At 64.2% G+C, this 57,277-nt stretch carries 51 protein-coding genes (1 of these 51 cut by a window edge); 23 read left to right on the top strand and 28 right to left on the bottom strand.

Annotation, left to right across the window (positions count from 1 at the left end; all coding sequences use genetic code 11):
• Together lolB and PQQ53_RS00250 are read right to left on the bottom strand one after the other, a co-directional pair.
• Positions 1-14 carry the 5' end (the start) of a lipoprotein insertase outer membrane protein LolB gene (gene lolB / locus PQQ53_RS00255; protein ID WP_408323055.1) on the bottom strand. It extends 619 nt beyond the left edge of the window, so 14 of the gene's 633 nt are visible here — the first part of the coding sequence; the start codon lies at positions 12-14; the stop codon falls past the left edge of the window.
• Positions 14-1,855 (bottom strand): tetratricopeptide repeat protein, encoded by a 1,842-nt coding sequence (locus PQQ53_RS00250; protein ID WP_408145669.1) that lies wholly within the window; start codon positions 1,853-1,855, stop codon positions 14-16. The genes lolB and PQQ53_RS00250 overlap by 1 nt, the downstream gene beginning before the upstream one ends.
• Positions 1,856-1,942: 87 nt before the next feature.
• Here PQQ53_RS00250 and mutM point away from each other — a divergent pair, with 87 nt between their 5' ends.
• Positions 1,943-2,773: a bifunctional DNA-formamidopyrimidine glycosylase/DNA-(apurinic or apyrimidinic site) lyase gene (mutM, locus tag PQQ53_RS00245; protein WP_408323054.1), complete on the top strand. Its 831-nt coding sequence runs from the start codon at positions 1,943-1,945 to the stop codon at positions 2,771-2,773.
• A 130-nt stretch (positions 2,774-2,903) separates the two neighbouring features.
• Positions 2,904-3,965 (top strand): A/G-specific adenine glycosylase, encoded by a 1,062-nt coding sequence (gene mutY / locus PQQ53_RS00240; RefSeq protein WP_408323271.1) that lies wholly within the window; start codon positions 2,904-2,906, stop codon positions 3,963-3,965.
• A gap of 35 nt (positions 3,966-4,000) precedes the next feature.
• On the opposite strand, the gene PQQ53_RS00235 is transcribed toward mutY, so the two are convergent.
• The 11 genes from PQQ53_RS00235 to kdsD form a co-directional block, all read right to left on the bottom strand.
• On the bottom strand, positions 4,001-4,636 hold the full coding sequence (locus PQQ53_RS00235; protein ID WP_408156082.1) for an LON peptidase substrate-binding domain-containing protein: 636 nt from the start codon (positions 4,634-4,636) through the stop codon (positions 4,001-4,003).
• Between the two features lie 39 nt (positions 4,637-4,675).
• Complete coding sequence (gene rapZ, locus PQQ53_RS00230; RefSeq protein ID WP_408145677.1) at positions 4,676-5,569, bottom strand: RNase adapter RapZ; 894 nt, start codon at positions 5,567-5,569, stop codon at positions 4,676-4,678.
• 96 nt (positions 5,570-5,665) lie between these two features.
• Complete coding sequence (gene hprK, locus PQQ53_RS00225) at positions 5,666-6,634, bottom strand: HPr(Ser) kinase/phosphatase (protein ID WP_121316466.1); 969 nt, start codon at positions 6,632-6,634, stop codon at positions 5,666-5,668.
• Between the two features lie 112 nt (positions 6,635-6,746).
• A complete protein-coding gene (locus PQQ53_RS00220) occupies positions 6,747-7,262 on the bottom strand; it encodes a PTS sugar transporter subunit IIA (protein WP_012431657.1) in 516 nt (171 codons plus the stop codon).
• 278 nt (positions 7,263-7,540) lie between these two features.
• The gene (gene hpf, locus PQQ53_RS00215) at positions 7,541-7,897 is read right to left on the bottom strand and encodes a ribosome hibernation-promoting factor, HPF/YfiA family (RefSeq protein WP_020066967.1); all 357 of its coding nucleotides are present in this window, start codon (positions 7,895-7,897) and stop codon (positions 7,541-7,543) included.
• A 170-nt stretch (positions 7,898-8,067) separates the two neighbouring features.
• Positions 8,068-9,585 carry an RNA polymerase factor sigma-54 gene (locus PQQ53_RS00210; RefSeq protein WP_408145680.1) on the bottom strand — a complete coding sequence of 506 codons (1,518 nt, stop codon included), beginning with the start codon at positions 9,583-9,585 and terminating at the stop codon, positions 8,068-8,070.
• A gap of 183 nt (positions 9,586-9,768) precedes the next feature.
• Complete coding sequence (gene lptB / locus PQQ53_RS00205) at positions 9,769-10,554, bottom strand: LPS export ABC transporter ATP-binding protein (protein WP_408145682.1); 786 nt, start codon at positions 10,552-10,554, stop codon at positions 9,769-9,771.
• Positions 10,551-11,222 (bottom strand): lipopolysaccharide transport periplasmic protein LptA, encoded by a 672-nt coding sequence (gene lptA / locus PQQ53_RS00200; RefSeq protein WP_408145684.1) that lies wholly within the window; start codon positions 11,220-11,222, stop codon positions 10,551-10,553. The genes lptB and lptA overlap by 4 nt, the downstream gene beginning before the upstream one ends.
• A 20-nt stretch (positions 11,223-11,242) precedes the next feature.
• Complete coding sequence (lptC, locus tag PQQ53_RS00195; RefSeq protein WP_408323053.1) at positions 11,243-11,851, bottom strand: LPS export ABC transporter periplasmic protein LptC; 609 nt, start codon at positions 11,849-11,851, stop codon at positions 11,243-11,245.
• Positions 11,848-12,408, bottom strand: coding sequence for a KdsC family phosphatase (locus PQQ53_RS00190; RefSeq protein ID WP_408323052.1), 561 nt, complete (start codon positions 12,406-12,408; stop codon positions 11,848-11,850). Before PQQ53_RS00190 ends, lptC begins: the two co-directional genes overlap by 4 nt.
• Positions 12,408-13,391 (bottom strand): arabinose 5-phosphate isomerase KdsD, encoded by a 984-nt coding sequence (gene kdsD / locus PQQ53_RS00185; RefSeq protein WP_408156078.1) that lies wholly within the window; start codon positions 13,389-13,391, stop codon positions 12,408-12,410. The genes PQQ53_RS00190 and kdsD overlap by 1 nt, the downstream gene beginning before the upstream one ends.
• A 172-nt stretch (positions 13,392-13,563) precedes the next feature.
• Here kdsD and PQQ53_RS00180 point away from each other — a divergent pair, with 172 nt between their 5' ends.
• The 5 genes from PQQ53_RS00180 to purU all read left to right on the top strand — a co-directional run bounded on the left by PQQ53_RS00180 (position 13,564) and on the right by purU (position 18,869).
• Positions 13,564-15,573 (top strand): monovalent cation:proton antiporter family protein, encoded by a 2,010-nt coding sequence (locus tag PQQ53_RS00180; protein WP_408323051.1) that lies wholly within the window; start codon positions 13,564-13,566, stop codon positions 15,571-15,573.
• Between the two features lie 128 nt (positions 15,574-15,701).
• Positions 15,702-16,268 carry an adenine phosphoribosyltransferase gene (locus PQQ53_RS00175; RefSeq protein ID WP_408145691.1) on the top strand — a complete coding sequence of 189 codons (567 nt, stop codon included), beginning with the start codon at positions 15,702-15,704 and terminating at the stop codon, positions 16,266-16,268.
• A gap of 59 nt (positions 16,269-16,327) precedes the next feature.
• Positions 16,328-16,942, top strand: a complete 615-nt coding sequence (locus PQQ53_RS00170) for a LysE family translocator (RefSeq protein WP_408145693.1) — start codon at positions 16,328-16,330, stop codon at positions 16,940-16,942.
• Positions 16,943-17,016: 74 nt separating this feature from the next.
• Positions 17,017-17,889 (top strand): NUDIX hydrolase, encoded by an 873-nt coding sequence (locus tag PQQ53_RS00165; RefSeq protein ID WP_408145695.1) that lies wholly within the window; start codon positions 17,017-17,019, stop codon positions 17,887-17,889.
• Positions 17,890-17,999: 110 nt separating this feature from the next.
• On the top strand, positions 18,000-18,869 hold the full coding sequence (gene purU / locus PQQ53_RS00160; RefSeq protein ID WP_408145697.1) for a formyltetrahydrofolate deformylase: 870 nt from the start codon (positions 18,000-18,002) through the stop codon (positions 18,867-18,869).
• Between the two features lie 110 nt (positions 18,870-18,979).
• On the opposite strand, the gene PQQ53_RS00155 is transcribed toward purU, so the two are convergent.
• From PQQ53_RS00155 to uvrA, 3 genes are all read right to left on the bottom strand, one after another.
• Positions 18,980-20,206: a PepSY-associated TM helix domain-containing protein gene (locus tag PQQ53_RS00155; RefSeq protein WP_408323050.1), complete on the bottom strand. Its 1,227-nt coding sequence runs from the start codon at positions 20,204-20,206 to the stop codon at positions 18,980-18,982.
• A gap of 229 nt (positions 20,207-20,435) precedes the next feature.
• Complete coding sequence (locus PQQ53_RS00150; RefSeq protein WP_408156071.1) at positions 20,436-21,521, bottom strand: AI-2E family transporter; 1,086 nt, start codon at positions 21,519-21,521, stop codon at positions 20,436-20,438.
• A 34-nt stretch (positions 21,522-21,555) separates the two neighbouring features.
• The gene (gene uvrA / locus PQQ53_RS00145) at positions 21,556-24,429 is read right to left on the bottom strand and encodes an excinuclease ABC subunit UvrA (protein ID WP_408145703.1); all 2,874 of its coding nucleotides are present in this window, start codon (positions 24,427-24,429) and stop codon (positions 21,556-21,558) included.
• Positions 24,430-24,776: 347 nt separating this feature from the next.
• Here uvrA and PQQ53_RS00140 point away from each other — a divergent pair, with 347 nt between their 5' ends.
• Both PQQ53_RS00140 and PQQ53_RS00135 read left to right on the top strand, forming a co-directional pair.
• On the top strand, positions 24,777-25,964 hold the full coding sequence (locus tag PQQ53_RS00140) for an MFS transporter (RefSeq protein ID WP_408145705.1): 1,188 nt from the start codon (positions 24,777-24,779) through the stop codon (positions 25,962-25,964).
• A 168-nt stretch (positions 25,965-26,132) separates the two neighbouring features.
• Complete coding sequence (locus PQQ53_RS00135) at positions 26,133-26,681, top strand: single-stranded DNA-binding protein (RefSeq protein WP_408323049.1); 549 nt, start codon at positions 26,133-26,135, stop codon at positions 26,679-26,681.
• Positions 26,682-26,779: 98 nt separating this feature from the next.
• Here PQQ53_RS00135 and PQQ53_RS00130 read toward each other — a convergent pair whose 3' ends face one another.
• A complete protein-coding gene (locus PQQ53_RS00130; RefSeq protein WP_408156067.1) occupies positions 26,780-27,577 on the bottom strand; it encodes a bestrophin-like domain in 798 nt (265 codons plus the stop codon).
• 303 nt (positions 27,578-27,880) lie between these two features.
• On the opposite strand from PQQ53_RS00130, the gene PQQ53_RS00125 reads away from it, so the two are divergent.
• Complete coding sequence (locus PQQ53_RS00125; RefSeq protein ID WP_408145711.1) at positions 27,881-29,533, top strand: methyl-accepting chemotaxis protein; 1,653 nt, start codon at positions 27,881-27,883, stop codon at positions 29,531-29,533.
• A 110-nt stretch (positions 29,534-29,643) separates the two neighbouring features.
• On the opposite strand, the gene PQQ53_RS00120 is transcribed toward PQQ53_RS00125, so the two are convergent.
• The 7 genes from PQQ53_RS00120 to PQQ53_RS00090 all read right to left on the bottom strand — a co-directional run bounded on the left by PQQ53_RS00120 (position 29,644) and on the right by PQQ53_RS00090 (position 36,363).
• Positions 29,644-30,453, bottom strand: a complete 810-nt coding sequence (locus PQQ53_RS00120) for a c-type cytochrome (protein ID WP_408145713.1) — start codon at positions 30,451-30,453, stop codon at positions 29,644-29,646.
• The gene (locus PQQ53_RS00115) at positions 30,450-32,075 is read right to left on the bottom strand and encodes a b(o/a)3-type cytochrome-c oxidase subunit 1 (RefSeq protein WP_408323048.1); all 1,626 of its coding nucleotides are present in this window, start codon (positions 32,073-32,075) and stop codon (positions 30,450-30,452) included. The genes PQQ53_RS00120 and PQQ53_RS00115 overlap by 4 nt, the downstream gene beginning before the upstream one ends.
• On the bottom strand, positions 32,062-32,634 hold the full coding sequence (locus PQQ53_RS00110) for a cupredoxin domain-containing protein (protein WP_408323047.1): 573 nt from the start codon (positions 32,632-32,634) through the stop codon (positions 32,062-32,064). The genes PQQ53_RS00115 and PQQ53_RS00110 overlap by 14 nt, the downstream gene beginning before the upstream one ends.
• A gap of 2 nt (positions 32,635-32,636) precedes the next feature.
• Positions 32,637-32,813, bottom strand: a complete 177-nt coding sequence (locus PQQ53_RS00105) for a hypothetical protein (protein WP_168670655.1) — start codon at positions 32,811-32,813, stop codon at positions 32,637-32,639.
• A gap of 25 nt (positions 32,814-32,838) precedes the next feature.
• Positions 32,839-34,149 carry a c-type cytochrome gene (locus PQQ53_RS00100; RefSeq protein WP_408323270.1) on the bottom strand — a complete coding sequence of 437 codons (1,311 nt, stop codon included), beginning with the start codon at positions 34,147-34,149 and terminating at the stop codon, positions 32,839-32,841.
• A 149-nt stretch (positions 34,150-34,298) separates the two neighbouring features.
• Complete coding sequence (locus PQQ53_RS00095) at positions 34,299-35,015, bottom strand: c-type cytochrome (protein ID WP_408145720.1); 717 nt, start codon at positions 35,013-35,015, stop codon at positions 34,299-34,301.
• Positions 35,016-35,475: 460 nt separating this feature from the next.
• A complete protein-coding gene (locus PQQ53_RS00090; protein WP_408156057.1) occupies positions 35,476-36,363 on the bottom strand; it encodes a LysR family transcriptional regulator in 888 nt (295 codons plus the stop codon).
• Between the two features lie 97 nt (positions 36,364-36,460).
• Here PQQ53_RS00090 and PQQ53_RS00085 point away from each other — a divergent pair, with 97 nt between their 5' ends.
• From PQQ53_RS00085 to PQQ53_RS00050, 8 genes are all read left to right on the top strand, one after another.
• Complete coding sequence (locus PQQ53_RS00085) at positions 36,461-37,879, top strand: MFS transporter (protein ID WP_408323046.1); 1,419 nt, start codon at positions 36,461-36,463, stop codon at positions 37,877-37,879.
• Between the two features lie 311 nt (positions 37,880-38,190).
• Entirely contained in the window at positions 38,191-38,817 is a 627-nt protein-coding gene (locus PQQ53_RS00080) for a response regulator (protein WP_408323045.1), read from the top strand.
• 139 nt (positions 38,818-38,956) lie between these two features.
• Positions 38,957-39,646 carry a response regulator gene (locus PQQ53_RS00075; protein ID WP_408156050.1) on the top strand — a complete coding sequence of 230 codons (690 nt, stop codon included), beginning with the start codon at positions 38,957-38,959 and terminating at the stop codon, positions 39,644-39,646.
• 143 nt (positions 39,647-39,789) lie between these two features.
• Positions 39,790-40,434 (top strand): response regulator, encoded by a 645-nt coding sequence (locus PQQ53_RS00070; RefSeq protein ID WP_408323044.1) that lies wholly within the window; start codon positions 39,790-39,792, stop codon positions 40,432-40,434.
• 267 nt (positions 40,435-40,701) lie between these two features.
• The gene (gene aqpZ / locus PQQ53_RS00065; RefSeq protein ID WP_408145729.1) at positions 40,702-41,448 is read left to right on the top strand and encodes an aquaporin Z; all 747 of its coding nucleotides are present in this window, start codon (positions 40,702-40,704) and stop codon (positions 41,446-41,448) included.
• A 109-nt stretch (positions 41,449-41,557) separates the two neighbouring features.
• Positions 41,558-45,925 carry an ATP-binding protein gene (locus tag PQQ53_RS00060; protein ID WP_408323269.1) on the top strand — a complete coding sequence of 1,456 codons (4,368 nt, stop codon included), beginning with the start codon at positions 41,558-41,560 and terminating at the stop codon, positions 45,923-45,925.
• A 517-nt stretch (positions 45,926-46,442) separates the two neighbouring features.
• Positions 46,443-46,877, top strand: coding sequence for a CHRD domain-containing protein (locus PQQ53_RS00055; RefSeq protein WP_408145732.1), 435 nt, complete (start codon positions 46,443-46,445; stop codon positions 46,875-46,877).
• A 118-nt stretch (positions 46,878-46,995) separates the two neighbouring features.
• Positions 46,996-47,973, top strand: a complete 978-nt coding sequence (locus PQQ53_RS00050) for an alpha/beta hydrolase (RefSeq protein ID WP_408323043.1) — start codon at positions 46,996-46,998, stop codon at positions 47,971-47,973.
• Here the strand turns inward: PQQ53_RS00050 and PQQ53_RS00045 are convergent.
• Positions 47,943-48,782: an EcsC family protein gene (locus tag PQQ53_RS00045; RefSeq protein ID WP_408145736.1), complete on the bottom strand. Its 840-nt coding sequence runs from the start codon at positions 48,780-48,782 to the stop codon at positions 47,943-47,945. The two genes, PQQ53_RS00050 and PQQ53_RS00045, sit on opposite strands and share 31 nt — an antisense overlap.
• 152 nt (positions 48,783-48,934) lie before the next feature.
• Here PQQ53_RS00045 and PQQ53_RS00040 point away from each other — a divergent pair, with 152 nt between their 5' ends.
• Complete coding sequence (locus PQQ53_RS00040) at positions 48,935-50,530, top strand: MDR family MFS transporter (protein WP_408145738.1); 1,596 nt, start codon at positions 48,935-48,937, stop codon at positions 50,528-50,530.
• Between the two features lie 31 nt (positions 50,531-50,561).
• On the top strand, positions 50,562-51,065 hold the full coding sequence (locus PQQ53_RS00035) for a MarR family winged helix-turn-helix transcriptional regulator (RefSeq protein WP_408323268.1): 504 nt from the start codon (positions 50,562-50,564) through the stop codon (positions 51,063-51,065).
• 141 nt (positions 51,066-51,206) lie between these two features.
• On the opposite strand, the gene PQQ53_RS00030 is transcribed toward PQQ53_RS00035, so the two are convergent.
• The gene (locus PQQ53_RS00030) at positions 51,207-52,484 is read right to left on the bottom strand and encodes an amino acid deaminase (RefSeq protein WP_408145740.1); all 1,278 of its coding nucleotides are present in this window, start codon (positions 52,482-52,484) and stop codon (positions 51,207-51,209) included.
• A 146-nt stretch (positions 52,485-52,630) separates the two neighbouring features.
• Here PQQ53_RS00030 and PQQ53_RS00025 point away from each other — a divergent pair, with 146 nt between their 5' ends.
• From PQQ53_RS00025 to PQQ53_RS00015, 3 genes are all read left to right on the top strand, one after another.
• Positions 52,631-53,521 carry a MurR/RpiR family transcriptional regulator gene (locus PQQ53_RS00025; protein ID WP_408145742.1) on the top strand — a complete coding sequence of 297 codons (891 nt, stop codon included), beginning with the start codon at positions 52,631-52,633 and terminating at the stop codon, positions 53,519-53,521.
• A 3-nt stretch (positions 53,522-53,524) separates the two neighbouring features.
• Entirely contained in the window at positions 53,525-55,006 is a 1,482-nt protein-coding gene (locus tag PQQ53_RS00020; RefSeq protein ID WP_408323042.1) for an N-acyl-D-amino-acid deacylase family protein, read from the top strand.
• A 76-nt stretch (positions 55,007-55,082) separates the two neighbouring features.
• A complete protein-coding gene (locus PQQ53_RS00015) occupies positions 55,083-55,469 on the top strand; it encodes a RidA family protein (RefSeq protein ID WP_168670017.1) in 387 nt (128 codons plus the stop codon).
• Between the two features lie 50 nt (positions 55,470-55,519).
• Here the strand turns inward: PQQ53_RS00015 and queF are convergent, their stop codons facing one another.
• Positions 55,520-56,344 carry an NADPH-dependent 7-cyano-7-deazaguanine reductase QueF gene (gene queF, locus PQQ53_RS00010; protein ID WP_408145746.1) on the bottom strand — a complete coding sequence of 275 codons (825 nt, stop codon included), beginning with the start codon at positions 56,342-56,344 and terminating at the stop codon, positions 55,520-55,522.
• Positions 56,341-57,243 carry a 5'-nucleotidase gene (locus PQQ53_RS00005; RefSeq protein WP_408323041.1) on the bottom strand — a complete coding sequence of 301 codons (903 nt, stop codon included), beginning with the start codon at positions 57,241-57,243 and terminating at the stop codon, positions 56,341-56,343. Before PQQ53_RS00005 ends, queF begins: the two co-directional genes overlap by 4 nt.
• Positions 57,244-57,277: the final 34 nt, after the last annotated feature.

Raw genomic sequence — 57,277 nt, 5'->3', positions numbered from 1 at the left:
CGGGAAAGACGCATCAAAGATCGTTTACCTGAAGACGTTGGAGCGTTTTGACAAGCGTTTCGTTGTCCGGTTCGAGCTTGCGCGCCTCGCGGAAGGCGGCGCGAGCCTGATCCTGCTGGCCGCTTTTCCACAGCACTTCGCCGAGGTGCGCGCCGATTTCGGCGTTCGGCTGGAGGTCGTAGGCTTTACGCAGCAGCTTGATCGCGTCCGACGTATCGCCCATGCGGAATTTGACCCAGCCCACGCTATCCATGATGAACGCGTCGTTCGGCGCCAGCGCCGATGCTTTCTCGACCAGCTTGTCCGCTTCCGGCAGGCGCTGGTTGCGATCGGCCAGCGAATAGCCGAGCGCGTTGTACGCCTGCGGATTGTCGGGCTGCGTCTGGATGAGCTTGCGCAACTGCGCTTCCATCACGTCGTAATGGCCGGTTTTTTCGGCGGCCATCGCGTAGTCGTAAGTGAGATCGGGGTCGTTGGGGAAGGCCGCCGTGGCTTGTTGCAGGCGGGATTCCGCTTCCGGGTAGCGCTTCGCGTCGAACAGGATCGCCGCGTCGGTGCGGGAGATCAACGCGAGGTCGCGCGGATCCGACACCTGCAGATTGGCCAGCAGCTTGCGCGCGTCGTCGGTCTTGCCCTGCTTCGCCAGCAGTTGCGCGCGCGTGATCTGCGCGGCCATATATTGCTGGCTCGACGGCGAAATCTTGTTGAGCCAGTCGCTCGCCGCCGCCTCGTTCTTCTGCTCGAGCGCCAGTTGCGCCAGGTAGATGTACGCCTGGCCCGCATCGGCGCCCGGCGTCTTTTCGGCCAGTTGCGCGTACTGGGTCAGGTACGTTTGCGCTTCGTTGAAATTCTTCTGCTGAATCTTGATCAGCCCGAGCGCCATCAGCGGCGTGAGGTCGTTCGGGTTGGCCTTGTGCATGATCTCGAACTGCTTCTGCGCGTCATCCAGACGATCGCTCGCGAGATACAGCTGCGCGAGCGCGAGGCGCGCGTCATGCGATTTCGGATTCTGCTGCACGTATTTTTCAAGCGACGCGATGCCTTCCGCGCGCTCTTCCGGGCCCATCTGCGACAGCAGCAGCGCCGCCGGCAAGTAGTCAGGCTTCAGCGTCAGCGCCTGCTCGAGCGATTTGCGCGCGCCCGGTGCGTCGTCCGACAGGAGCTGCTGGCGCGCGATTGCCAATTGCGCTTCCGGCCGGTTCATGTCGTTCTTCAGCAAATCCTGCAGCACGTGCAGGCCGCCGATCCGGTTCGGGCCGCGCGACAGCAGCAGTTGCAACGCGAGAATCGCGCTGCCGCGATTGTCCGCGGGCACTTTCGCGAGTTCGCCAGCGAGAATCGGCGCTGCCTCGTCAGGTTTGCCCGACAGCACCAGCAGCGACGCGTCGAGCTGCGCGGCGCGCTCCGAATTCGGCGCATACTGCTGCCACAATTGCGCGGCGGCCAACGCGTCCGACGGGCTTTGCGCGGCCAGCGCGATCTCGGTGGCGCGCTGCGCCATGCGCGGGTCGTGCGTGTCGCGCGCGAGGGCGAGGTAGGTCTGGTAGGCGGGCGCCGGCTGGTCGCGCTGCAGCGCGACTTCGGCGGCGAGCACCTGAAATACGATCTGGCTCGACAGCGGCACGGCGGGCAACGATTTCTGGTCTTCCGCCGATGCCGGGCCGAGCGGGTCCGCCAAGGTGACGGAGGTATCGTCCGGATCCGCCGATGGGTCCTGCGCGTGCGCGGGCACGGCAGCCAGCGCCCAGACGGCAAGCGCGGCGGCGCCGAGCATCCGGCGGGCGGACACGGCGTGCGGCACGCGGGATGCGCGAGCCGGGCGCTTCGAAAACAGCTTCACGAAGGACAAGTTCATGGAAATCCGTTCAATGTTTCGGACGATTGTAACGCGCTCGCTACAATACGGGCACAACCACTCACGCAAGTTGCAGACCAGTTAGAAATGCCAGAGTTGCCAGAAGTTGAGGTTACCCGACGGGGAATCGAACCGTATGTGTCCGGGCGCAAGGTTGAACGCGTCGAGGTGCGTACGCCCGCGCTACGCTGGCCGATTCCGGCCGACCTTGCGAAAACCTTGCGCGGCCACGTGGTGCGCAAAGTCGAGCGGCGCGGCAAGTATCTGCTGTTCGAGATCGACGCGGGCTGGTTCATCGTGCATCTTGGCATGACTGGGACGCTGCGGGTGCTGCGGCACGTGCGGCATCCGCCTGAGGCGGCGAAACACGACCATGTCGACTGGATCTTCGACGAATTCATTCTGCGCTATCGCGATCCGCGGCGCTTCGGTGCGGTGCTGTGGCATCCGCGCGAGGCCGGCGACATTCTTGAGCATCCGCTGCTCGCGGGACTCGGCGTCGAACCGTTCTCGCCGGCGTTCTCCGGCGCGCTGATGCATCGGCTCACGCGTGGGCGCAAGGTGTCGGTGAAGCAGGCGCTGCTGGCCGGTGAAATCGTGGTGGGCGTGGGCAATATCTATGCGTCGGAGAGCCTGTTTCGCGCCGGCATCCGGCCGACCACCGCGGCGGGCCGCGTTTCGCTGGTGCGCTACGACCTGCTCGCGGACGCCGTGCGCGTGACGCTTGCCGCGGCGATCGAGAAGGGCGGCAGCACGCTGCGCGATTTCGTCGGCAGCGACGGCGAAAGCGGTTATTTCCAGCTCGACTATTTCGTCTATGATCGCGCGGGCCTGCCATGCCGCGTGTGTGGAACGCCGATCAAACAGATCGTGCAGGGGCAGCGTTCTACGTATTTCTGTCCCACCTGCCAGCGCTAAATCGTCCATGCCTTCTCGTTTAACTCCGCGCGCCGCCGCGCGTTCAGCTTCGTCCGGCACGTCCGAAACCGGCACGTCCGAAACCGGCACGTCCGAAACCGGCACGTCCGAAACGCCTGCTTTTCCAGCCATGCCCGATTTCTCCGCGCGCCTGATCGCGTGGCAGCGCCGGCACGGGCGTCATGATCTGCCGTGGCAGAACACGCGCGATCCGTATCGGATCTGGCTCTCGGAGATCATGCTGCAGCAGACCCAGGTGTCGACGGTGATTCCGTACTACGCCAGATTTCTCGCGCGTTTTCCGGATGTCGCCGCGCTGGCAGCCGCACCTTCGGACGACGTGATGGCGTTATGGGCCGGCCTCGGCTACTACACGCGCGCGCGCAATCTGCACCGCTGCGCGCAGGTGGTGGTCGAGCAGCATGGCGGGGCGTTTCCGGCGTCGGTCGAGCAACTCGCGGAGTTGCCGGGCATCGGCCGTTCGACCGCGGCGGCGATCGCGTCTTTTGCCTTCGGCGCGCGCGCGACGATCCTCGACGGCAACGTGAAGCGCGTGCTCGCGCGCGTATTCGGCGTCGAAGGTTTTCCGGGCGAGAAGAAAGTCGAGAATGCGATGTGGACGCTGGCGGAGTCGCTGCTGCCGCCGAATGCATCGGATGACGAAGTGAGTTCGTACACGCAAGGTCTGATGGATCTCGGCGCGACCCTCTGCGTGCGCGGCAAGCCGGACTGCCCGCGGTGCCCGTTCGCGGCCGACTGCGTGGCCAACGTCGCGGGACGTCAGCGCGAACTGCCGACATCGCGTCCGAAGAAACTCGTGCCGACGCGCCGCACCTGGATGCTGGTGCTGCGTGACGGCAACGCGGTGATGCTGGAGAAGCGTCCGCCGTCGGGCATCTGGGGCGGCTTGTGGAGCCTGCCCGAAGCCGCCGACGAAGCCGCGCTGGCCGAGCGGGCGCGTGCCTTTGGCGGCGACGGCGCGGTCTCGCCGCTCGCGCCGCTCACACACGTATTCACGCATTTCAAGCTGGAGATCGAGCCGCGGCTCGCGGAACTCGATCGCGGCGTGGGCGCATTGGCCGCGCTGGGCGATGCGGACACCGCGTGGGTCGCGCTCAGCGATCTCGATTCAGTCGGGGTGCCGGCGCCGGTGCGCAAACTGCTGGACAGTCTGCAGGGTTCGTTGATCTAACGATCGGCCTGGTTTGCCGGCGACGCGGCGGCACGTTAAAGCAGTTGATGCTGCTGCATGTAGTGATGAACCACGTCGATCCGTGCGCCGGCGTCCTGCAGTTCCATCAGTTTCTGGCGTGCCCGTAACGCGATCGGCAGGACTTCGGCGAGACGGTTCGACACCCACGACGGGTCTTCGAGTCTGAACGGTTCCGCGAACGGCAGGCTGTCCGGGTCGCGTTCGCGAATCGTCGCGATGATCCGTTCGAGCACCTCCGCGCACGCGCCGAATTTGGCCAGCAACTCATTGCCTTCGAGCGGCATGTCCTCGCCGATCGGTTCCGCCATGCCGACCAGCAGGCCGCTGCTTTCCACACGATGCGATAGCAGGCGAAACCGCCGCGTGCCGCGCGCGCGAATCAGCAGCATGCCGAAGGCTTCCACGTCGCATTCTTCGATTTCAGCGAGACAGCCGATTGCTTCGGGTACCGAAGGCTCTTCCTCGCGCGCCACTTCCGCGCCGCTTTTCAGCATGCACACGCCGAACGGCGTTTTTTCACGCAGGCATTCGCGCGCCATATCGAGGTAGCGCGCTTCGAAGATCTTCAGCGGCAGCAGTCCGTCGGGAAACAGCACCGTATGCAGCGGAAACAGCGGCACATCGGCAAGCACAGTAGAAGTAGAAGACATGGCGCAACGCTTCGAGTTGAGGCCGCGCGACGCGGCCGGTTAAGCCACTAGCTTCGATGATTCGCCGACGTCGACCGGCGCATCGCGGTGCCGCACAATCACATTCGCCGACTTTGCGAGACGCGCGGCGAGCGTCTCCGCAATGAACACCGAGCGGTGCTGGCCACCTGTGCAGCCGATCGCGACGGTGAGATAACTGCGATTGTCGTCGCGGAAATGGGGCAGCCACTTGGAGAGGAACTTCTCGATGTCGTCGATCATTTCATGCACAACGGGCAGTGCATCGAGAAAATCCATCACCGGTTTGTCGAGGCCCGTGAGAGGCCTCAATTCATGATCGTAATACGGGTTTGGCAGCGTGCGTACGTCAAAAACGAAATCCGCGTCGAGCGGCACGCCGCGTTTGAAGCCGAACGACTCGAACATCAGCACGAGTCCCGCTTCCTTCTGCTCGATGAAACGTTTGACCCAGGCGCGCAACACGTTTGCGCGTAGATTGCTGGTGTCGATCTGATGGCCGAATTCGGCAAGGCCCGCGACGAGCTCGCGCTCCCGTTCGATTGCTTCCGCGAGCGAGGTGAGGAGGCCGACGTCCGCGTCGTGCGCGGTGGAACCCGACAACGGATGGCGGCGGCGCGTTTCAGAGAAGCGCTGAATCAGCGACTGCGTGCTCGCGCTCAGGAACAGCACGCGCACGTCGTGAGCGCGCGACAAGTCGCGGATCATGGCGGGCATTTCGTCGAGCGACGCGCTCGAGCGAGCGTCGATGGCGACCGCGAGGTGGTCTTGCCCGTCTTCGGCCAGATAGGTAGCAAGTTGCGGCAGAAAGCGCGGCGGCAGATTGTCGACGCAGTAGTAGCCTGCGTCTTCAAGCGCGTTCAAGGCAACTGACTTACCGGAGCCGGATATACCAGTGATGAGAATTATGCGCATGGAGTCGTCGAAACCGTACATTTCATCATAGCATCCGGTCCCCATGCGCGTACCTGCTGCCGGCCTGCGGCTGCGGACGCTTCATGGTTTGCCGGCTCAGATCAGTTTGCCGGGAAACTGGCTGTCGGGTTCCTGCATCGCGAGGCGCTGGCGGTCCATAAAGTCGCGCAGCGTATCGATGCCGCGCAGTTGCAGGATCGTGTTGCGCACCGCCGCTTCGACCAGCACCGCGAGGTTGCGGCCCGCGGCCACCTGAATCGTGACCTTGCTGATCGGCAGGCCGAGCACGTCGACGGTTTGACTTTCCAGCGGCAGCCGCTGGAATTCGCCGTCGGGACGGCGCACCAGTTGCACGATCAGTTTCAGCTTCATTTTCCGGCGCACGGCCGTTTCACCGAAGATCGTCTTGATGTCGAGCAGGCCGAGGCCGCGCACTTCGAGCAGGTTTTGCAGGAGCGGCGGGCAGCGCCCTTCGACGAAGTCCGGGCCGAGGCGCACGAAGTCGACTGCGTCGTCGGCAACGAGGCCGTGGCCGCGGCTGATCAGCTCCAGCCCGAGTTCGCTTTTGCCGAGGCCCGAGTCGCCGGTCAGCAGCACACCCATGCCGAGGATGTCGAGAAACACACCGTGCAAGGTGGCGCGCGGCGCGAGAATGCGCGACATGTACAGACGCAGGCTGTCGATCACCGCGGCGGCGGACATCGGCGTGGTGAACAGCGGCGTGGATGAGCGCGTGCAGCGCAGCACCAGCTCCGGCGGCGCGGCGACGCCGCCCGCCACCACCAGAAACGGCGGCTCCAACGCGATCAGCTCGGCCATGTGGCGCGAGCGGTCTTCATCAGTCTGGCGCTTGTAGTAGTCGATTTCGGCGTCGCCGAGCACCTGGATCCGGTTGGGGTGGATCAGGTTCAGGTGGCCGACGAGGTCGGCGCTCGACGTGGCATTCGCGACGGATTCCGAAGAAAAGCCGCGTTCCCAGCCTTCATGCCCCGTCAGCCAGCTGAGCTTCAGCATGGCGGCGTTGTCGTCGAAAATGCTTTGGGCGTTGATGCTGGACGTATCCATGAGTCAGTGACTCCAGTGTGGGCCGCTTGCCGGGCCAAGAGGCGGACGCGCTAACGCGGGCCGCGCGCGTTGCCAGCCGGTATTCGCATGCGGGCGGATAACCGCCGATGCATCAAGGTTGCCACTGAGTGAGCAGGCGATGCAACGATTCGCGGTCTTCTTCCGTGTGCAGGCGCTCGCGGGCCTCGCGATCGGACAGCAACTGTGCGATTTCCGACAGGATTTCGAGGTGCTGCTGAGTGGCCTGTTCGGGCACGAGCAGGAAGATCAGCAGCGAGACGGGCTGACCGTCGGGCGACTCGAAGGGGATGGGTTCGGCAAGTCGGACGAACGCGGCGAGCGGCTGCTTCAAGCCCTTGATCCGGCCATGCGGAATCGCGACGCCTTCACCCAGCCCCGTCGATCCGAGGCGCTCGCGCGCAAACAGATTGTCAGTGACCGTGCTTCGGGCGATGCCGTTCTGGTTCTCGAAGATCAGGCCCGCTTGCTCGAACACACGTTTCTTGCTGGTGACCGATAGTCCGACGACGACGTTCTCGAGGGGAAGAAATTTGGCTAAACGATTCATGTTGACAGGCGAAAACGTGGCCTGGGTTCTCCTCGCTGGGGCGTTTGAGTGGCGTTCCATTCGTTCGATGCTTGCGAAGACCTGCGTTGGAGTCGGAAAGTGCGCGACTCTGACCGGCCGATTTCCGTATGAGCTAGCTTGACCCCGATGGTAACCGGAACATTATAGAACAGGGTAGCTACGGATGGTGCGGCGCGCCATCGATGCGCGATGGGTTTTTAACGATTTGGTCCACAAGCCGAGCCGACGTGCGAAAAAGGCGCCCAGAAACGAAAAACCGCCCGATTTGGGGCGGTTTTGCCAGGGTAAGAAAAATGAGGAAAGCCCTCTAATTCTCCTTATTGCGGCGGCACGTCCAGTTGCGGCGCCGGTTGGTACTTGATCGCTTCGTGCTGGTGACCTTGCAGGCGATCCTTGTGGCGTATCACTTGCCGATCGAGCTTGTCGATCATCAGATCGATCGCAGCGTAGAGATCGCTGTCGCAGCTCTCGACAAAGATGTCTTTGCCCTTGAGATGCAGGTTGATTTCAACCTTTTGACGCTTGTCCTTTTCCTTGTGGTTGTCGACCGAGAGGACCACACTGCCGTCGATTACCTGATCGAAATGTCTTAGCACCCTATCCAGTTTGGTGATCACGTATTCGCGCAACGCAGGCGTTACTTCGAGGTGGTGTCCACTGATCTGCAGATTCATAGTGCTTCTCCAAGCTAGTGGCCGCTTGTTCCGCACGATGACAAAGGTCCGGTCGATCTGTCGGCTTGCCTGAGTCGCCCCCCGGTGACTGACATCTGGCAGGTCGCATCGGCCGGCCTGTCCGCCAACTGCGGAGCGGCCGGTAAATGCCCGCCACGGAAGGCGACGGGCTACAGAGACTTGCGCAGGTTGACTGCCGGGATCTTGAGCGCTTCGCGGTATTTCGCAACGGTACGTCGTGCGACCACGAAGCCCTGTTCCGCCAGCAGTTCGGCTATGCGACTGTCTGAGAGAGGCGATTTCGGGTTTTCCGCTCCTATCAGTTGTTTGATGAGCGCGCGAATGGCCGTGGAAGAGGCTGCGCCGCCCGTGTCGGTTGAAACGTGTGAGCCGAAAAAATACTTGAATTCCAGCGTCCCGAATGGGGTCAGCATGTATTTACCGGTTGTCACACGCGAGACAGTCGACTCGTGTAGGCCCAGCGTATCAGCAATTTCTCGCAAAACCAAGGGGCGCATGGCAATTTCGCCGTGCACGAAAAAGCTCTTCTGACGCTCCACAATGGCCTGCGCAACGCGCAGGATCGTCTCGAAACGTTGCTGGATATTCTTGATCAGCCAGCGCGCTTCCTGCAGTTGCTGGCGCAACGATCCGCTGCCCGGATCGCCGCGGTTATTGCGCAGAATATTCGCGTACAGGTGGTTGATGCGCAGCTTCGGCACCACTTCCGGATTCAGTTCGGCCTGCCAGCCCTGTGCGGTTTTGCGCACCATGATGTCCGGCACCACGTAGTCCGCTTCGGCCTTGCCATAGGCAGCGCCGGGAAACGGTTCGAGCGAGCGGATCAGCACGTGCGCGTCGCGCAGGTCGTCGTCGTTCGCCTTCAGGTGTTTGCGCAGCCGCGTGAAATCGCGCGCGGCGAGCAGTTCGAGGTAGTGGCTGACGATGTCGAGCGCCAGAGTGCGCGTAGGCGACGGATCGAGCCGCAGCAGTTGCAGCTTCAGACATTCGGACGCGGAACGCGCGCCGACCCCGGCCGGGTCGAAGCTATGCAGCAGTGCGAGCGCGGCGTTCATTTCGTCGACATCGACTTCGAGCTCTTCGGGCAGGTCGGCCAGCACTTCTTCGAGCGTGGCGGCGAGGTAGCCGTCGTCGTCGAGCGATTCGATCAGGAACGTGATCAGCGCCCGGTCGCGTTGACCCGCCTGAGTGACGCGCAATTGCGCCATCAGGTGGTCGCGCAGCGACGTGCTCGATTCGTGGATTTGCAGCGGCGGCAGGTCGTCGTCGTCCGACGCGTTGCCGGAGCGACCGTAGTCGTCGAGATTCCATTGCGACGCGTCGCCGCTGCTGTCGCCCGAGAGGCCGTTGTATTCGTCGACACCTTGCGGCTCGCCATTTTCGGCGCGCTCGTTGCTGCTGGTGGACGAAGACGACCCGTTGCCGCCCATCTGCTCAGGGGGCGGGGACGAATTGGGCGACTGGGTGATCAGCGAACCGTCAGCCGCCACCCGCAACGGGCTCGCGATCCAGTCATCCTCGTTTTCGAGGAGCGGATTCTGCGAGATCGCCATGGCGACTTCCTGCTGCAGTTCGAGCGTGGACAGCTGAAGCAGCCGGATGGACTGCTGCAGTTGTGGCGTCAGCGCAAGATGCTGCGATAGGCGGAGTTGGAGGCTGGCTTTCATGGCAAGTTGAGATTCATTGTAGAGAGTTTGCCACGACCGCGATACCTTGCGACATGCGCAATTACGCGTGCGCCCGTTTCGACGGGGCTGGGCGCGGGACGGCCCAGGTCAGAATGCTGATGTGCGGTTGCCGCAAAAGGGCTGGCGGATGCGCGCTCGCACCGCCGGTGGCCCGTTGTGCGCTTACATGCGGAAGTGCTCGCCCAGATAGACGCGCCGCACGCTTTCGTTCTCGATGATTTCGCTCGGCGCCCCGGCAGCCAGCACGCTGCCGTCGCTGATGATGTACGCGTGATCGCAGATACCGAGCGTCTCGCGCACGTTGTGGTCGGTGATCAGCACGCCGATATTGCGCTGCTTCAGAAACTTGACGATTTTCTGGATTTCCAGCACGGCGATCGGGTCGACGCCCGCGAACGGCTCGTCGAGCAGAATGAAGCTCGGATTGGTGGCCAGCGCCCGGGCAATTTCGACGCGGCGACGCTCGCCGCCCGACAACGACAGCGCCGGGTTCTCGCGCAAGTGTGCGATTTGCAGCTCGTCGAGCAAGGCTTCGGTGCGGGTGGTGATGGTGTCTTTGCTGAGCCGCTTGCCGTTGTCTTCGTGCTGCAATTCCAGCACCGCGCGAATATTCTGCTCGACAGTGAGCTTGCGGAACACCGACGCTTCCTGCGGCAGATACGACAGGCCGAGCGACGCGCGCTTGTGGATCGGCAGCAGGCTGATCGACTTGCCGTCCAGGTCGATTTCGCCCGCGTCGAGCGGCACGAGGCCGACGATCATATAGAACGAAGTCGTTTTGCCGGCACCGTTGGGGCCGAGCAGACCGACCACTTCACCGCTTTTCACGTCGAGCGACACGTCTTTGACGACCGTGCGCGAACCGTAGCGCTTCTTCAGATTACGTACGACCAGCGAACTGCTGGTGCCGGCCGGTTTGCGATTGGGGAGGGACGCGCTCGTGCTCACTGATTCGGCGCTCCCTGGATCGTGGTGGACGGCGCGAGCGTGGCCGACGCGCCGGCCGGCGCTGCCGCGCCGTTGTTGCGCGGCGACAGCATCGCGCGCACGCGGCCGGTCGGGTTGCCCGGGCTGGCGACGTCCTTGCCTGCCTTCGCGGTATAGAAGTCGTTCTGGCCGTCGTAGGTGATGACGCTGCCGCGCACCTGGTCGATCACCGTCGACAGACCCTGCAAGCGGCGGACCGTGGCGTTCGTGGTGAGCGTGGTCAGATCCTGCTTGCCGTCGTAGTCGATGCGGATGGCCGTGCCTTCGATGTATTCGTCGAGACCTTCACGTTTCTGGCGGAAATACGACAGATTGCCGCCGCTCGACGTGCCGGTGGCGTACTGATAGCCCTGCGGGTCCTGAGTCACTTCGACACGATCGGCCTTGATCACGATCGTCCCTTTGGTGGCGACCACGTGGCCGGTGAAGATGTTGACCTGCTTGAGGTCGTCGTAAGTCATGTTGTCCGCTTCGATGTTCAGCGGCTTGTCCTTGTCGGCTCGATCCGCATGCGCGAGCGGCGCGAAGCCGGCGAGCGGCAACGCGACGGCGAACGCAGCGAGTCCGGCGCGGCACGCGGACAGGGTGCGCGAGCGGCCGGTAAAAAAACGGGGGAACGATTCGTTCATGCAGTCACGCCTGGAATGGATTACCCGGGTTGCTTGGGCGAGCTGCCGCCGGCGTCGGACGAGGTAATCGCGCCTCTCACGTTGCCGAACAGCTGCATCACCCGGGTGACGTTGTTGTAGTTCATGCCGCTGGCAGTCATCACCGACATGCCGCGCTGAAGTTTAACCGGCTTTTCGGTCTCGATCACATCGTCGTTGACCAGCACCCTAAAATGCTCTGAATCTGCCTGCATCTGCGGATCGCCGTTGCCGGGCGCCCGCAAAATGCGCGCATTGCCGTACAGATCGACGATCGACGCGTCGGCGTTCACCTTGCCGGTGTCGCCGGTGGCGGTGACGATCGGCTTGCCGGGCTGGAATGCGCGCATGGCCGGTTTGATCAGGTCGCTCAGCTCGTCGTCTTCGTAGTGGATCAGCGACTGGGCGGTCAGGCGGTATTGCGTCGCGCCCGACTGATCGAGTTCGGAAACCGAAAAGTTGTCCGCGAAATAGTCCGGCGTGTGTCCCTTCGGACGAGGCGCGCCTTCATTCTGCCGCGGCTGCGTGGCTTGCAGCAGCCACCACGTGATACCGGCGAGCGCGGCCATCGCGACCAGCGGAATCAGCGAAGTCCAGCGAAACTGATTCATCCGACGAGGCCTCGCTGTTCGCCGCTGCAGGCGGCAGCGAGCAGGGCTTCGTACTTGTGCTGCGCGCGCAGCAGCGTGTCGCAGACTTCGCGCGCCGCGCCGTGACCGCCGCGCGCCTCGCTGACCCAATGGGCCCGCGCGATCACTTCAGGATGCGAGTTGGCGGGCGCCGCCGCGAAGCCGACCTTCAGCATCACGGCGAGGTCGACCCAGTCGTCGCCCATGTAGCCGCATTCTTCCGCGGTGAGGCCGGTCTGCTGCAAAAGGTCCGCAAACGCCTGAGGTTTGTCCTGCACGCCCTGATAGACGTGCGCAGTGTTCATTTCCTTCGCCCGCGCCGCGACGATGCCCGACTTGCGCCCCGTGATGATCGCCGTCTCGATACCCGCCTGGCGCAGCAGCTTCATGCCGTGGCCGTCCATCGAGTTGAAGCCCTTCATCGTGTCGCCTTCCGCCGTGAACAGCAGGCCGCCGTCGGTCAGCACGCCGTCGACGTCGAAAATCATCAGCTTCACGCGGCTTGCGCGTTCGGTAGCAGTGGGAGGAGCGATGGCCATCAGATCACCTTCTTCGAGAACAGGTCGTGCATGTTGAGTGCGCCGATCAGCTTGCCTGCTTCGTCGACGACCAGCATCTGATTGATGCGGTGGCGCTCCATCAGTTCCACGGCTTCGACCGCGAGTCGATCCGGACCGATGGTGCGCGGGCCGGCGGTCATCACCGAGGCGATCGACAACTGGCGGAAATCGCCATCGCGTTCGAGCACGCGGCGCAGGTCGCCGTCGGTGAAGATGCCTGCCACGCGGCCTTCCTCGTCGACGATCGCGGTCATGCCCATGCGTTTCGCGGTCAACTGGAACAGCGCGTCGCGCACGGTCGCCTCGGGCGTGACCTGCGGCAACTGATCGCCGGTGCGCATCACGTCGCGCACATAGGTGAGCAGGCGCCGGCCGAGCGCGCCGCCCGGATGCGAACGCGCGAAATCGTCGCGGCCGAAACCGCGCGCATCGAGCACCGCGACCGCGAGCGCGTCGCCGAGCGCGAGCGCGGCGGTGGTGCTGGCGGTCGGCGCGAGATTCATCGGGCAGGCTTCTTTGGCGACGGCGGAATTCAGGTGCACGTCGGCCAGTTGTGCGAGACTCGACGACGGGCGTCCCGTCATCGCAATCAGCTTCGCGCCGATGCGCTTGATGAGCGGCAGGATCGCCACGAGTTCTTCGGTTTCGCCGGAGTTGGACAGCGCGAGGAACACGTCGTCCGAGGTGACCATGCCGAGGTCGCCATGGCTGGCTTCGGCGGGGTGCACGAAGAACGCGGGGGTACCGGTGCTGGCCAGCGTGGCCGCGAGCTTGCGGGCCACATGGCCGGATTTGCCGATGCCGGAGACCACCACGCGGCCACGGCAACCCAGGATGAAATCGATCGCCCCTACGAAGCCGTCGTCGAGTTGGTCGCGAAGGGCGCGCACGGCGTCCGCTTCGATGTCGAGCACGTCGCGAGCGAGCGTCAGTGCCCGGTCGCCATTGATTTTCGCTATCATTCGCGGAGTATAGCAAAGGCGCCTGTTCGCCGCGCCGGGCCTGCTGTGCCAAGCCGCTGCCTTCAACAGCCTTTTTTCGGCCTATTTGCCGGCCCCTCAACCTCGCCGCACGGCGTTTTGCGTGCACGGTTCCGCTGACGAACGAGGACGCTTCACCCATGCGTTTTTGCCGATGATCTCCCCGCTCGAGATGACGTTGTTCCTGCTGCTGGCGTCGGTGGCGGGCGTGGTGCTGTTTCGCTTTCTGAATCTTCCGCCGATGCTCGGCTATCTGACGGTCGGCATCGTCGTCGGACCGAACGCGTTCGGTCTGATTCCCGACTCGGCCGGCGCGCAGAACCTCGCCGAGTTCGGCGTCGTGTTCCTGATGTTTTCGATCGGGCTGGAGTTTTCGCTCGCCAAGCTGCGCGCGATGCACCGGCTCGTGTTCGGTCTCGGCCTGTTGCAGGTGCTCGGCACGATCGCGGTGGCGGTCGCGCTCGGCTTCCTGCTGGAGCGCTGGGTGCATATCACGTGGCAGGCGAGCGTGGCGCTCGGCGGCGCGCTCGCGATGTCGTCGACCGCGATCGTCAGCAAGATGCTGGCCGAGCGGCTCGAAATCGAAACGGAGCACGGGCGCAACATCTTCGGCGTGCTGCTGTTCCAGGATCTGGCGGTGGTGCCGCTGCTGATCATCATCACGGCGCTCGGCGGCAAGTCGGAAGAACTGGTCACCTCGCTCGGCATCGCGGCGATCAAGATCGTCGTGGCGCTGGCTCTGCTGCTGATCGTCGGGCAGCGCTTCATGACGCGCTGGTTCAACGTGGTCGCGCGGCGCCGCTCGCAGGAACTGTTCATTCTCAATGTGCTGCTGGTGACGCTCGGCGCCGCGTTCATCACTGACAAGTTCGGGCTGTCGCTCGCGCTCGGCGCGTTCATCGCCGGCATGCTGATCGCCGAAACGCCGTACCGGCATCAGGTGGAAGAGGACATCAAGCCGTTTCGCGACGTGCTGCTCGGCCTGTTCTTCATCACCACCGGCATGCTGTTGAATCCGACCGTGATCTGGGAACATCCGCTGATCGTGCTCGCCTTCCTGATCGGCCCGCTTCTGCTGAAGGCGGTGATGATCACGGCCCTCGCGCGGCTGTTCGGCGCGACGCCCGGCGTCGCGATGCGCACCGGTATCGGCCTCGCGCAAGCGGGCGAGTTCGGCTTCGTGCTGCTGAACCTGATTCTCGATCGACACCTGGTCGACGCCACGCTGCTGCAGGCGATTCTCGCGGCGATGCTGCTGTCGATGCTGGCCGCGCCCTTCCTGATCCAGAACGCGGACCGTATCGTGCTGCGGCTGTCGTCGACCGAATGGATGATGCAGTCGTTGCAGATGACGCGCATCGCGACGCAAAGCCTGAAGCAGAGCGGCCACGTGATCATCTGCGGTTACGGCCGGGCCGGGCAGAATTTGGCGCGCATGCTGGAACACGAAGGCCTCTCGTACGTCGCGCTGGATCTCGACCCCGATCGCGTCGCCGCGGCCGCGGCCGCCGGTGAGTCGGTCGTGTTCGGCGACGCCGGGCGGCGCGAGTCGTTGCTCGCCGCCGGCCTGCATCGTGCGGCCGCGGTCGCGATCACTTACGCGAACACGCCGTCGGCATTGCGCGTGCTGCACAACATTCACGAGGAAGAACCGACGCTGCCGGTGATCGTGCGTACCGTCGACGATGCCGACCTGGAGAAGCTGCTGGCCGCCGGCGCGACCGAAGTGATTCCGGAAATCGTCGAGGGCAGTCTGATGCTGGCCTCGCACACGCTGGTGGTGATGGGCGTGCCGATGCGGCGCGTGGTGCGGCGGGTCGAGGAAATGCGCGACGAACGTTATGCGCTGCTGCGCGGGTATTTCCACGGTGCCGACGACGTCGACGACGACGACGGCCACGAACAGGTGCGGCTACAATCGGTGCCGGTCGACGCCAACGCGGACGCGGTGGGCCGCACGCTCGCCGAACTGGGTCTGTTGGAGCTGGGCGTGGAAGTGACGGCGATTCGCCGGCACGGTATTCGCGGCGTCGAGCCGGACCCGTCCACCAAGCTGCGCGCGAGCGACATCGTGGTACTGCGCGGTCTGCCCGAGCAACTGGCGGAAGCCGAGGAACGGCTCTCGAAGCACCGTCGAGCGGGTGCGGGCGCGGCTGCGGCGTAGGCGGGCGCCCGGGGGCGCATGCGCGTCGCGTGACGCCGCGCCGCAAGGCACAAGCTGCGAGCCGCCGGCCCTTACGCCGCTCAGATTCAGTTTTTCATTGGACCTACCGAGGTCCATCCGGAGACATCATGTCCAACGCGCTCGTCAGCGCGCCGCTCGATGCGGCCGATTACATCAAAAGCCACATTCGCACGGTGCCCGACTGGCCGCAGCCGGGCGTGCAGTTTCGCGACATCACGCCGCTCCTGCAGGAGCCGAAGTCGCTGCGCGTGCTGATCGACCTGTTCGTGCAGCGCTACTTCGACGCGCAGCTCGACTACGTCGCCGGGCTCGATGCGCGCGGCTTCATCTTCGGGCCGATTCTCGCGTATGAGTTGAACATCGGTTTCATTCCGATCCGCAAGGCGGGCAAGCTGCCGTATAAGCGGCTCTCGCAGTCGTACGAACTCGAATACGGCACCGCGACCGTCGAGATTCACGAAGATGCGTGCAAGCCCGGTGACCGGGTCGTGATCATCGACGATCTGATCGCTACCGGCGGCACGATGATGGCCGCCAAGATTCTGCTCGAGCGGCTCGGCGCGGTCGTCGTGGAAGGCGCGGCGATCATCGATCTGCCCGAACTCGGCGGCTCGAAGTTGCTGCGCGAGGCCGGCCTCGCGCTCTACACCGCGACGAGCTTCGAGGGTCATTGAGCGCGCGCGTAGCCGCCGCTTTTCGCCGAACTTCGCCGCACAACAAGAAGGTAACGACGATGCCCAACTTCCTGCTGTTTCTTGCCACGTCGATTGCGATTACCGTGGCGCCCGGCCCCGATAACCTGCAGGTGCTCGCGCGTGGCATCTCGCAGGGCCGCGCGGCGGGTCTCGTCGCCGCGCTCGGCTTCGCGGCCGGCATCACGTTTCACACGACACTGGCCGCGCTCGGCGTGGCCGCGTTGCTGCGCTCGTCGCCGCTTGCGTTCGAAGCGATCAAGCTGGCCGGCGCCGCCTATCTGATCTGGATCGGCATCAAGGCGCTGCGCAGCCAAGGCCTCGCGAGCGCGCATCAGCGCGCGCCGCAGCCGTTGATGACGGTGTTTCGCCAGAGCGTGCTCGGCAATCTGCTGAATCCGAAGGTGACGCTGTTCTTCGTCGTGTTCCTGCCGCAGTTCGTGCAGCCGAACGGCGCGCAAAGCGTCACGGTGCAGATGCTCGAACTCGGCGTGCTGTTCATGTTGCAGACGGTCGTGGTGTTTTCGCTGTTCGGCGTGTGCGCGGGGATCATCGGCGGCTGGCTCAAGCGTCGGCCGCGGGTGGGCGTGTGGCTCGATCGCCTCGCCGGGGCGACGTTTATCGCCATAGGGATTCGCGTGGCGCTGCGTGACTGACGTGGCCGTGCGATCGACCACGCGCTCGCCGCTCACCAGCCGCGTCTTGCGCACTGTTCAGTTTGGAGTTCTGGATGACTTTGCCTTGCATCACCGCCGCGCGCCGCTTCGATGCGGCTGCGCATCTGCCGTTCTGGATCGGCGCCGAACAGGTCGGCTGGATCCGTGCGGGCGACGTGCCCCTGCTCACGCGCTGGCCCGACGTGTTCGAGATCGACAGCAATAGCAGCCACGCCCGCGTGACCCTCGCGGCCGCGTTCAATAGCGTCGATCTGCGCAGCGCGGCGCTCGGTTCCGTGATCGGCGCGCTCGCCGCAGAAGGCCGCATTCCTGGCTGGCGCAACGAGACCTACGCGATCCGCAATGCGTTCGACGCGCCGCCGCTCGCGTACATCGAACGCGCGGCGTCGCGCTTCTTCGGCACGATGACCTACGCGGTGCATCTGAACGGCGTCGTAGAATACGCGGATGGCGCGCAGAAGGGCGCACCGCAATTGTGGATCGCGCGCCGCAGCGACACCAAGGCGACCGACCCCGGCATGCTCGACAATGTCGTCGCGGGCGGGATCGGCTGGGGCTTCGGCATCGAGGCGACGATCATCAAGGAGTGCTGGGAAGAAGCCGGCATCCCCGAGGAAATTGCCGCACGCGCCGTCGCCGGGCGCACCGCGCATGTGCTGCAATCGCTGCCGGAAGGCACGCAGGCCGAACAGATTTTTATCTACGACCTCGCGCTGCCGGCTGATTTCGCGCCGCGCAATCAGGACGGCGAAGTGGGTGAGCACCGGCTCGCGCGCATCGACGAAGTGGCGCGCTGGATCGAGGAGGGCGCGATGACGGTGGACGCAAGTCTCGCCACGCTGGATTGCCTGCTGCGCCGCCGCTGGCTCGATGAAGAGGCGTGCGCCGGTATCGACGCGTTGTTCGCGCCACCGGCGCTGGTGTAGGCATCGACTTTGACAGCCGCAGCGCCCGCACGACGAACACCCCGAAGCACGCAGCATCGAGCCGTACAGACTGAACAAACCACGCATTGAAGAAGGGAGTCACCCAGGTCATGTCGACCGATCACAGCTTTATCCTCAAACTGTCGTGCGCCGACCGGCCCGGCATCGTTCACGCAGTGTCGGGCTTTCTGTTCGAGCGTGGCAGCAATATTCTCGACTCCGCGCAGTTCGGCGACAGCGGCACCGGCGAGTTCTTCATGCGCGTGCATTTTCAGCAGGTGGGCGGCGATCCGGGGCTGGAGGCGTTGCGCACGTCGTTCACGGAACTCGCCGAACAGTTCGGCATGCGCTGGGAACTGCATGACGCGTCGGTGAAGCCGCGCGTGGTGATCATGGTGTCGAAGATCGGCCACTGCCTGAACGATCTGCTGTTCCGCTACCGCACCGGTCAGTTGGCCATCGAGATTGCCGCGATCATCTCGAATCACAAGGAGTTCTATCAGCTCGCCGCGAGCTACGACATTCCGTTCCATCACTTCCCGCTGCTGGGCGGCACGCCCGACGCTAAGGCCGCGCAGGAAGCGCGAGTGCTCGAAGTGATCGACGAGCATCAGGCGGATCTGGTGGTGCTCGCGCGCTACATGCAGATTCTGTCGCCGAAGCTGTGCGAAGCGCTGGCCGGCCGCGCGATCAACATTCATCACTCGTTCCTGCCGAGCTTCAAGGGCGCGAAGCCGTATTACCAGGCATTCGACCGCGGCGTGAAGCTGATCGGCGCGACCGCGCATTACGTGACGACGGATCTCGACGAAGGTCCGATCATCGAGCAGGAAGTGGAGCGCGTCGACCACAGCATGACGCCGGAGCAATTGACGGCGATTGGCCGCGACGTCGAATGCGTGACGCTCGCGCGTGCGGTGAAATGGCACGTCGAGCATCGCGTCGTGTTGAACGGCAGTAAGACGGTGGTGTTCCGGTAAAACCGGTAGAGGCGTTCAAGGCGCCCATGACTCTGTAGCGGGCGGCGGCGATAGTCGTCGTGCCGCCGCCACAAAATGCGCCGCGCGATGCCGCCGGCGCAACCTTCCCCCTACGACCGCGCCGCCGACCCACCCGCGTTCCGCGCGAGACCGGCGTTCTGTGCCGAACGGCGGCGCGCATTCAGCTTCTTCAGCCAGATCAGCAGGCCCGTCGCGCTCAGTACGGCGACCGCGATGCCCATTACGCTGATCAGAATCCGCCCGCCGAGTCCGAGGATGCGCCCCGAGTGCAGCGGGAATTGCACCTGCATGAAGATGTCGCCGGCGGTGCCCTTGCCCGGAATCGTTTTGCCGAGCAGCTTGCCGGTGACCGCATCCCAATACATCCACGGGTTGCCGAGGCCGATGTCGCCGTGATCGTTGCCGGGCGCGTAGAAGCCCACACCGTACGCGTGCAGGAATTCCGCGTAGTAGATGCCGCCAGGCGGCGCGGCGAGGTTCATCGACTTGCCGGCCTGCTCAGCCAGTTTGAAGATCTGTTCACGGCTCAATACCTGATCGCCGGGCTGCGGGGCGCGCAGGATTTCAGGGTTGTTGATCGGGTCCGGCGTGAGCGTCGAGAGCCTGGAGACGACTGGCCGCACCACCGGCCCCGACAGATTCATCGAGATCGACGTCAGCGCGATGACCATCAGCAGGCCCCAGATCCAGACGCCGCCGGAGCGGTGCAGGTCGAAGGTGAGCGCATAGCCGCCGCGCTTCAGACGAAACGCGAACGACTTGCGCCATGCCTTGACGCTCGGGAACGACAGCACGAGGGCGATCACGCTGTCGAACAGCCACACGATGCCGACGATCCCCATCAGCCACGTGCCGGTATCGATACTGCCGGCGAACGGCAAGTGCAGCGTGTAGTGCAGCTTGTAGATGAACGGAATCAGATTGATCGGCGCGAGCGATACGGCGCCCCACTCGCGGCGTCCCTGAATCTCGCCGGTGGCGGGATCGACGGCGACCTGGTTGAAATCGAGCGGGTAGGGCTGTTTCGTGGCCGGGTTGGTGCGCGGCAGCACCATCATCTGCAGCGTGTGGCCGGGTTCGGCGGTCAGCGGCAGATAGGTCACCTGAAGCCGCGGGTCGGCGGCTTCCACGCGGCGGGCCAGCTCCAGACCCGACAGCGCCGGAGCCTCCGTGCGGACTTTGAAGAACGACGGATTCAGCGCTGCATCGAGTTCATGGTCCCACGCGATGATCGCGCCGGTCAGGCCGGCGACGAACAGAAACAGCGCGGTGGCGACGCCGAACCACCGGTGCAGGCGGACGAGCTGGCGCCTCATGCACGAGCCGGCAGGAGGGAGCGGAAGGACTTGGCAGATGTCACGGCGGAAGCGATTTGTGAATGGGAATTGTTCGCATCTTAGGGGCTTGTGCAAACTCCCGCAAGTTCCCCGTGCTGCGGCGACCGCCTGCGCTTGATGGGGTCATCAAAGGCAAAAGACGAAAAAAACGGCACCGAAGTGCCGTTCTTTTGCCTGGCTGCCCGGGCGTCCGGGTTTCGTCCGCGATTCACACCAGCCGCAGGTAGATCAATTCCCGCTTGATATACGCGTAGAAGATCGGCGCCGCGATCACGCCAGGGATGCCGAACGCGGCTTCCATCACGAGCATCGCGATCAGCAGCTCCCATGCGCGCGCCTCGATCTGTCCGCCGACGATGCGCGCATTCAGGAAATACTCCAGCTTGTGAATCAGGATCAGGAACACGAGCGACATGACCGCCGCCGGGAAACTTACCGACAGCGCCACCGCGACGATGATCGTGTTCGAGATCAGGTTGCCGATCACCGGCAGCAAACCGACGATGAACGTCACCAGCACCAGCGTTTTCGACAGCGGCAACTGGTCGTGGAAGATCGGCAGGACCACCAGCAGGAAGATGGCGGTAAAGACCGCATTGAGCGCGGAAATCTTCACCTGGGCGAACACGATGCGGCGGAACGCATCGGCGAAACGGGTCACGCGCGTGATGAAGGCCGTGGACAGCGGCAGCCGGTGCGTATGCTTCTGCGCGCCGACCGCGATGATCGCGCCGATGATCATGCCGATCAGGATGTGCGTGAAGCCGCGCGCCGCGGTCGTGCCGCTTTGCTGCAGCATGTTGGCGTGCGTGTGCATCAGTTCTTCGGCCTTGGCCTTCATCTGCTCGGTGTCGACCGGCAGCGAATTGGCGATGAACTGCGGAATCCGGCCACGCGCCTGATGAATCAGCTGCATGGCCTGATCGAGCAGGTTCTGCACGCTCGGCACGTCGTTCTCGAAATGCTCGATGATGCCGAGCGTGAGCCCGGTCAGCGCCCCCACGATCACCACCGACAGGATCACCACCGCGAGCCAGCGCGCCCGCATGCTCGACATGTGGCGCTCGATGCGCGGCGCGATCGTATGCACGAGCTGAAACACCAGCAGTCCGGCGAGCAATGCGCCGAGCAGCTTCAGTTCGATGACCGCCCACATGCCGGCCAGCATCAGCACATAACTGCCGATTTCGACCGCCGATAGCTTCGGCAGGCTCATGTCGCTAGTCAGCCTGACCGGGCGTGGGCGTAGGTCCTGCACTTCCCCGTCGTCGCGCGCCTGATTCCGCTTGGCCATGGCTTATCCCGTCTCCCACCCTTGTTGTGCAGCATTACTTTTTGCTGGCCGCCCGCTTGAGCAGCGGCGCCAGATACTTGCCGGTAAAACTTGCCTTCGATTTCGCCACCTGCTCCGGCGTGCCTTGAGCGATGATCTGCCCGCCGCCCGCACCGCCTTCGGGACCAAGGTCGATGACCCAGTCGGCGGTTTTGATTACATCGAGATTATGCTCGATGATCACGACCGTATTACCCTGGTCGCGTAACCGGTGGATCACTTCCAGCAGCAGCGCGATGTCGTGAAAGTGCAGACCGGTGGTCGGCTCGTCAAGAATGTATAGCGTGCGACCCGTGTCACGCTTGCTCAGTTCCAAAGATAGTTTGACGCGCTGCGCCTCGCCGCCCGACAGTGTAGTCGCCGACTGGCCCAGCCGGATATAGCCCAGACCGACGTCCAGCAAGGTTTTCAGCTTGCGCGCGACGACCGGAACCGGCTTGAAGAACTCGTAGGCGTTCTCCACCGTCATGTCGAGCACTTCGCTGATGTTTTTGCCTTTGTACTGAACGTCCAGCGTTTCGCGGTTGTAGCGCTTGCCGTGGCAGACGTCGCACGGTACGTATACGTCCGGCAAGAAGTGCATTTCCACCTTGAGCACGCCATCGCCCTGACAGGATTCGCAGCGCCCGCCCTTCACGTTGAACGAGAAGCGGCCCGGATCGTAGCCGCGTTCCTTGGCCGCCGGCACGCCCGCGAACAGCTCGCGGATCGGCGTGAACAGGCCCGTGTAGGTGGCCGGGTTCGAGCGCGGCGTGCGGCCGATCGGCGACTGGTCGACGTTGATGACCTTGTCGAAATGTTCGAGGCCTTCGATCGATTCGTACGGTGCCGGCTCCGTGGCCGAGCCGTACAGGTGGTGCGCGACCGCGTGATACAGCGTGTCGTTGATCAGCGTCGACTTGCCCGAACCGGACACGCCGGTCACGCAGGTGAGGAGGCCAACCGGCAGGTCCAGCGACACGTGCTGCAGATTGTTGCCGTACGCCTCGACGATGCGCAGGCGCCGCTCATCGGGCGCCTTGCGCTCGTCGGAGAACTCGATGTTGCGCGTGCCGGACATGTACTGGCCGGTCATCGACGCCGCGTTCGCCTGCACCTGTTTGGGCGTGCCTTCGGCGATCACCATGCCGCCGTGCTCGCCCGCGCCGGGGCCCATGTCGACCACGTAGTCGGCCATGCGGATCATGTCCTCGTCGTGTTCGACGACGATCACCGAGTTGCCGAGATCGCGCAGATGCTTGAGCGTGGCGATCAGCCGGTCGTTGTCGCGCTGATGCAGGCCGATAGACGGCTCGTCGAGCACGTACATCACGCCGGTCAGCCCGGAACCGATCTGCGACGCGAGGCGAATCCGTTGCGCCTCGCCGCCCGACAGCGTTTCCGCGCTGCGTTCGAGCGACAGGTAATCGAGCCCGACGTTGTTCAGGAACATCAGCCGCGCGACGATTTCCTTCACGACCTTGTCGGCGATCTCGCGCTTCGAGCCTTCCAGCCGCAGCGTCTGGAAGTAGCCGAGCGCATCGCGCAACGGCCAGCCGCTGATTTCGAAGATGCCGCGCGCGTCGCCATCCGCGCCGATCCGGACGAAGCGCGCCTCGCGGCGCAGCCGCGTGCCGGCGCAGGCCGGGCACGGCTGATTGTTCTGATACTTGGCGAGTTCTTCGCGGACCGCGACCGAATCGGTTTCGCGGTAACGTCGCTCCAGATTCGGGATGATCCCCTCGAACACGTGCTCGCGCACCGACGTGCGGCCGCGTTCGTTGATGTACGAGAACGGAATCTCCTGCTTGCCCGAACCGAACAGCAGGATCTTGCGGACCTTCTCCGGCAGGTCTTCGACGGCGGTGTCGATGTCGAACTCATAGAACGCCGCGAGGCTTTGCAGCATCTGGAAGTAGAACTGGTTGCGCCGGTCCCAGCCCTTCACCGCGCCCGCCGCGAGCGACAGCGACGGATGCGCGACCACCCGTTTCGGATCGAAGAAGGTGATCTGGCCGAGGCCGTCGCAGTCCGGGCACGCGCCCATCGGGTTGTTGAACGAGAAGAGCCGCGGCTCCAGTTCCTGCAACGAATACGAGCAGATCGGGCAGGCGAACTTCGAGCTGAACAGATGCTCCTTGTCCGTATCCATTTCGAGCGCGATCGCGCGGCCGTCGGCGAGACGCAGCGCCGTCTCGAACGATTCGGCGAGGCGCTGCTTCATGTCCGGACGCACTTTCAGACGATCGACGACGACGTCGATCGTGTGCTTGTCGTTCTTTTTCAGCTTCGGCAGCGAGTCGACTTCATAGATCTTCGCGACGCCTTCGTTGGCGGTGCCGCCACCCGAGCGCACGCGGAAACGGATGAAGCCTTGCGCCTGCATTTCCTCGAACAGTTCGACGTGCTCGCCTTTACGGTCCGCCACGACGGGCGCGAGGATCATCAGCCTGGTCTCTTCCGGCAGCGCGAGCGCCGCGTCGACCATTTGCGACACGCTTTGCGCTTCGAGCGGAATCTCGTGATCGGGGCAATAAGGCGTGCCGACCCGCGCGAACAGCAGTCGCAGATAGTCGTGAATTTCGGTGACGGTGCCGACCGTGGAGCGCGGATTGTGCGAGGTTGCTTTCTGTTCGATCGAGATTGCCGGCGACAGACCTTCGATCAGATCGACGTCCGGCTTTTCCATCAACTGCAGGAACTGGCGCGCGTAGGCGGAGAGGCTTTCGACGTAGCGCCGCTGTCCTTCCGCATAGAGCGTGTCGAACGCCAGCGACGATTTGCCCGAGCCGGAAAGGCCCGTAATGACGACGAGCTTGTGACGGGGTAGGTCTAGATTGACGTTCTTCAGGTTGTGGGTGCGAGCCCCACGAATACGGATTTGTTCCACGGATTTATTCCATGAACTGGCGGAAAGAGGAAGAGGCTAAACCTGCTACTATAACGACTTTTCAAGGCCGTCGTTACGGCTTCCTGACGGCGCGAATCACGCGCGAGGCAAGCTGTAAGGCTGCGGTTTGGTGCCGCGGGGAAGGGGTTTAACTGGGGCCGTTTTCCGCGAGTACAAGGCACAGCGAGGCTGGGCGGGCATGCTGCAAGGCCGCCGGCTCGAAGGCCTGCGCCGCGGGTTTTGCGCCTACGCCGCGGCAGGCTGCCGGCTTGTGGCGGTCCCAACGGGCCGGTCCCGCCGCCGGCCGCCCGCAGTGTGCCGTCCAGCTCATTCAAAGAACGCTCCCGATGTCCAATCCGTCCGCCACTTCCACACGCATGAGCGCGCCTGAACTGCGCGCGACCGTGTCGCTTGCCGCCATCTTCGCGCTGCGCATGCTCGGTCTCTTCATGATCATGCCGGTGTTCTCGATCTACGCGAAGACCATTCCGGGCGGCGACAACGTGCTGCTGGTGGGCATCGCGCTCGGCGCGTACGGCGTGACGCAGTCGATGCTCTACATCTTCTACGGCTGGATCTCCGACAAGGTCGGCCGCAAGCCGGTCATCGCCACCGGCCTGCTGATCTTCGCGCTCGGCAGCTTCGTCGCGGCGGGCGCGCACGACATGACGTGGATCATCGTCGGCCGTGTGATTCAGGGGATGGGCGCGGTGTCGTCCGCGGTCATCGCGTTCATCGCCGACCTCACCTCCGAAGAGCATCGCACCAAGGCGATGGCGATGGTTGGCGGCAGCATCGGCGTGTCGTTCGCGGTGGCGATCGTCGGCGCGCCGATCGTGTTCCAGTGGATCGGCATGAGCGGCCTGTTCACGCTGGTCGGCATCTTCTCGATCCTCGCGATCGGCGTGGTGTTGTGGGTCGTGCCCGATGCGCCGAGGCCGGTGCACGTGCGCGCGCCGTTCGCCGAAGTGCTGCACAACGTCGAGCTGCTGCGCCTGAATTTCGGTGTGCTCGTACTGCACGCGACGCAAACCGCGCTGTTCCTCGTCGTGCCGCGCATTCTCGAAGCCGGCGGCCTGCCGGTCGCGTCGCACTGGAAGGTGTATCTGCCGGTGATGGGCCTGTCTTTCGTGATGATGGTGCCGGCGATCATCGCCGCCGAGAAGCGCGGCAAAATGAAGATCGTGCTGCTATCCGCGATCGGTCTTATCCTGATCGGACAGTTGTTATTGGGCGTCGCTCCGCATACGATTCTGAGTGTGGCGGCGATCCTTTTTGTGTACTTTCTCGGCTTCAATATTCTCGAAGCGTCGCAGCCTTCGCTGGTGTCGAAATTGGCGCCGGGCACCCGCAAAGGCGCGGCTGCCGGCGTGTACAACACCACGCAGTCGATCGGTCTTGCGCTGGGCGGGATGGTCGGCGGCTGGCTGCTGAAAGTGGATGGACAAAGCACTGTGTTCCTCACTTGCTCGGGGCTCGTGTTTTGCTGGCTTATAATCGCCGCAAAGATGAAACAGCCGCCGCGCAAGGCGTAGTACGCAACATTCGCCGGGCTATCGCGGCGCACCCGGGAGCACATCCCGAATTCATCCAGAACTCACCCGGCGGCGGGCAGAGGTGCTGTTCCGATCTCGGCCTGCGGGCCACTAGACGCGAACCGCGCAGTGCCGCGCCGCCCGCAACGGAATCAACAGGAGAAACTCATGGCATCCGTGAACAAGGTCATTCTCGTCGGCAATCTCGGAGCCGATCCGGAAGTCCGTTATCTTCCGAGCGGCGACGCAGTGGCGAACATCCGCCTTGCGACGACGGACCGGTACAAGGACAAGGCGTCCGGCGAGATGAAGGAAGCCACCGAGTGGCACCGCGTGTCGTTCTTCGGCCGCCTCGCGGAAATCGTTTCGGAATATCTGAAGAAGGGCTCGTCGGTCTATCTGGAAGGGCGCATCCGCACGCGCAAGTGGCAAGCGCAGGACGGCACCGATCGTTACTCGACGGAAATCGTCGCCGAGCAGATGCAAATGCTGGGTGGCCGTGGTGGCTCGATGGGCGGCGGCGGTGGCGACGAAGGCGGTTATAGCCGCGGCGAGCCGTCGGAGCGTAGTGGCGGTGGCGGTGGTGGCCGCGCGATGTCATCGGGCGGCGGTGCTTCGCGTGGCGGCAGCGGCGGCGGCGGCGGTGGCGGTTCCAGCCGTCCGAGCGCGCCGGCAGGCGGCGGTTTTGATGAGATGGACGACGATATTCCGTTCTAATAGCCATTCCGGCAGCAAGTACAGCAGGCCCCGGGCTCTCCCGACCGTTCAAACGGTTTGGCGAGAATTTCCGGGGCCGTTTTCATTGCTTCTTGCGCTCACCGCTGCAAATGCGTCAGCGCATCTCTCAACGGCTGGCTGGAAATCACAATCGGCCCGGAAAAGGGCGTATCCAGGTCGACGATGACATAGATCGCCGAAGCAATCGACACCGCCCCCAGCGAAATCGTGACGAGCGCCAGTGCATTACGCGGCGCGATCAAGCCGAAGCTCAGAAAAATCACGCACAGCCAGAACGTGAGCGTCTTGAAGAAGGGCCGCGATATCGAACTATGCGCTTCTTCGATGAGCTTCCAGCGCGCGTCCACGACGCGCCGGTATTGCGCCAACGCGTCGTCGAGCGCACGTGCCTCCAGCGAATCGCGCATTCGCAATTGCCGTAACTGCCGGCCCACGTCGGTGAGCATATCGCCGAGCCGCACGTTTTCCAGCCGCTTCGAGTCCTGCACACCGAGGTTCTTCGGGTAGTCGCCGCTCGGCGCCGTCTCGTGAGGCCAGGTCGACGCGATTGCCGCCGCCGTGTATTGACGTAACAGGCGGCGGGCTTCGTCGGCATCGTTGCCGAAGTCGCGCAAGGTCGTGTCGAATTCGATCAGATCGGCCGCATAGCTGCGCAGATCGTTCGAGGCGGTATCGAAGCTGGACTTCGCGGAGGCCGTCATCAGGCCGAGCACCAGCGCGGCGAACGTCACCAGCATGCCGATCACCAACTGGATGAGCTGCACGGTCTCGTGCGCCTTGTGCTCTTCGGGCAGAAGCGGCCGCACCCACACGCCCAGGCCGGTCGCGACCAGCAGCAGCGCAAAAACCAGTAGAGCCGATCCGACTTCCGCCATAGAAATACTCCGAAGACAGGTGCGTCGTCACTTTCCATCAACTGCCGGGCGCCGGATACCCGGGTAGTCCCGCACCAGAATGCGCGGCGGGAACGGACCTGCGTTGGCGCCCGTAAGTTGATGTATCGCAACCGTATGCGTCATCGACCATAAAGTTTTCTGCTGTGCCGCCGTAGTCCCTCAGTGTGGTGGTTGCTTAAATTCTAGACAAAAGTTGCGGACCTGGCCGGAAGGGTTTGGGCGCAGCACGCGTGGCCGGAGCCATCGAGGCACCCGGTCAGCGGCCCATTGGAGACAAGCCCGATGTTGAGAAATCTGTCGATTCGCACCAGCCTTAGCCTGATGATCGTGTTCTTTGGCGTCGTGTTGCTGCTCGGCGCCGCCGCGGGCCTGCTGTCGCTGCGCTCGAGCAACGCGTCACTGCAACAGATGTACACGGTCGACACGCCCGCCGTCGCGGACCTCGAAGGCAGCTCCGGCCAGCTGCTGCGCCTGCGTCTGGCGCTCGCGACGTACGCATCGCTGATCGAGCTGAACGATCAGGACGGCGCGAATGCCGTGCTCAAGCGTTTCGATCAGTACCAGAAAGTATCCAACGAGCGGCTTGCCCACTATGTGAGCCGCGCAAGCACGGACGACACCGAGCAGCGCCTGATCAAGGACATGCAGGCCAAGCGCGACAGCTTCCTGCGCGAGGGCGTCGATCCGGCGCTTGCCGCGCTCAAGTCGGGCGACAGGAATGCATTCAATCAATTGCAGGCGCACAAGCTGCCGTCGCTCTACAGCACGTACGAGAAGGCGATGCTCGCCCTCGAACAGTTGCAGCTCGATCACGGCGAGCAACGCTATCAGGAGGCGCAGGATCTGTTCTACGCGATCTGCATCGCGGTGGCGATCGGCATGGTGGTGTCGCTGCTCGGTTCGTTGATCGGGCGCATGGTGCTGGTGCGCGCGATCGTCAATCCGGTCGACGCGACCATCGCGCAATTCCAGCGAATCGCCAACGGCGATCTGACGAGCCGGATCGACGTCACCAGCGACAACGAAATGGGCCGTCTCGCGGCGGCGCTGCGCAAGATGCAGGAGTCGCTGATCGGGACGGTGAATGCGGTACGTCAAGGTACCGAATCCATCGATACCGGCGTGAGCGAGATTGCGGCCGGCAATGCGGATCTGTCGCAGCGCACTGAAGAGCAGGCCGCGTCGCTCGAAGAAACGGCGGCGAGCATCGAAGAACTCACGTCGACGGTCAAACAGACGGCGGACAACGCGAAGCAGGCGAGTTCGCTCGCGCAGGGCGCGTCGAGCCTGGCTGCGCAGGGCGGCGACCTCACCGAGCAGGTGGTGGGCACGATGCACGGCATCGTCGACGACTCGCGGCGGATTGCCGATATCGTCGGCGTGATTGAAGGGATCGCGTTTCAGACCAACATCCTCGCGCTGAACGCAGCGGTCGAAGCGGCGCGCGCAGGTGAACAGGGACGCGGCTTCGCGGTGGTGGCGAGCGAGGTGCGCTCGCTCGCGCAGCGCAGCGCGGCGGCGGCCAAGGAGATCAAGGGCTTGATCGACGAATCGACGGCGCGGGTGCAGGCGGGCTCGCAACTGGTCGAACGCTCGGGCTCGACGATGGCTGAGATCGTCGACGCGATTGCGCGCGTGAGTTCGATCATGGGTGAGATCGCGGCGGCGGCGATCGAGCAGAGCACCGGCATCGATCAGGTCAATCTCGCGGTCGCGCAGATGGACGAGGTGACGCAGCAGAACGCCGCGCTGGTCGAGCAGGCTGCGGCGGCGGCCAGTTCGCTGGAAGATCAGGCGCGGCGGTTGTCGTCGGCGGTGGCGGTGTTCCAGACGGAGAGCGGCTCCGCGGCGTTCGGCGCTGCGGGCGCGCGGCGCCGGGACGCTTCTGGCGCTGCCTCGAAGCGGGATGACGCGGGCGAGTTCATGGCGGCCTGACGTCGAATCCTGTTCGTTGGCGCCCGTTCGTCGAGGCCGTTCGGTCGAGGCCCATTGCGCGCAGCGTCTTCGAAGCGACGACGACAGGCACCGCGCATTCAAGTGCAGCGTTATTGCATGGCGGCGTAATACCTGGCGAGGCTATCTATCTCCGCCGAGGTCAACTGCCGCGCCACATTGCGCATCTGTTCGTTGATATCGTTGTGCCGCGCGCCGGAAGCAAACGCGCGCATCTGCCCGGCAAGATACGTCGACGACTGCCCGCCCAGCCACGGCGCCGCGCCTTTGCGATCGAGCTCTCCATGACAGGCTGCGCAAGGCGCGATGTTGCGCTGTGGATCGCCTTGCATCGCCAGCTTCACCGCGTTCGCATCCGGCTCTTCGCCGACGCGTGGCGTCTCGGCGCCGAAGCCTCTCGTCAGCGACGTGTAGTAAGCCGCGAGATCCTGCAGATCCTGATCGCTGCGCCCCGCGATGATCGCCTGCATCACCGCGTTTTGCCGCCGCCCGCTCTGGTAGTCGCGCAATTCCTTATAGACCGCATCGCCGTACTGTCCGGCCAGCCCGGGTGCCGTGACCTGCGGCGTGCCGAGCACACCGTGGCACATCGAGCAGTGCTGCGTCGCGATCGTCGCGCCGCGGCCGATCGAATCCGCCGCGGAGCGCGTCGGGTGCCACGGCGGCAACACGACCACCTCGCTCGGCACCGGACTGCCTGCGCTCGCACCGCTATACCAGTTCGACGGCGCGCCGGCCGCGCCGCAGATCGTCGCCCATAAGCCGCGATCGCCGAAGGCACTGCTCGCCGACGGCAGCCAGATGAAACCGATCAGTATTCCTACGATCGCAATCGCGATCGTGCCGCCCACGCTCCAGGTGAACCACGGGTTACGCAAGCTGAAGACGCGTTCCTCACTCATCGCTGCGCTCCGATGACGACCGCCGGCACCGACGTCTGCGGCAGTCTGAGCAACTGCACGATCGGCACGCTGTAATTGACGACCGTGAGGCCGATCATCAGCGCGACCCACAAGCCGAAGCTATTGAGCGCGGCCGGTACGCGTTCGACCGGATGCACCGCGCTCGCGAAACGGAACGCCTGCGGCTGCACCGCCGGCCCGAATTGAGACTTCGCGAGGATGTAGACGAACAGCACGCCCGAGGCGACGAGAACGAGGCCGCCCACCGCCGACATGCCGACCCAGAACGCCTGGCCCTGCATGCCCGACATCGTGTAGTCGTAGTAAGCCATGCGGCGCGGCGCACCGAGCAGGCCGACGTAATGCCACGGCAGCGTCACCATCATCATGCCGATGAACCACAGCCACAATTGCGTGCGCACGAGCTTCACCGAGACGATCGCGCGGTTGGTCAGTTGCGGCCACAGTTCATAGGCGATCGCGAAGTACATGATGACGATCGCGCCGCCGAAAATCAGATGGAAGTGGCCGGTCACCCATTGCGTGTTGTGGACCGTCGAGTTCAGCTGATAGCTCATGTTGATCAGCCCGCCCGCGCCGCCGAACCCCAGCATGACGAACGAGAACGCGATCACCAGCATCATCGGATTGCGCCACGGCAACGCGGTGAGCCAGCCGAACGCGCCCTTGCCGCCGCGCAGCCTGCCGGCGATTTCCACCGACGCGCAGATCGTGAAGACCGTCAGCAGCGTCGGCACCGAGACCATGCCGGTGAACACCGCGTGCAGGAACTTGAAGCCGGAGCCGACCTGCGGATCGGCGAACAGATGGTGGATGCCGATCGGCATCGCGAACACGAGGAACAGGATGAACGATACGCGCGCCATCGCATCGCTGTACAGGCGCCCGCCGATCGCGCGCGGCACCAGCGTGTAGTACGCGATATACGCCGGGATCAGCCAGAAGTAGACGATCGCGTGCAGCGTCCACGAGAACAGGATGCGCGAGAGGCCGGCGTCGATGGTTCGCGTGAGGCCGAAGGCGACGGGCAGGATCTGGAACAGGATCTCGGCCGCCGCGCCGACGGCGGTCCACGCCCACAGGTACGCGCCCGCCACGTTGGCGAACATCGCGAGCGGCACCGCCTTGCCGGGATTGGCGCGCTTCCAGATGCGCAGATTCACGTGCATCAGCGCGACCCAGATCCACGAGCCGACCACCACCAGCACCACGCCGAGGTAATAGAACGGGCTGCCGATCATCGGCGGATAGAAGGTGTAGAGCACCGAGGCCGAGCCGAGCGCGACCGGCACCATCGCCATGACCGCGCCGACCGCGAGCATGATGAACGCGGCCCACGCCCATTTGAGGCCGGCGAGGCGCTGCGCGAGCGCGAGTTCGACGATCGCGTAGCCGAAGCCCATCGACACCAGCGTGGGCATCACGTAGGCCATCACCGAGCCGTGCGCGGTCACCGATCGATAGTACAGCTCGGGGTCGCCGACCCACGGCACGAGCGGGCTGCGCACCAGCATCTGCCAGGCGCCGAGCAGGAGCGCGATCAGAAACGTGATGAAGGCGAGCCAGAAATGCGCGAGAACGAGTCGCTTAGCGTGAAACACAGCTCAGCCTCCGTGATTGTCGGGCCTGCTCGAAGAAGGCGGCTTTGTCGATTACTTTCACATGCGCCCACATGGTCTGATGGCCGAAGCCGCAGAATTCGTGGCACGGCATGGTGTGATCGGCGGGCTGGTCGAACCGCGTGTTCAGCGTGGCGACGTAGCCGGGCACGACCATCGTGTTGATGTTGGTGTTGGTGACGAGCAGGCCGTGCACGACGTCGGCGCTGGTGGTGCGGATCGTGATCGGCGTGTCGGCGGGCACCAGCAGGCATTGCGGCGTGAACGAATACTGCTGCGCGATGAAGCGCACGATCACCGAGCCGTCCGGCTGCACTGCGCTGCCGAGATTGTCCTCGACGAATTCGCCGGACAGTTGCAGGCGCGCCGGGTCGATCGTTTCGACGCGCGACGGCGGCATCATCGCCCAATGCAGGCCGGAGAAGACGATCACGGCCAGCATCAGCACGATCAGCCCGACCGCGAAAATCGCCCAGCGCCGCTCGGCGCGCAACGCGACCGCGTGGCCGCTCTCCGGTTGAGGATTGGAATCGGTCGACATGGTCAGTGAATGATGCCGCGCGGCAGGAACGCGAAAAAGTAGAAGCCGAACCAGATCGCCATGACGATCAGCGTGGCGACGCCGGCGAGCGCAACCGCGCCATGCGGACCGGCCGCGACGACGCGCTCCACTTCGTCATCGGTGGGCGGGGCCGCGCTGTGGGTGTCGTTCGCTTCCATCTCGATGGTTCTCCGATGCGGCGCGTCAATGCAACGGCGCCTTACGCAATTCGTTGATCTCGCGGGCCGTCACCGGCTGGCCGTGATTGCCCCACGCCGTGCGGATATAGGTGACGACGGCCGCCGCTTCGACGTCGTTCAGTTCCTGGCCGAACGGCGGCATGCCGTACGGCTGCGGATTGTGCCTGGTGCCGGGCGGAAAACCGCCGTTGAGCACGATCCGGATCGGGTTGACCGCCGAATCCATTTCGATCGACTGGTTGCCCGCGAGCGGCGGGTAGTGCGGCAACTTGCCTTCGCCGTTGGCGCCGTGGCACAGCGCGCACTTGTCGGCGTAGATCTGTTTGCCGAGCGCGAACGTCTTGGGATCGGCTTGTGGGGACGGGCCGGTCTTGCGGCCGCGATTGTCCGGCAGCGACTTCAGATACACGGCCATCGCGCGGACGTCTTCGTCCGACATATGCTGCAGGCTGTGATAGGTGACTTCCGCCATCGGTCCATACACGGCGCCGCGAGCGGAGATGCCGGTTTGCAGCAGGTCGACGATGTCCTGGATGCTCCAGTCGCCGAGGCCGCCGTCCCTGTCCGATGTCAGCGACGGCGCGTACCAGTTCTGCACCGGAATCAGGCCGCCGGCGAACTGTTCGCGCTGCGACGATCCGCCGAGCATGTTGATCCTGGTGTGGCACATCGAGCAGTGCCCGAGGCCTTCGACCAGATACGCGCCGCGATTCCATTCGACCGATCTGGTCGGGTCGGGCTTGAACTCGCCCTCGTGGAAATACAGCGTGCGCCAGCCGTATAGCAGCTCGCGCTTGTTGAACGGGAAGCGCAGCGTGTGCTTGCGGTTCGGCTCACGCACCGGCTCGACGGTGCGCAGGAACGCGAAGATCGCGTCCGAGTCCTCGCGCGTGACCTTCGTGTACTGGGCGATCGGCATGGCGGGGTAAATCAGCGTGCCGTCCGGTTTGCGGCCGGTGCGCATCATGTTGAAGAACGCTTCCTCGCTCCACGTGCCGATGCCGTACTGCGCGTCGGGCGTGATGTTAGGCGAAAACAGCGTGCCGAACGGCGTTTCCATCGCGAGGCCGCCGGCGAACAGCTTGCCGCGCGGCGCGGTGTGGCAGGCGATGCAGTCGCCGGCGCGCGCCAGATATTCGCCGCGTTGGACGATCTCGGGGCGGGTGTCGGGCGTGGCGCCGTGCGTCGCGGCAGTCGATGGCGAGGCCGTCGGCGTGGCCGGCGCGGTGTCGGCGGCGCGGGCTTCGGAGAGCAGCGGCGCATGCAGGGCATGAAGGAGAACGGCGCCGCCCGTCGCGATGAAGGCGGCGCTCAGCGTGCCCGAGGCGAATGACGAGGCCGTGCGGCGAGCCTGCGTCGCAGCGCGGGCAACGGCGCGCAAAACAGCGCAGGAAACGCGGCTGGAAACGCCGCTAAAAACCAGGCCCCCCACCCGCCCCCAATCCCGCGAACAAAGTATCGGCTTCATTGTGGTTGGCTCCCGCATGCTAGAGGCAGGCGCTCAGCGGACGCCGGTGCGGGCCGCGGATCGGCGGGCCGCGGTTGGCGGGACAGCCAGCTCGATACCGCGGTGATGTCGCGGTCGCTCAGCTTGACCGCGATCGAATGCATGCAGTCCGGCGCGAGCGCTCGACGCGCGCCCGAGCGCCACGTGCCCATCTGTCCGGCGATGTAGCTCGCATGCAAACCGAGCAGGCCGGGAATGCCCGGCTGCGTGCCGGTCATGCGCGGGCCGTGGCAGGCGATGCACGCCGGTATGCCGCGGGCCGGGTCGCCATGCATGACCAACTGCTCGCCGGCCGCGAGCACGTTGGGCGAGACGTCGGTGTGATCGGCGTTGGGATAGGGCGGCTGCAGATCGGCGAAGTACTGGCTGATCTGGCGCAGATAGTCGTCGGGCAGGAAGGCGAGCAGATAGCCCATCGGCGGATAGGTGCGGCCGCCGTCGCGAAAGGCGGTCAACTGATTGAACAGATAGTCGGCCGGTTTGCCGGCGATGCGCGGAAAGTAGTCGTTGTTGCGGCCCTGACCCTGCACGCCATGACACGAGGTGCAGGCGCGCATGCGCTCGGCCATCGCGGACGGCATCGCACTGGATGCATCAGTGGCTGCGAGCGCCGCGCCGCTCCACACGACATGAAGCACGAACAGAACCGAAGATCCGATAGTTCTACGATGCACGCCAGGCCTCGTTGGGAGCGTTCTGCTTCTCGATTTATTTGTCACGCGTTCGTTCGTGGATTCATGCGCGAATCCGACGTACGACGCATCGCGGGTCTGCCAGTTTTTTTGCTTTTGTTCTTATAACGACTGCATTACGGCGAATCGAAACGGACTTATTCTGGACGACGAAGCGTTGATGCTGTACGGCGATGCAAGTGTTTGGCGAAAACGGTGACCTGCGCTGAATGCGCCGCTGGGCTGCGGCTTCCGGGCTGCGAGAAACGACGTTTGAAACGTCAGGCAGCGTGTAGCAGGGTGCAGGAATTTAACCAACGCGTCAATAGCCGGAAAAACCTCGAATTGATCTATATCAAGCCATCATAGGCGCCGGCTAAAACGCTTTCAAATGGGATTGCGCGCACGCATCCATATCGATGCTGTCACCCGAACAGGATCGTTTGAGGTTGCACCATACGCATCACGCGAACAGGCGCATCAAGGCCGTGCGTGCGTTGCTGACCAGTTCGCTTTCGCCGAGCCGTCCGGGCAGCAGATGAAACTCCACCGCCGGCAACGCAGGTAGCCCGATGCTGGCGGGACAGGCCACGAGACCGCCGCCGATCGACGATTCGTTCAGGCAGGAAATGCCGAGCCCTGCCTTCAATGCCAGTTGCAAGCCCGCCACGCCCGACGCGGAATGCGAAATCAGATACGGCACCTTGTGCTCGTCGAGCAGCTTCACGACGAAACGCTGCAACTGGCAGCTCGACGGCAGCAGCACCAGTTGATACGGCGCCGCCGGCCGCTGCCGGGCATCGGCCGCGCTCACCCACCGCAGGTTCTCGCGCCGCACCACGGTGCCCGGCGCGCCGCTGCGCCGGCCGGCGGCGCGCGGGCTGCCCGTCATGAGCCGTAGCGAGAGGCCGATGTCGAACGACGCGTCGTCATCGGCCTTGCTGTCGATCACGGCGCTCGGCAACACGGTGACGTGCAGCTTCAGCCGTGGATGCTGCTCGGAGAACGTCTTGAGAATGCGGGCGATGTCGTGCGGCCGGTAGTAGTCCGTGATCGCGATGCGCAACTCGCCGTCGAGCGAGCGGCCTTGCAGGTCTTCGAACGCCGCTTCGCTCATCGCGATGATGCGCCGAGCGTGATCGAGCAGGCGGCTGCCGGCGGGCGTGGCGCTCACGCCCTGCTTGCTGCGCAGGAACAGCGGCTGGCCGGCGCGCTCCTCGAGTTTCTTCAACTGCTCGCTCACCGACGATTGCGACAGGAAAACACGCTCCGCGCCCGCCGAAACGCTGCCCGATTCGGCGACGGCGACGAAAGTGCGCAACTGGGTGAGGTCGAATCCGCGTTGGCTCATGATTCGGTATATCCGATGGAAGACATCTAAATTTCCGGCTTTTCCGATGAAAAGCCCAGCCGTAGGATACCTCCAAAGATCATTGCGGAGGGGTGTCATGGGAAACAGGTCGATTGCGGTTGCAGGCGGGGCGCACGAGCGAGGGGCGAGCCATCGGTGGAAGGTGCTGGGGGTCGGGTTCGCCGCGAACGCGAGCTTTTCCGCCGCGTTTTCAGGTATTCCGACGACCGCGGTGTTTCTGCGCTCGGGCTACCACCTCGGTAATGACGGGTTGGGACTGGTGCTCGGCATGCTGGGTCTCGGCATTGCGATCAGCGAGTTGCCGTGGGGCCTGTTGACCGACCGTTGGGGCGACCGCCGCGTGCTGCTTCTCGGGCTGCTGTCGACCGCCGCCGCGCTCGCCGGCCTCGCCTTGTTCGTCGCGCCGAGCGGTGCTCATGTGCCCAGCGTGACGATGCTCGCGCTCGGGCTGCTGCTGGTCGGCCTGCTCGGCGGCAGCGTCAACGGATCGAGCGGCCGCGCGGTGATGGCGTGGTTTCGCGAGGGCGAGCGCGGGCTGGCGATGAGCATCCGGCAGACCGCCGTGCCCGCGGGCGGCGGCCTCGGCGCGTTGATGCTGCCGGCGCTCGCGTCGCGCTTCGGTTTTGCGAGCGCTTATACCGTGCTGGCTCTGGCGTGTGCGGCCACGGCGCTGTTCGCCTGGCGCTGGCTGCATGAGCCGCCGCATGCGCATGCTGATGCAGAGGAGGGCGGGGCCGCTCGCGGGTCGCTTCGGCCGGCTCGGCAGGCGCATGGCGGCAGTGCGGCGCTCGCTTCGGGGGCGCAAGTTTCGACGTCGGCGGTCAGCGCGGCGAGGCCGGGCTTGGTTGCGGCGGCCGGCGCGCCGACGAGGGTCTCGCCGTTGCGCGACGTCGGCATCTGGCGGGTCGCGCTCGGCGCCGGCGTGCTGTGCGTGCCGCAACTCGCCGTCGTCACGTTCGGCACCGTGTTTCTGCACGACTACGGCCACGCGGGCGTGCTGGCGATCAGCGTGACGATGGCCGCGGTACAAACGGGTGCCGCGATCGCGCGGGTCTGGAGCGGCAGTTGGACCGACCGGCGCGGCAATCGCCGGGCTTACATGCGTGCCTGCAGCTTGCTGACCGCGATGCTGTTCGCGTCGCTGGCGCTGGCGACGGGGCTCGCCGGCCCGCATCACACGGCGATCACGACGCTGTTGGCGCTGATGGTCGTGCTGGGCGGCGTGAGCGCGTCGGCATGGCACGGCGTCGCCTTCACCGAACTCGCCACGCTGGCCGGGACGAGCCGCGCGGGCACGGCGCTGGCGATCGGCAATACCTGCGTGTTTCTCACACTCTTTCTGACGCCGCTCGCGATTCCGCCGCTGTTGTCCGTGGGTTCGTGGCCGATAGTGTGGGCGGTGGCGAGTGCGTGCGCGCTGCTCGCGTTGCCGGTTTTCCCGCGTGCAGTGCCGAGGGCCAAGTCTGGGGCGAGGGCTTGCGATGCCGTCCGGTAGTCGAACCATTGCGCCTTAACAGAAAGGCGCGATATGCCAATACCAGAATGATTCAACCCGGATAATTATTTTTCGTTTTTTCGATAAGAAAAAGACAAACCATTTATTTTTGCATGATTCGGAATGCTCTGATTTTTACCGAATTTTAGTGATGATTTTATGGGCGCCTTCGCGCATGGCTTCGTCATCGCGCGCTACGTCAAAGCGCGTCGTGCCCTCAGCGTGTCTGGCGCGCGAGCTAATCATTCCTACAACGAACGGGCTAAATTCCAGTGCATCTTCGAATCATTCTGGCAGACGATCACCCGTTCGTGCTGCTCGGCTATCGGGCGATGCTCGCAGTGCACGCCGGTGTCACGATCGCCGGCGAGGCGCACACGCCTCGGGCGCTGATCGAACTGCTACAGCACACCCCTTGTGACGTGCTCGTGACCGACCTCTCTATGCCGGACGCCGACGGCGTTCCCGAAGACGATCTCGCGCTGATCCGGCGCCTTCGCCGCGACTGGCCGCAGCTGCGGATCGTCGCGATCACGACGCTGACGAACCCTTCGATTCTGCGCGCGGTCGTGGCGGACGACGCGGTGAGCGCGCTCAGTAAAGCCGAGTCGATGGACGCACTCTGGCAAGCGATCGAAGCCAGCGCAAACGGCGCGCGCTACCTCGGCCGTTCCATCGTAGACGTACTCGCGTGCCCGCGGAACGACGAGCGCGCAACGCCGCAGACAGTTCGTCTGTCATGGCGAGAGACAGCGATCATCAAGCGGCTGGTCAGTGGCCAGTCTATTGCCGAGATAGCGGAGGCGCTCGGTTGTCATCGCCGTACGGTTAGCCGGCAAAAGCGCGCAGCGATGGCGAAGCTCGGCGTCACCCACAACCCCGGTCTTTTCTCACGCCTGTACGCATGCGGCATTCTTGAAATTGATTCGCACACTTAAGCATTGATCGTTGCCGGTTGACTAAGGTTATTTCGGAACGCTCTTATGTTTATCGGCGAAAAAATATTCAATTATCGTGATCGAGCCGGTTGCGTCGCAAACAGCGGCGAAAATACAAAATACCGAGGAGCAGCAGACGATGAACGACGCCGCTGAGGCGAGCATACCGGTTCGAGCCATCATAGCGGACGACCATCCACTGGTTCTGCTGGCAATCGAAAATCTGGTGCGCACTTATCCGAACATGCAGATTGTCGGACGCGCGGCGGACGCCACCGAACTCTTCATGCAAGTCGATCGCAGTCCATGCGACCTGGTGCTGATGGACCTCTACATGCCGGGCAATTTCGACGGCACCGGGCTGGATGTCGTCAAGCAGTTCAAAACGCGGTATCCCGATGTCGCGCTCATCGTCCTCACCATGGAAACGGAGGCGGCCGCGCTGCAGAGGGTTATCGCGCTCGGAGTCGACGGACTCGTGAGCAAACGCGACCGGATCGATCTGATTCACGTGGCGGTCGTCACGGCGCTCGCGCGCGAGTGTTATGTCGGACCGGCGGTGCGCACGCTGATTGCCGATACAACGGTGGCCCAAAGGCTCGACCTCGTTCGCAGCGCGTTGTCGCGCCGTGAACTCGAGGTGTTCACACAGTACGCGTCGGGGTTCGCCGTCAGTGAAATCGCCGCGCGTCTGGGGCGCAGCGTCAAGACGATCAGTGCGCAGAAATGCACGGCGATGCGCAAGCTCTCATTGCGCAGCGACGCCGAACTGTTTCGCTTCGCCGCCGAACACGGCGTCATTTCTGAGTGGCGTAATCAAAGCCGCTGAAAGACCGGGAAGATGTGACTGATAAGCCACTGACAAACCGGTGACGCGCCGTGCGGTCGCATGGCGAACATGCATAAGTGTTGACGTAGCCCGGGGAAGCACAGCGCGTGCGGGCGTCGTCAATCGGCAAAGACAACAACAAAATGACACACAAGATCCGCGTCATCGTGGCCGACGATCATGAATGCATTCGCGTCGGCGTCAAATATCTGCTGAAGGCGAGGCCCAACATCGAGGTGGTCGGCGAGGCGGCCGACACCCGTGGTCTGGCTGTCCTGCTCGACGCCTGCGCGTGCGACGTCGTCGTCTCGGACATCGCCATGCCGGGGATCGACGGAAGCAGTAACGCGGTGCCGTTTCTGCGCCGACTGTTGCGGCGCCGGTCGCATCCGCATGTCGTCGCACTGACGATGATCGGCGACGGTCACCTGCTGTCCGGACTGCAAAGCATCGGCGTGAGCGGAATAATCGACAAGCGCGACGCCGCGCAAACGCTGGTCGATGCCATCACCGTCGTGGTTTCCGGCCGCATTCATCTGTCGGAGCAGGTGCGTGTCGCGCTGAACGCGGCGGACCGGGCGCCGCACCCTCGCGCCAGTGCGCTGAGCGCGCGGGAATGGGAAGTCTTCCAGCTCTATGCGCAAGGCCTCGCGGTTCATGAAATCGCTGAACGTCTGCAGCGCAGCGGCAAAACCATCAGCACGCAAAAACGCAGCGGGATGCGCAAACTCGGATTGGAAACGGAAGACGATTTAGTCGATTACGCAAGGCAAATTGGCGTGATCTAACAGTGTTTGACTTTTGAATAAAATTTTTAAATTAATTTAACGAATAACATTGATGATTAAAGAGTAATGGATTTAAGATTTTTCTTATTCGTATAGCGATCCCTGAATCCTATAATTCTGAATTGACTGAGGCGCTATTGCTTACCTACCTGACGGCGACTCGTATTTCGTTGTCCTGGAAGCGACGGGCCTAAGACAAGTCAGAGTAGAGGTCTGGTGCAATCACGCGGTGCGTCTGCCTCGTATGGAAAAAAATGGGAGGGGCGGATGGTCACGCTGGGTAAGCGGATGTGGGTGGAGGGAGTGGGAACGGCGTGGCTGGTGTTCGTTGGATGCGGCAGCACCGTGCTGGATACCAGCGTGATCCTGCAAGGATATGGCGGCTTGGAAGTGTCGCTGGCGTTCGGCCTTGCGTTTGCCACGGCCGGCTACGCGTTCGGTGGAATTTCAGGGGCGCATTTCAATCCCGCCGTCACCGTCGGCTTCACGGTGGCGCAGCGTTTTCCTGTGCGTGACCTGCTGCCCTACATTGCCGCGCAGATTGCTGGGGCGATCACCGCCGCGGCGTTCCTCGTGTATGTGGCGAGTGGCCGCCCCGGCTTCGACCCCGGCGCAAGCGAATTCGCTGCGAATGGTTTCGGCGCCCATTCTCCTGCCGACTATCAACTGCACTCGGCGCTGGCCATCGAGTTCGTGCTCTCGTTTGCATTCGTCATGGTGTGCCTGCTGATCGTCGGCCGAAAGAACCTGGCGCCGATCGCTCCGCTCATCGTCGGCGCATGTCTGACGCTCGTTTATCTGGTATCGATCCCGGTTACCAACGGCTCGGTCAATCCCGCCCGTTCCACGGCGCAGGCGCTGTTCGTCGGCAACTGGGCACTCGACCAGCTTTGGGTATTCTGGGCCGCGCCGCTGTCGGGCGGCATCGCGGCCGGCGTGCTGTTCTCGTTTCTGAATGGCGACGCCGATCCATCCGCGGCCGCGCTGGCCGACGGTCCGGGCGACGCCGCGTGAACACGGCCTCGTGCCACGTGGTCCGTTCATCGTCGGTCTCGTCGAGCGCATTGCGATGAGGCGCGCAGTGCGGCACCTGCCGCTGTGGCTGCTCGCCGTCTGCCTGTCGATGGGCGTGATGAGGTCCGTCGCCGAGCCGTTCGGCAGCCACGCGCGCTATCCGGCCGCGCGCACGTTCCCGGCCAGGCTGACCGTCGGCGTGCTCGCGGGCGGTTGGCCGCCGTTCGACATGCTGCAGGACGGCCGCCTCACCGGCATCAGCGGCGACTATCTGCGCGCGCTGGTGGGGCCGAACGTCATTATCGAAGCGAAAGCGTATCCCGACATGCCGCAGTTGCTGGCCGCCGCCTGCGCGGGCAATGTCGATCTGTTGATGAGCGTCGCCCGCGTGCCCGAGCGCGAACAGTGCCTCGATTTCACGGCGCCGTATTTCCGCTCGTCGATCTCGGCGGTGGTGCGGCGCGACAGCGAGCGGTATGCGAGCCGTGGCGAACTGGCCGGCGCGCGCATCGCGATAGAGCGGGGTTTCGCGCTCGAGCGTCCGATCCGTGAGGGTTTTCCGCGCGCTGAAGTCCACGCGTTCGCCACTACGCACGCCGCGCTCTCCGCGGTGGCCCGCGGCGACGCAGACGCCTATTTCGGCCTGACCACGGTCGTCCAGTTCGAGTTGGCGACCGAGCCATTCCGCGATCTGCATGTCGCGTTCGACGAGAGCGGCAAAATCTCCGACCTGCGCTTTGGCGTGCCCCGCAATCAGGTCGCGCTGCGCGATCAGCTCGATCGCGCACTCGCGTCGATGAGCCCAGCAGACGCAGCGGCGATTCGCATGCGCTGGCTGTCCGGTAACTTCAACGCGCAGCCGGCCGCCGCCGCGCGTCAGTTCGTGCTGACCTCGGAAGAGAAAGCGTGGCTTCGGTCGTTGCCGCCATTGCAGATCGGCTTCGACAGCAACTGCCCGCCGTTCAGCTTCATCGACGAATCGGGCCGCCCTGCCGGCATGACAGCCGACTATCTGGCATACCTGAGCCGCGCTCTCGGCGTCGTCTTCAACCGCACCCGGCTGTCCGACTGGTCGGCCAACGTCGAGGCGTTCCAGCGCGGCGAACTGGCGATTCTGCCCATGGCGTCCAGCAACGGGCCAACACTGAATAACGTCGCCCATACTCGCGCCTACGCGAGCTACCCGATGGTGGCCGTCGGCCGCGCCGGCGAACCGGCGCGCGCGTTCGAAGATTTCATGTCGCGCCGTATCGTCATCCCGGCTCGTGTTGCCAGTTCGGTCCCGCATGCGTTCGAAGCCGCTGCGCCCGATCACATCGTCGTCGCGCCCAGCACGGACGACGCATTGCGAATGGTCGCAGCCGGCGAAGCGGACTTGACGGTCGGCAACCTGGCCGCCGTCGATAGCCGCCTGAAGCGTCGCTATGGCGGCGCTCTCAAGATTCTCGGCGCGCTCGGCGAATCCGACTCGCTCTACATCGCGGTGCGCTCGGACCTGAAGCCGCTCGCCGGGCTGATCGATCGCGCGCTGCTGGCCATGCCGGCGGCGGAGGAGCAGCGCATCCGGCAACGCTGGGTGAGCGGCGTGATTCCGGACACCGGCCTATGGAGCGTGAGCGCGGTGCGTCTGCTGCCGGTGCTGATCGGCGTCGGCGTCGTACTGGTGGTCACGTTGCGCGCCTATCTGCTGCTGCAACGGGAAGTCAGACTGCGCAAGCGGACCGAGCGCGCGCTCGCGCTGCAACTGAATTTCCAGGAATCCATGATGCAGACGGTCCCCTATGCGCTGGTCGCCAAAGATCTGGCGGGGCGCTACATCGCGGTCAACCGGGCCTATGAGAAGGCGTGCGGCATCAGCCGCGAGGCAGTGCTCGGACGCACGACGATCGATGTGCGGACATGGGGCGATGCGAACAGCCGCATTCTCGACGGCATGACGCGCGAGGTGCTGAAGAGCGGCGGCATTGCCGAAGTGGAATTGCAGTTCTGCAGCAGCACGGGCGATGTGCGGCATGGGCTGTTCTGGAACAGCGTGTGCCACGGCAGCGATGGACAACCCGTTTGCCTCGTCGGCGCGATGGTCGACATCACCACTATCCGGCGCGCCGAAATGCTCGCGCACGACACCGAGCGGCGCCTCTTCGACGTGACGCGTTCATTGCCGGCCGTGGTGTTTCAGTTGCGCCGCACCGCGGGCGGCGCGTACTCGTTTCCGTATATCGGCGGCGACACGCGGCACCTGTTGGGCGACAACGGCGTGTCGCTGAGTCATCGCGCTCAGGTGGACTTCGATCGTGTAGCGGAAGAAGACCGGGAGTTCGTGCAGGCTGAACTGGAGCGCTCGGCGCGCAGCGAAACGCCGGTACACATGGAGTTTCGCCTGCGCGGCGGGCAGCAGCCCAAGTGGGTGCGCGCCGAGCTGGTGCCGCGCCGTGAAGCGGATGGCAGCGTCGTGTGGAGCGGCTTCTGGGTGGACGCGAGCGTGGAGCGTGCCCGCTCCGAGGAACTCGCTCGCGCGCGCGACATGGCCGAGGCGGCTTCGCGCGCGAAAGACGATTTCTTCGCGATGATGAGCCATGAAATCCGCACGCCGATGAACGGCGTGCTGGGGCTGGTCGAAGTGCTGGAGCGCACGCCGCTCAATACGGATCAAGGGGAGATGCTGAGCATGATCCACGAGTCGGCGGGCGCGCTGCTGCAGATTCTCGACGACCTGCTCGACTATTCGAAGATCGAAGCGGGCCGGCTGACGCTCGAAGCGGAGCCGATCGACCTGCGTGAGCTGGTCGACAATGCCGTCGGACTGCTCGCGGGCCGCGCGCACGAGAAGGGGTTGAAAGTGCGCGTGAACATTGCATCGGACGTCGCCGCCACACTGCGCGGCGACAGTGTGCGATTGCGGCAGATTCTGTTCAACCTGCTCGGCAATGCGATCAAATTCACGCCGCAGGGCGAGGTCGACGTCGACGTGTTGGTCGTCGAGCAGAACGGAGCCGCGCAGACGCTCGAAATGAGTGTGGAGGACACCGGCATCGGCATCGCGCCGGACGTGCAGGCCAGTCTGTTCGAGCCGTTCGTGCAGGCAGAGTCGTCCACCACGCGGCGCTTCGGCGGCACCGGCCTCGGGCTGACGATCTGCCGCAAGCTGATCGACCTGATGGGCGGCACGCTCGCGTTGCGGAGCGTGCCGGGTCACGGCACCTGCATGATCGTGCGGGTCACGATGCCAGTCGTGGCGCAGCGCTATTCCGTGAGCCGCCTGCGGGGCAAACACGGGATTGTCGCGACCGGTGACAGGCGGGTCGGCCATGCGCTGATGCATTTCGGCAAGGCGCTCGGGCTCAAGTTGCGCAGCGTCGCGCCGCACGCCAGCGCACTGCGTGACCGCGCCACGCTGGCCAACGTGGATTTGCTGTTCGTGAGCGAGGACGTGCAGTTGCCCGCATGCCTCGGCCCGGATACACAGGTCATCATCCTGACGGAGAAGCCGAAGCCGACGGGGTATCGCATTCTCGACAATACCGTGCGCGTGAGCGTCAACCCCATTTCGTGGCGCGGTCTTGGCGCGGCGTGCGCCGCCGCGATGACCGGACTGCCTTCGATGGCGCGGCCTGCGGCAGGCCTGCCGCGCACGGCCGAAGGCGTCATGACGCCGCCGGACCGTGAGCGCGCCATCGCGAGCGGGCGGTTGATCCTTGTCGCGGAAGATCATCCGGTCAACCAGGAACTGATTCGTCATCAACTGGCTTTGCTCGGTTTCGCGTGCGACGTCGCGAACGACGGCGCGCAAGCGCTGGCCGCGCTGGAGCGCACGAACTATGGCTGTCTGATCACGGATTGTCATATGCCGAATCTGTCCGGCTACGAACTCACGCGACACATCCGGGAGAACGAGCGGGGCTGCACGCAGCGTCTGCCGATTCTCGGCATCACGGCGAACACCGCGCCCGACGATCTGAATTTATGCCGCGATGCCGGCATGGACGATAGTCTCGTGAAGCCGACCCGGCTCGCCACGTTGCGCGACTATCTGAGCCGCTGGTTCGGCATCGACAGTGCGTGGCAGACCGCGCCCGCGGAAACGCAGAGCGAGCCGGAGGTCGCCGGGCCGCTCGCGCAGGGTGGCGAGGAGCCGTTCGTTCCGGTCGATCTCACGCACATGACGCAACTGTGGGGCAGCTCGTCGACCGTCAAGGCATTGCTCGACGCGTTCGTTTCAGCGGTGCGTGAAGACATGCAGTCGTTGTCGCCGCTGCTCGAACGCGTGGAGATTGCGGGTGTGCGCGAATGGCTGCATCGGGTGGAAGGGGCCGCGGGCGTGCTGCAATATCCGCCGCTGCTCAACGCGCTCGACGACTATCGCCGCGACATTGCCCTCAAGTCACCGGAGCGATTGCGCGACGAAGGTCGGGCACTGATCGACAAATGCAATGCGATGCTCGACGGTATCGAGCAGCAGGCGGCTTTGCTCGCGTAGGGGCTCAACGAATGCCGGTGAGTGCAGGCGAATGCAAAAAATGCAGGCGAGTACGCGATAACCAGGCAAAAAGCGAACGAAAAAAAACGCGGCCGAGGCCGCGTTAAAGGTTTGGAGACTTCCCTCGATGAAGGAGTCACTTCTCGCAGGCGGAAGCATAACCGGGATGCCGCGATTGATTCATTACAAAATTCGCAAATAATTGTTCAGATAATTCGAGTAAAGCACCGGCGAAGACAAGCGGCTCAATTGTTAAATTGATCTAAACAGGGGCTCGAAATGGGTTGAGGGTGCGTGCTGCGAGTTCGCCATGGCGAACGCAGTCACGCATGACGAACGCGACAAACAGGTTCGGATAACTACAGATCCAGCCCGCGCCGCGATAGAGCGGCAATGTCGCCATCGATTCGAACACGCTCGCCACGCCAACATATCCGAGGAATTTGCACTAGTATGTGGTGGCTCCGCGCGTGGCCGAACTCTCGGTGCGGCGGCGCATCAAAGTCCGGAGAAGACCATGATTTCGCTGCGAAAATTGAATCTGGCCGTGGTGGTGTGGGCGCTGGCGTCGGGGGCCGCGTTCGCGGATACGGTGGCACTGAAGGCGGACCTCGAGCCGTCGAGCGAAGTGCCGCCTCGCGTGAGTCATGGGCACGGCATGCTGAACGCGACCTTCGATACGAAGACGCAATCCCTGCAATGGACCGTCACCTATGAAGGCTTGAGCGGCGCGCCCACCGCCGCGCATTTCCACGGACCGGCGCCGGTCGGGCAGAACGCGAAGGTCCAGGTGCCGATCGACAAGGGTGCGCTCGCGAGCCCGATCAAAGGATCGGCGGCGCTCACCGAGCAACAGGTCACCGACCTGATGGCCGGACAGTGGTACTTCAACGTGCATACCGCGCAGAACCCGACGGGCGAGATTCGCGGGCAGGTGTTGCCGGCGAACTAGAAGACGCTCACCTGACCCCCAAGGTGGGCCACCGGTTATCCGATTAGAAGCCGCCGTCCACAGGCGCGGCCGCGAACGCACGTACCATGACGGGACATTATCGAAGGAGTGTGTCCTGATGAGTTGGCAAAGCGCACTCGCATGCTGGTATCTGCGCAGGCAGTTTCGACCGGAAACCTTCGCGCCTCGCATCGATGTCGCGAAAGCGCGTGCGCTGACCGCAAAGCGTGTCTGGTCGCCGCGCGTGCCGCGCGACTGGCGTCTGCGCGAAACGTACCGCACGCACGATGCGCCGCTGCGCGGCGAGTGGCTGGAGCGCGCCGCTCAGGCGCCGGCCGTCCACGCACCGCCGACCGTGCTGTACTGCCACGGCGGCGGCTACTACTTCTGCTCCCCACGTACACATCGCTCGCTCGTGTTCGGACTGGCGACGCGTGCCGATACGCGGGTCTTTTCCCTCGACTACCGTCTTGCGCCCGAGCATCGCTACCCGGCCGCGCTCGACGATGCGAGCGCGGCATATCGACAGTTGCTCGCCATGGGCATCGCGCCGGAGTCGATCGTGATCGCGGGCGATTCAGCCGGCGGCGGCCTCGCGCTCGCCACGCTGGTGGCGCTGCGCGACGCCGGTGATCCACTGCCCGCAGGCGGCCTGCTGTTTTCACCGTGGACCGATCTGGCGGCGGCCGGCGCCAGCATCCGCGGTAACGACAGCGTCGATCCGATGTTCTGCGGCGCCGCGATCGCGCGTGCCGCGAAGGTCTATCTCGGTGATACACCGGCCACCGATCCGTATGCGTCGCCGGTTTATGCCGATCTGCACCGCTTGCCGCCGCTTTTCATCATGGCGGGCAGCACCGAAGTGTTGCTCGACGACTCGCAACGCGTCGCCGACAACGCGCGTGCGGCGGGCGTCGACTGCGAGTTCGAGGTGTGGAAGAAGATGCCGCACGTCTGGCCGCTGTTCGCGCCGTTCATTCCGGAAGCGAATCGCGCGCTCGATCATGCGGCCGCTTTCGTGCGGCGCGCGACGAGCCGCGCCGCGAACGGGGAACAAGGGGCCGCTCAACCGTCGAGTGCGACGTCGAGAGTCTGATACACGGCTTCGATCGTGTCCTGACCGTACTGCCGTTCCAGCCGACGCACGGTGAAATGGCCGTGCGCGACCTGCTGGAAATGGTCGATAAAGACGGTATTGACCATCGCCCCAAGCACCGCGCCGATCGCCGGAATCGATTTGGCGGCGATCTGTTCGCTCACCTGCACCGAGAAGCGCGCGGCGATCGCATGCACCAGCCGCAGCAATGCCGCCGAACCATGCGAGGTGAAGCCCTTGGTCGCGATCTCCGACGACGCCTTCGATACCGCCTGCGCGAGCGCGCCGCGCATGAAGAAATAGCCGTACTCGGCGTCGTCGTCTTCGCTCGACGTGCCGCCCATGCCGAGCACGGTCAGACACTGCAGCTGCGTGTCGATCGACGACAGATCCTCGCCCTCGCTGCGCGCGATGTCGCAGATCGAGCGGAACATCAGCGTGGTCGTGACCGGCAACTCGACCGGCAGCGCGAACAGTCCGAAGGCGCCGCCGGCCGCGCCGGTCGTGGCCACCGCGAACTTGTGCAGCAGGTTGCTCGGCTTGTCCGGCGCGATCAGGGACGTGGCGTCGCGCCGGTTCAGCGTGCGCAGCGCGATCGACAGGCACTTGCGTAGCGCCAACTCGGTCGCGTCGGTAACCTTGGCGTTGGCGAATGCCGGAAGCCGCGCCAACAGCTTTTCGATCGGCGCGCCAACGACGCTCGCGAGCTTCATCGCCAGCGCGGGGCTTTCGAGTTGATGTTTCGCGCGCCGCAGCGCGGTCAGATCCTGCTCCGATAAGGATGGTGTTGCGAGCGAACTCGGCTGCATGGGCCTCCCTGGCGTCATGTCATGTGCATTTATCGATCGATTGCCGGCGCGTCGAACCGCGCGGGCACGTCCCGCTTAGAGCGCCACACCGTGGTATGATTCCCAATCGTTTGACGAGTCAACTGTTGCGCTATCAAAAGCTCCGCTAAAAAATGGCTGTCCATACCGCGGCCCACCACTCGAGTGGGCAAGTTTTACCCTTCCGTGAATCCTTGCTGGCGATGCTCGGCATCTCGTTCGTCACGATGCTGGTCGCGCTCGACCAGACCGTGGTGGGCACCGCGCTGCCCACCATCGTCTCAGAACTGAGAGGCTTCGAGCTGTACGCGTGGGTCGCCACGTCGTATCTGCTCACCTCGGTGATCACGGTGCCGATTTTCGGCCGTCTCGGCGATTACTACGGGCGCAAGCCATTCGTGATCGCGTCGATCGTCGTGTTCACCGCGGCGTCGGTGCTGTGCGGCGCGGCTAACAACATGCTGTTCCTCGTGCTCGCGCGCGGCTTGCAGGGCATCGGCGGCGGGATGCTGGTCGGCACCGCATTCGCCTGCATTCCCGATCTCTTTCCCGACTCGGTCGTGCGCCTGCGCTGGCAGGTGCTGATGAGTTCGGCGTTCGGCATTGCGAACGCGGTGGGGCCGTCGCTCGGTGGCTTTCTCACGCAGTACTACGGCTGGCGTTCGGTGTTCTACGTGAATCTGCCAGTCGGGCTGTTGTCGCTGTTTTTCGTCTGGCGCTTCCTGCCGCATCTGCGGCACGTCGAGCACGAGGGCAAGATGCGGCTCGACTGGCCCGGTGCGGTGCTGATCGCGGTGGCGCTCGGCTCGCTGCAGTTGTTCGTCGAGTTGCTGCCGAAACACGGCGTGACGCTGAGCGCGTTCGCGCTGCTCGCGCTGAGCATCGCCTCGGCCTACGCGCTCTGGCAGTGGGAAAAACGCTGCCCGACGGCGATCCTGCCGGTCGACATGTTCCGCAACCGCAGTCTTGCCGCGCTCTTCACGCTCGCGGTGCTCGGCGGCTTCACGATGTTCTCGTTGCTGTTCTACGCGCCGCTGCTGTTTCAGGGCGGCTTCGGCATGTCGCCGAAAGAAGCGGGGCTCGTCATTACGCCGCTGGTGGTGTTCATCACGATCGGCAGCATTGCCAACGGGCGCATCGTGTCGCGCGTGAGCAATCCGAATCTGATGCTGTACATCGGCTTTTCGCTGGTGGCGTTGTCGTGCCTTGGCATTGTCGTCGCGACGCGGTCCATGCAGCAATGGGTGCTGATGTCGTTCATGGTGGTCGGCGGCCTCGGGCTCGGTTTCGTCATGCCGAACCTGACGATCTTCGCGCAGCAGACGGCGGGCCGCGAACATCTCGGCATCGCGACGGCGCTGCTGCAGTCGCTGCGGATGATCGGCGGGATGATCGGCACGGCGCTGACCGGCACGCTGGTCAGCCACCTGTACGCGAGCGGCGTGCGCAGCGCGCTCGACAGCGCGAACGCATCGCACTGGTTCGCCGATCTCGGCGATCCGCAAATCCTGATCAACCGGGAAGCACAGACCACCCTGGTCGAGCAGCTGACGCATGCGGGCCACAACGGCGCGATGCTGCTCGAAAGCGCGCGCGAGGCGCTCGTCGGGGCGATTCATCTGGGCCTCGCAATGGCGGCGATCATCGCCGTGGTGTCCGTGTGGCAAAGCCGCCGCGTGCCGCCGATCAAGCTCCAGCGCAAGCTCGAGCCCGTGATCCACGCGGACTGATTTTTAGACTTACCGTTTGACTGAACAGATCATGGAAGAACAGGACCGCGTCGCCGTCATGCAGCAATTTGGCCGCACTTATCGGGCGTTCATGTCCGCGTTCGAGGCGCAGGTCGGCCATCCGCTGCCGCGCTGGCGCATTCTGCTCGCGTTGCACGAGCAAGCGGGCGAATCGTCGCAGAAACGGCTGGTCGAACGCCTGCGGGTCGATCCGGGCGCGCTCACGCGGCAGCTGAAAACGCTGGAAGGATTGGGCTGGATTGCGCGCAGCATGGATGCGCGCGACAACCGCGTCACCAATGTGCGGCTGACGGAGGCGGGGCAGTCGGCGACCGAAGCGAGCTTGCCGCGTCGCAACGCGTTTTTGCACGACACGATGGCCGCGCTGCCAGACGATGCGCTGGGGGCGCTGTCGGGCGCGCTGAAGATGCTTGAAGCGCGGATCGGTGAAGTTGCAGCCGCGGCGAGTGCAGTTGGTGCTGAGGTAGGACAGGCAGGTGAAGCGGCACACAGTGGGGCGTTGCGGCAGCCCTGATTCACTACCGCGTTCGTCGCGTGGGTGGCCTACGGACGCCGCTGGAATGCATTTGCCTTGCGTTGTCCAAGCCACTAATGATCAAAACCACCGCAAGCGGCGCGCCTTGTCACCGCAAGGCGCGCGCCACTCACGGCCACATCAGAAGAACGTTTCGATCACTTCCGTCACGCGATACGCCGGATCGACCACCAGCACCTGACGCCACTTATCGAACGTCAGACACGGGTGCGAGATGTCGAACGCGATCATGTCGCCCACTTTCAGATCGGCGCCGGCGGGAATCCGCAGATACGCGTGCTGATCCATCAGGCCGAAAATTTCCCAGCCTTCGCTCGCCGCGATATCGCGCGGCGCAACATTCCCCGGACGATAGTGACGCGCCGGTTCCGGCATGCCCGCGTCGAACGCGGAGTCGCGCTTGCCGAGGCCGATGATCGCGCGATCGGGCTCCGGAATCGACTGCACGTACGCCCACAATTGCAGCGCCGGCAGCAGGCCTTCGCCCATTTTCTTCGCGACCGGATTGCGCGCGAAGATATCCGTCTGCGCCTTGCGATAGACGCCGACGTCGTGCGTCAGATAGCAGCCGGGACGCAGCACGACTTCGACCTTGCCGGTCTCCGACGCCTTCACGAATTCTTCCGCCACCACGTCGTACCACGCGGAACCCGCACCCGACAGCACCGCCGGCGTGCGCGCGAAACGCCCCTCTTCGACGAGCGCACGTGTGACCGCGACCGCGCTTTGCAGGAACTCGCGCACCTCGTGCTCTTCCTTCAGCACGCCTTCATACAACTCGACACCGGCGAGCTTCAGCACATCCGGATAGCGGGCGATCGCGGCGAGCACCGCGTTGCGCTGCGCTTCGTCGCGCACGCCCGTGCGGCCGCCCGGCACGCCGAGTTCGAGCAGCACTTGCAACGGCTTCTTCACCGACGTGAAGAACTCGCCCAATTGCTCGACGCCTTCGACGGAGTCGACGAGACAGAAGAATTCGAAGTCCGGGTCGCTCAGCAGCTCGGCGACCATCATCATGTTGTGGCGGCCCACCAGCTGATTGGCCATCAGGATGCGCGAGACGCCGCCGTGATACGCCGCGCGCACCTGATGCGCGGTGGCGAGCGTGATGCCCCACGCGCCGGTTTCGAGCTGGCGGCGAAACAACTGCGGGGCCATCGTGGTCTTACCGTGCGGCGCGAGCTTCACACCGTACTGCGCGACGAACGCCTGCATCCACTTGAGGTTGTGCTCAACGCGATCCGCGTACAGCACGGCCGCCGGCAGGCTCACGTCCTCGTTGAGCAGGTTCCATTCGAGGCGCGGGGCATCCGTGAGCTGGATGCTGGTGCCCGGAACCATGCCCAAGCCCTTGCTATAAGGATCAATCGTTGCGCCCTGATAGTTTGTAACTTTCATGTCTCCTTGCTCCATCGTCCAGTTAAATTGAATCAAATTTGACTTTACCATGTTACCGAAAGTACGATGGGAGGAGAAATGTTATTTAGTACCACGGCGTTCCGAAGGCATATTGCAAGCCTTCGCGCGATCTCCCCCAGTCCGCCATGAACTCAACCGCCGAACCGCTGGCTTTCGACATCGTCGCGCGCATCGCCGAATGTGCGCCGGACCTGCGCTCGGCCGAACGCAAGGTCGCCGCGCTGATCCTCGACGATCTGACGGGCGCCTCGCGCGCCAGCATCGGCGCGCTCGCGCAGCAGGCGGAGGTGAGCGTCGCGACCGTCACGCGTTTCGCCAAGGCGGTCGGTTGCCGCGACGTGCGCGAACTGAAGCTGCGGCTCGCGCAGGCGGCGGCGGTCGGGCAGCGTTTCCTGCAGCCGGGCGGCGCAACGGACGTACCCGAGCCGATCGCGACCCGCGTATTCGACGAACTGCAAACCGCGCTGGCCCATAACCATCAACTGTTGCGTAATGCGCCGCTCGATGAAGCGGCCAGCGCCTTGCGCGCGGCGCGCATGATCTACGTGTTCGGCATGGGTGGCGGCTCGACCGCGCTCGCCGACGAGATGCGCTTTCGGCTCGTGCGTCTCGGCCGCCCGGTCGCGACCTATCAGGACGGCTTGTTGCAGCGCATGGTGGCGAGCACCGTGTCGCGCGAATGTGTGGTGATCGCGTTGTCCACCACCGGACGCGTGCCGGAGATGATCGAGAACTGCAAGATCGCGCGCAGCTACGGCGCGACCGTGATCGCGCTGACCGCGCCCACCTCGCCGCTGGCGAAGCTCGCGGACTGGGTGATCCCGATCGTCGCATTCGAAACCGATTTCATTTACAAGCCGTCGTCGTCGCGCTACGCGATGATGATGGCGCTCGATGTGCTCGTCACCGAACTTGCCGTCAGTCAGGGTGACGAGAGCCGCGAATTGCTGCGCCGCATGAAGCACGCGCTCGACGCGCATCGCGGCGGCGGCGATCGACAACCGTTAGGAGACTGATCCATGCACTCGCATCCCGAAGCCGCCGATACGCTGATCGTCGGCGCGCAACTGTATGACGGCACGGGCGCACCGCCTGTCGAACGCGACGTGGCGGTCCGCGACGGCCGCATCGTCGCGATCGGCAATCTGTCGAACTGGCTTGCCGAAGAAGTGGTCGAGGCGGAAGGCCGCGCGCTGGCGCCGGGCTTCATCGACGTCCACACGCACGACGACACGCACGTGATCCAGTCGCCGCAAATGCTGCCGAAGATTACGCAAGGCGTGACGACGGTGATCGTCGGCAATTGCGGGATCAGCGCGTCGCCGGTGGCACTGAAGGGCGATCCGCCCGATCCGATGAACCTGCTCGGCGAGCGCGACGCGTTCAAGTATCCGACTTTCGCCGAGTACGTGAAGGCGGTGAACGCCGCGCGTCCGGCGGTGAACGTCGGCGCGTTGATCGGCCACACGGCATTGCGCAGCAATCAGATGGACCGGCTCGATCGCGCGGCCACGCCGCAGGAAATCGACGGCATGCGCGCGCAACTCGAAGAGGCGCTGGCCAATGGCGCGCTGGGTTTGAGTTCGGGGCTTGCGTACGGTTCGGCGTTCGCCGCGCCGACCGAAGAAGTGATGGCGTTGGCCGAACCGCTCGCCGCCGCGGGCGCACTGTACACCACACACATGCGCACCGAATTCGACGCGATTCTTGACGCGATGGACGAGGCGTACCGCGTCGGCCGTCACGCGCATGTGCCGGTCGTGATCTCGCATCTGAAGTGCGCGGGGCCGTCGAACTGGGGGCGCAGCGAAGAGGTGCTGAAGTCGCTCGAAGGCGCGCGGCGCATGCAGCCGATCGGTTGCGATTGCTATCCGTACAACCGTAGCTCGTCGACGCTCGATCTGAAGCAGGTGACGGGCGACATCGATATCACGATCACGTGGTCCGAGCCGCATCCCGAGATGGCGGGCAAGCTCGTCAAGGAGATCGCGGCGGAGTGGGGCGTCACGCAGCAGGAGGCGGGCAAGCGTTTGCAACCGGCGGGCGCGGTGTATCACAACATGTCCGAAGACGACGTGCGGCGCATCCTCTCGCATCCGGCGACGATGGTCGGCTCGGACGGTTTGCCGAACGACCCGCTGCCGCATCCGCGCTTGTGGGGTGCGTTTCCGCGCGTGCTTGGCCATTACGCGCGCGACGCCGGTCTGCTGCCGCTCGAAGAGGCTGTGCGCAAGATGACCAGTCTGTCGGCGCGTCGTTTTGGTCTGGCGCAGCGTGGCGAAGTGCAAATCGGCTATCACGCCGACCTGGTGTTGTTCAGCCCGGACAAGGTGCGCGACGCGGCAACGTTCGACAAGCCGCAGCAGGCGGCCGACGGGATCGACGCGGTCTGGGTGAACGGCGTGCTGTCGTATCGCGATGGCGCGGTGACGGGCGAGCGGGCCGGTCACTTCGTGGCGCGCGGCGCGCCGTCGAAGGGTGACGCGCACGGCGCGTTCTAACTATTTTTGTTCGATTGATGGCGGTGCGCGCGGCGCTGGTGCCGGGCGCGTGCCGGACTTTTTAAGGAGTGTGATGATGAAGCGTTATGGCGTTGAAGGCGGAAAGGGAACGGGCGGTCAGCATATGCCGTTTTCGCGTGCGGTCGAAGCGGACGGCTGGCTCTTCGTGTCCGGTCAAACGCCGATGGAAAACGGCGAAGTGATCAATGGCGGCATCGTCGAGCAATCGCACAAGGCGATTCAGAACGTGTTCGCCATTCTGAAGGAAGCGGGCTACGGCGCGGAGCATGTGGTCCGCTGCGGTGTGTGGCTCGACGATCCGCGTGACTTCGCGTCGTTCAACAAGGTGTTCCGCGAATACTTCGGCGAGAATCCGCCGGCGCGCGCCTGCGTGGTGTCGTCGATGGTGATCGACTGCAAGGTGGAAGTGGATTGCGTCGCGTATAAGAAGCCGACGGCTTGAGGCGTTGCGTTCGCCGCGGTTGACTGAACCTGCGGCGAAACGCGTCGTTGTTACTGCCGGGCGAGGCGCACGTTGTCCGGCATCGGCAGGTTGTAGTTGGTGCGGAACGGGTTGATGTCCAGCCCGCCGCGCCGCGTATAGCGTGCATACACCGCGAGCTTGACCGGCTTGCAGGCCTTCAGCACGTCGATAAAAATCCGCTCGACGCACTGCTCGTGAAAGCCGGTGTGATTGCGGTACGAGATGATGTAGCGCAGCAAGCCCGCATGATCGATCTGCGGGCCGACGTAGTGAATCTGCACGCTGCCCCAATCGGGCTGACCGGTCACGGGACAGTTCGACTTCAACAGGTTGGAAAACAGCGTTTCCTCGACCGGCGCTTCATCGTGCGCCGCGCTCAGCAGCGACGCGTCCGGGTGATAAACGTCGGTATCCAGATCCAGCCGATCCAGCGACAAGCCTTCGAATTCTTCCATCTGCAGCTTGCCGAATTCATACGGCGCGGCCAGATGAACCGACACCGTCGCGCCGCAGGAAGCGGAGACGTCGCGCCGGATCGTGTCGCGCACCACGTTCATCGACTCGAACGCCGTCTGCGCGAACGAGCCCAGATACAGCTTGAATGACTTCGACTCGACGATATTGGGCGAGTCGGCCGGCACGAAGAAGGTCGCCACCGCGATCTGCGGTTTGCCGCGTGCGTTCAGCCAGGACAGCTCGTAAGCATTCCAGATGTCCGTGCCGAAAAACGGCAACTGCGCGCCAATGCCGATCGCCTCGCGCGCGTTTTTTCGCGCGATCGGAAACAGCAGCGATGCGTCGTATTGTTCGGTGTAAGTGGAGGCCTTACCCAGCGGAGATTGTTCGGGTGTCATGATGCATTCACGATGCCACTTAGCACGTGTCCGGTCGCCGTCACGACGCGGGCCGATTCGCAGTGGCCAATTTGGTCGTCGAAGAAAAAGTCCGGCTCGAACTCGCGCAGGAATGCGCTCTTGTCGAGGCCGCCGAGGAACATCGCTTCGTCGATTTCGATGTTCCACGCCATCAGGGTGCGGATCGCGCGTTCGTGCGCGGGCGCCGAGCGCGCCGTCACCAATGCCGTACGAATATGCATCGGTGCGGCTTCATCCGCGAGTTTTTGCAGCCGGTGCAGCGCTTCGAGCAACGGCTTCAACGGACCGTCCGCGAGCGGCAAGTCCTTGTTGTGAATCTCGTGGCCGACGAAGGCGCGCAGGCCGTCTTTCTGGAACACGCGTTCCGCTTCGTCGGAAAACAGCACGGCGTCGCCGTCGAACGCAATGCGGATTTCGTCGGGATACTTGCTCGCCATTTTCGCCGATTCGGGCAACACGCGTGCAGCCGGAAATCCGGCGGCCAGCGCGTCGCGCACGTCCTGCTGATTCGCGGACAGAAACAGCGATGCGTTCAGCGGCTTCAGATAGCCGAAAGGCGCGCGTCCACGCGTGAAGACGCCGCGCTCGATCGCGAGCCCGTGTTCGCGGCACGAATGAAACGCGCGCAATCCGCTGATCGGATCGCTGCGTGACAGGATCACCACTTCGACGCGATGCCCGCCGGCGTTAAGCGCGAGCAGCTTGCGGATCAGCGCAAACGCAACGCCTGGTTTGGCGGGCACGGTGAGCCGGTCGCGTTGCAACGCTTCGTAGGTGTGCAGGTCGCCTTCTTCGTACACACGGTTCTCTTCTTCGAAGTCGAACAGCGCGCGCGAGGAGATTGCCACCACGAGTTTGTCGGCGAGCGAGAGAGCCATCTGCGCGTTTCAGTCCTTGTTATGCCAGAAACAG

This window comes from Paraburkholderia strydomiana (genome assembly GCF_046030495.1).
GTDB classification, from domain to species: domain Bacteria; phylum Pseudomonadota; class Gammaproteobacteria; order Burkholderiales; family Burkholderiaceae; genus Paraburkholderia; species Paraburkholderia strydomiana_A.
Note: the sequence above shows the minus strand (reverse complement) of the source record. Positions and strands in the feature narration are given on the sequence as shown.

Bases quoted from the DNA above. Each gene is read 5' to 3' on its own strand.
- PQQ53_RS00180 (WP_408323051.1), top strand. From the start codon at position 13,564: ATGATCTCCCCGCTCGAGATGACGTTGTTCCTGCTGCTGGCGTCGGTG.
- PQQ53_RS00030 (WP_408145740.1), bottom strand. From the start codon at position 52,484: ATGAAAGTTACAAACTATCAGGGCGCAACGATTGATCCTTATAGCAAG.
- PQQ53_RS00045 (WP_408145736.1), bottom strand. From the start codon at position 48,782: ATGCAGCCGAGTTCGCTCGCAACACCATCCTTATCGGAGCAGGATCTG.
- PQQ53_RS00020 (WP_408323042.1), top strand. From the start codon at position 53,525: ATGCACTCGCATCCCGAAGCCGCCGATACGCTGATCGTCGGCGCGCAA.
- PQQ53_RS00135 (WP_408323049.1), top strand. From the start codon at position 26,133: ATGGCATCCGTGAACAAGGTCATTCTCGTCGGCAATCTCGGAGCCGAT.
- lptC (WP_408323053.1), bottom strand. From the start codon at position 11,851: ATGAATCAGTTTCGCTGGACTTCGCTGATTCCGCTGGTCGCGATGGCC.
- PQQ53_RS00090 (WP_408156057.1), bottom strand. From the start codon at position 36,363: ATGAGCCAACGCGGATTCGACCTCACCCAGTTGCGCACTTTCGTCGCC.
- PQQ53_RS00190 (WP_408323052.1), bottom strand. From the start codon at position 12,408: ATGGCCATCGCTCCTCCCACTGCTACCGAACGCGCAAGCCGCGTGAAG.
- hpf (WP_020066967.1), bottom strand. From the start codon at position 7,897: ATGAATCTGCAGATCAGTGGACACCACCTCGAAGTAACGCCTGCGTTG.
- PQQ53_RS00250 (WP_408145669.1), bottom strand. From the start codon at position 1,855: ATGAACTTGTCCTTCGTGAAGCTGTTTTCGAAGCGCCCGGCTCGCGCA.
- PQQ53_RS00075 (WP_408156050.1), top strand. From the start codon at position 38,957: ATGAACGACGCCGCTGAGGCGAGCATACCGGTTCGAGCCATCATAGCG.
- rapZ (WP_408145677.1), bottom strand. From the start codon at position 5,569: ATGCGCATAATTCTCATCACTGGTATATCCGGCTCCGGTAAGTCAGTT.
- PQQ53_RS00140 (WP_408145705.1), top strand. From the start codon at position 24,777: ATGTCCAATCCGTCCGCCACTTCCACACGCATGAGCGCGCCTGAACTG.
- PQQ53_RS00035 (WP_408323268.1), top strand. From the start codon at position 50,562: ATGGAAGAACAGGACCGCGTCGCCGTCATGCAGCAATTTGGCCGCACT.
- PQQ53_RS00130 (WP_408156067.1), bottom strand. From the start codon at position 27,577: ATGGCGGAAGTCGGATCGGCTCTACTGGTTTTTGCGCTGCTGCTGGTC.
- PQQ53_RS00110 (WP_408323047.1), bottom strand. From the start codon at position 32,634: ATGTCGACCGATTCCAATCCTCAACCGGAGAGCGGCCACGCGGTCGCG.
- queF (WP_408145746.1), bottom strand. From the start codon at position 56,344: ATGACACCCGAACAATCTCCGCTGGGTAAGGCCTCCACTTACACCGAA.
- PQQ53_RS00105 (WP_168670655.1), bottom strand. From the start codon at position 32,813: ATGGAAGCGAACGACACCCACAGCGCGGCCCCGCCCACCGATGACGAA.
- PQQ53_RS00150 (WP_408156071.1), bottom strand. From the start codon at position 21,521: ATGGCCAAGCGGAATCAGGCGCGCGACGACGGGGAAGTGCAGGACCTA.
- PQQ53_RS00165 (WP_408145695.1), top strand. From the start codon at position 17,017: ATGACTTTGCCTTGCATCACCGCCGCGCGCCGCTTCGATGCGGCTGCG.
- PQQ53_RS00155 (WP_408323050.1), bottom strand. From the start codon at position 20,206: ATGAGGCGCCAGCTCGTCCGCCTGCACCGGTGGTTCGGCGTCGCCACC.
- mutY (WP_408323271.1), top strand. From the start codon at position 2,904: ATGCCCGATTTCTCCGCGCGCCTGATCGCGTGGCAGCGCCGGCACGGG.
- purU (WP_408145697.1), top strand. From the start codon at position 18,000: ATGTCGACCGATCACAGCTTTATCCTCAAACTGTCGTGCGCCGACCGG.
- mutM (WP_408323054.1), top strand. From the start codon at position 1,943: ATGCCAGAGTTGCCAGAAGTTGAGGTTACCCGACGGGGAATCGAACCG.
- PQQ53_RS00040 (WP_408145738.1), top strand. From the start codon at position 48,935: ATGGCTGTCCATACCGCGGCCCACCACTCGAGTGGGCAAGTTTTACCC.
- PQQ53_RS00120 (WP_408145713.1), bottom strand. From the start codon at position 30,453: ATGAGTGAGGAACGCGTCTTCAGCTTGCGTAACCCGTGGTTCACCTGG.
- lptA (WP_408145684.1), bottom strand. From the start codon at position 11,222: ATGAACGAATCGTTCCCCCGTTTTTTTACCGGCCGCTCGCGCACCCTG.
- PQQ53_RS00085 (WP_408323046.1), top strand. From the start codon at position 36,461: ATGGGAAACAGGTCGATTGCGGTTGCAGGCGGGGCGCACGAGCGAGGG.
- PQQ53_RS00175 (WP_408145691.1), top strand. From the start codon at position 15,702: ATGTCCAACGCGCTCGTCAGCGCGCCGCTCGATGCGGCCGATTACATC.
- PQQ53_RS00060 (WP_408323269.1), top strand. From the start codon at position 41,558: ATGGGCGTGATGAGGTCCGTCGCCGAGCCGTTCGGCAGCCACGCGCGC.
- PQQ53_RS00005 (WP_408323041.1), bottom strand. From the start codon at position 57,243: ATGGCTCTCTCGCTCGCCGACAAACTCGTGGTGGCAATCTCCTCGCGC.
- PQQ53_RS00055 (WP_408145732.1), top strand. From the start codon at position 46,443: ATGATTTCGCTGCGAAAATTGAATCTGGCCGTGGTGGTGTGGGCGCTG.
- PQQ53_RS00050 (WP_408323043.1), top strand. From the start codon at position 46,996: ATGAGTTGGCAAAGCGCACTCGCATGCTGGTATCTGCGCAGGCAGTTT.
- aqpZ (WP_408145729.1), top strand. From the start codon at position 40,702: ATGGTCACGCTGGGTAAGCGGATGTGGGTGGAGGGAGTGGGAACGGCG.
- hprK (WP_121316466.1), bottom strand. From the start codon at position 6,634: ATGGATACGTCCAGCATCAACGCCCAAAGCATTTTCGACGACAACGCC.
- PQQ53_RS00070 (WP_408323044.1), top strand. From the start codon at position 39,790: ATGACACACAAGATCCGCGTCATCGTGGCCGACGATCATGAATGCATT.
- PQQ53_RS00125 (WP_408145711.1), top strand. From the start codon at position 27,881: ATGTTGAGAAATCTGTCGATTCGCACCAGCCTTAGCCTGATGATCGTG.
- PQQ53_RS00235 (WP_408156082.1), bottom strand. From the start codon at position 4,636: ATGTCTTCTACTTCTACTGTGCTTGCCGATGTGCCGCTGTTTCCGCTG.
- PQQ53_RS00220 (WP_012431657.1), bottom strand. From the start codon at position 7,262: ATGGAACGCCACTCAAACGCCCCAGCGAGGAGAACCCAGGCCACGTTT.
- PQQ53_RS00025 (WP_408145742.1), top strand. From the start codon at position 52,631: ATGAACTCAACCGCCGAACCGCTGGCTTTCGACATCGTCGCGCGCATC.
- PQQ53_RS00210 (WP_408145680.1), bottom strand. From the start codon at position 9,585: ATGAAAGCCAGCCTCCAACTCCGCCTATCGCAGCATCTTGCGCTGACG.
- kdsD (WP_408156078.1), bottom strand. From the start codon at position 13,391: ATGATAGCGAAAATCAATGGCGACCGGGCACTGACGCTCGCTCGCGAC.
- PQQ53_RS00170 (WP_408145693.1), top strand. From the start codon at position 16,328: ATGCCCAACTTCCTGCTGTTTCTTGCCACGTCGATTGCGATTACCGTG.
- PQQ53_RS00015 (WP_168670017.1), top strand. From the start codon at position 55,083: ATGAAGCGTTATGGCGTTGAAGGCGGAAAGGGAACGGGCGGTCAGCAT.